The organism is Georgenia satyanarayanai (genome assembly GCF_900116375.1).
GTDB lineage: Bacteria > Actinomycetota > Actinomycetes > Actinomycetales > Actinomycetaceae > Oceanitalea > Oceanitalea nanhaiensis.
This window is the reverse complement of the sequence record NZ_UETB01000003.1, coordinates 56,000-110,879: the sequence shown is the minus strand read 5'-3', so window position 1 is coordinate 110,879 and position 54,880 is coordinate 56,000. Positions and strand designations below refer to the sequence as shown.

Genomic DNA, 54,880 nt, shown 5'->3' with positions numbered 1-54,880 from the left:
AGACGCCGGGTGAGGACGAGACGCCGGGTGAGGACGAGACGCCGGGTGAGGACGAGACGCCGGGTGAGGACGAGACGCCGGGTGAGGACGAGACGCCGGGTGAGGACGAGACCCCGGGCGAGGAGCCGACCACGGAGGAGCCCACCGAGGAGCCCACGACGGAAGAGCCCTCGGAGGAGCCGACCACCGAGGAGCCCACCACCGAGGAGCCGTCGGAGGAGCCCACGACGGAGGAGCCGTCGGAGGAGCCGACCGAGGAGCCGACCACCGAGGAGCCGTCGGAGGAGCCCACCGAGGAGCCGACCACCGAGGAGCCCCGGCCCCGCAACCCCTTCCCGACCCGCGCCTACGGCACCACCGTCGACCCGCTGCCCTTCCTCGCCTCGCTGGGCCTCACCCTGGTCGCCCCGAGCCAGTGCACCGCTCCCTGAGCGGCGGGCGCGCCGGAGGGGCCCACTACCTCGACCGGCCCGGCCCGGCCGCGCTCGCGCACCGCGGGGGAGGGGCGGAGGTCGCCGAGAACTCCCGCGCCGCCCTCGAGCACGCCGAGGCCCTCGGCTACCGGTACGTCGAGACCGACGTCCACCGCACCGCGGACGGGGTCGTCGTCCTCCAGCACGACCCCACCCTCGACCGGACGACCACCGGCCACGGTCCGCTCTCGGCGCTCACCTGGGAGCAGGCCGCTCGCCTGCGCGACCACTCCGGCGGGCGCCTCGTGCGGCTCGACGAGGCCCTGGCGGACTTCCCGCGGCTGCGTCTGAACATCGACCTCAAGGAGGACGGCGTCGTCGGCCCCGCGCTGCGCACGATCGCCGAGGCGGGAGCGGGCGACCGCGTGTGCCTCGCCTCCTTCTCCGACCGCCGCCTGCAGGTCGTGCGCCGGGTCACGCAGGGGCGGGTCGCCACGAGCCTGGGCCGGCAGGAGACCGCCCGGCTCGTCGCCGCCGCGACGCTCGGCGTCCCCGCCCGCGGCGTCCCCACGCCGTCGGGCACGACGACGGACCGCGCCGTGTGCGTCCAGGTGCCCGTGCGCCACCGCGGCATCACCGTCGTCACCCCCGCGTTCGTCGACCGCGCGCACCGGCTGGGCCTGGAGATCCACGTGTGGACGATCGACGACGCCCCCACCATGCACCGGCTCCTCGACCTCGGTGTCGACGGCCTCGTCACCGACCGCCCCACGGTGCTGCGCGCGGTCCTGCGCACCCGCGGGGACTGGGACGACGACGGCCGTCCCACGCAGCCGTCAGACGACGTGTGAACAGCCCCCTGCCAGGGGGTGGGGTGGTGCACAATGTGGCGATGACCCTCCACGAGTCGCACACCGACCCGCGCACGCGGCGCACGCTGGCGCTCCTGGAGCGTGCCATGACCACCCTCCTCGAGGACCAGTCGATCAGCGAGATCAACGTCTCCGAGCTGTGCCGGGTGGCCGGCATCCACCGCACCACCTTCTACAAGCACTTCTCCTCGGTGGCGGAGTTCGCGGCCCACATGTTCTCGGCGCTCATCGACGAGCTCGCCTCGGTCGACGTGGCGAACCTGCCGGACGAGCTCGACCAGGCGACCGAGGCCTACCGCGCCGCGCTGGCGGGGATGCTCGACCACGTCGCCGGGAACCGACCCGCCTACCGCCGTCTCTTCGCCACCGACGGCGACCACCAGTTCCAGCGCATCGTCGCCGACGCGCTGGCCGAGCGCGCCGTCGACGCGCACCGCCGGCTCGCCGAACGCGGGCGCGTCGTCGACATCGACGAGACGACGGCCGCGCAGATGGTCGGCGCGGCCTGTGCCGCGGCGGTGGGGGTGTGGGCGGAGCAGGACACCACCGACTCCGCGACGCGCTCGCGGGAGATCATGTCCGCGCTGCCGCGGTGGTGGCCCGCACCCTGAGCACGCCGCCCGTTCCCGGGCAGCATGAGTGCCCCCGACTGGACTCGAACCAGCGACCTTCTGCTCCGGAGGCAGACGCTCTATCCACTGAGCTACAGGGGCACGACGCCCGGCGATGCTATCAGGGCCGGCGGGCCATCCTCACATCCGCCGGACGTGGCGCCCGCCACGTCCGGCGGTCGTGGAGCGACAGGGGGATCATGAGGTCCTAGGGTGGACGCCGCACTCCCAGGCGTTCCCGCGCCGGACGTGAAGGAGACGACATGAGCCAGCAGCCGCCCACGGGCCCGACGCCCGGACCGCCCGACGACGACGCGCCCCGCACCCCCGACGACGGCGAGAGCTTCGCGCGCTCCCCGTACGACGCGCCGGACGCCCCGCCCGCCGACACGACCGCGGCCTACCCGGCCGCGAGCTACGGTCAGGCGCCCGACCCGGGCCGCACGATCTACTCCGACGCGAGCACCACCGAGCCGGAGCCCGAGACCGAGCCCGAGGGTGGGCGCCCGCGCTGGGTCCTGCCGACCGTCATCGCCGTCGTCGTCCTCCTCGTGGCCGGCGGCATCGCCGCGATCCTGCTCCTCGGCGGTGACGACGAGGACCCGGCACCCACCACGTCGCCCAGCCCGACGGCGGAGGCGACCACCACGCCCGGGGACACCGAGGAGCCGACGGACCCGGCGACCACCGAGGAGCCCACCGAGGAGCCCACCTCCGAGCCGAGCGCGACCACGGAGGAGCCGACCGAGGAGCCCACCTCCGAGCTGCTGGGCGACCTCGACGAGACGGTCTCCGTCGGTGACCTCACCTTCGAGCTGTCCGAGGAGGGCTTCACCCCCGACGACCGCGTCAACGGAGCGGTCGAGGCCTACCGCGGCACCTACGTCAGCGGTGACGAGACCATCGAGATGCGGGCGACGCTGTGGCCCGACAACGAGGCCGCCGACGCCTTCGCCGCGGAGATGGTCGACGCCGTCGACGGTGAGCAGGTCGACACTGGTGACACCTACACCAACGAGACCGGCACCTTCTGGGCCTTCTTCCTCGAGGACGAGCGCGGTCGCTACATCTGGACCACCGACCGCGGCCACGTCCTGCAGATCACCGGCAGCGCCGACTACGTCAGCCAGTTCTACGCGAGCCTCCCGCTGTAGCCCCCACGGACGCCGGAGGCAGGCAGGCGGCCGGGCGCTAGTACCCTGATTCGGTGACTCCGACCGAACTCGCCGCGCTCATCCGCTCCTGCCTCCTCGACGCCGTCGCCGACGGCACCCTGGCCCTGTCCGCCGAGGAGATCGGCGAGGTCAAGGTCGAGCGACCGCGGCAGCGGGAGCACGGGGACTGGGCCACGAACGTCGCGATGCAGCTGGCCAAGAAGGCCGGGACCAACCCGCGCGCCCTCGCCGAGATGCTCGCCGAGCGCCTCGGCGGCGCGGCGGGCGTCGAGTCGGCCTCGGTGGCCGGCCCGGGCTTCCTCAACATCCGGCTCGAGGCCGGTGCCGCGGGCGAGCTCGCCCGGTCGATCCTCGAGGCCGGGGAGGCCTACGGCCGCAACGACGCGCTCGCCGGCCACGCCGTCAACCTCGAGTTCGTCTCGGCCAACCCCACCGGCCCGCTCCACATCGGCCACACCCGCTGGGCGGCGCTCGGTGACGCGCTCGTGCGGCTGCTGCGCGCGTCCGGCGCCGACGTCACGCCCGAGTACTACATCAACGACGCCGGTGCGCAGATGGACAAGTTCGGCGCCTCGGTCCTCGCCCGGGCCGCCGGCACCGAGGTCCCCGAGGGCGGCTACCGGGGGGAGTACGTCACCGAGCTCGCCCAGAAGGTCCTCGCCGAGCGCCCCGACCTCCTCGACCTCGAGGGCGACGAGGCCGTCGCCGCGGCCCGTGAGACCGGCTACCGGCTGCAGCTGGCCGAGATCCAGCAGGTCCTCGCCGAGTTCGAGGTCCACTTCGACGTCTACTTCTCCGAGCGCGAGCTCCACGGCAGCGGCGCGGTCGAGACCGCCGTCGCCCGCCTGCGCGAGCAGGGCCACGTCTTCGACGCCGACGGCGCCGTGTGGCTGCGCACCACCGACTTCGGTGACGACAAGGACCGCGTCCTCATCCGCGCCGACGGCACCCCCACGTACTTCGCCGCGGACGCCGCCTACTACCTGTCGAAGAAGGACCGCGGCTTCCCCGAGAAGATCTACCTCCTCGGCGCCGACCACCACGGCTACGTCAACCGGCTCAAGGCCATCGCCGCGTGCGCGGGGGACGACCCCGAGACGAACATCGAGATCCTCATCGGCCAGCTCGTGTCCGTCGCCGGGGCGCGGCTGAGCAAGCGCGCCGGGAACATCATCGAGCTGAGCGACCTCATCGAGTGGATCGGCACCGACCCGGTGCGCTACACCCTGGCCCGCTTCCCCGCGGACTCCCCGCTCAGCCTCGACGGGGAGAAGCTGCGCGAGAAGAACATGGACAACCCCGTCTACTACGTCCAGTACGCGCACGCCCGCATCCGCAACGTCAGCCGCAACGCCGCCCAGCACGGCGTGCGCCGCGAGGACGCCTTCGACCCCACCCTCATCGGCACCGAGGCGGACAGCGTGCTGCTCGGCCACCTCGCCGGCTTCCCCGAGATGGTGGCCCGCGCCGCCCGGCTGCGCGAGCCGCACCGGGTGGCGCGATACCTCGAGGACCTCGCCTCGGCCTACCACAAGTGGTACGACCAGAGCCGCGTGTCCCCCCGCGGGGAGGACCCGGTCGAGGACGTCCACCGCACCCGGCTGTGGCTCAACGACGCCACCGGCCAGGTCATCGCCAACGGTCTCCACCTCCTCGGCGTCTCCGCCCCGGAGCGGATGTGACCTCGCCGACGGCGGCCCCCGAGCCGTCCGCCGAGGACCCCCGCACCCCGTGGGCGGGCTCGGTCCGCCGCACCGCCGACGGCAGCCTCGAGGTGGGCGGCCTCGACGTGCGGGACATCGCCGCCGAGCACCGCACCCCCGTCTACGTCCTGGACGAGGCGGACCTGCGCGGCCGGGCCCGCGCCTTCGTCACCGCCTTCACCGAGGCCTTCGCGGACCTCGCCGGCGCCGACGTGTACTACGCGAGCAAGGCCTTCGCGTCCGTCGCGGTCGACCGCTGGGTGTCCGAGGAGGGCATGCACGTGGACGTGTCCACGGGCGGTGAGCTCGCCGTGGCCCTGCGTGCCGGGGTCCCGGGGGACACGATCGCGCTGCACGGCAACAACAAGTCCGACGCCGAGCTCGAGCGGGCGCTGCGAGCCGGGGTGGGCCGTATCGTCGTCGACTCCCTCGCGGAGATCGAGCACCTCGCCGACCTCGCCGGGCGTCTCGAGCTGCCCGCGCCCGTCATGGTCCGCGTGACGACCGGCGTCCACGCCGGCGGCCACGACTTCATCGCCACCGCCCACGAGGACCAGAAGTTCGGCCTGTCGCTCACGAGCGGGGCCGCCCGTGCCGCCGTCGACGCCGTCCTCGCCCGTCCCGAGCTCACGCTCCTGGGCCTGCACTCCCACATCGGCTCCCAGATCCTCGACCTGTCCGGCTTCGAGGTCGCAGCCGGCGCGCTCCTGCGCCTGCGCGCCGAGGTGGCCGCCGAGACCGGCACGCTCATGCCCGAGGTCGACCTCGGCGGCGGTTACGGGATCTCCTACACCGGCGCCGACCTCCCGCTCACGCCCGCGCAGATCGCCCCCGCGCTCGCCGGCGTCGTGCGCCGCCTGTCCGCCGAGCTCGGCACGCCGCCGCCGCGGGTGTCGGTGGAGCCGGGGCGCGCCGTCGTCGGGCCGGCCGGGCTGACCCTCTACCGGGTCGGCACGGTCAAGCCGGTGACGACGGAGGAGGGCACCGAGCGCCGGTACGTCTCCGTCGACGGCGGGATGAGCGACAACATCCGTACCGCCCTCTACGACGCCGTCTACACCGCCGCCGTCGCGAGCCGCCGCAGCGAGGCGCCCGCCGTCGTCTCGCGCGTGGTCGGCAAGCACTGCGAGAGCGGGGACGTCGTCGTGCGTGACGTCCTCCTCCCGGGTGACGTCACCGCCGGCGACCTGCTCGCCGTGCCCGCCACCGGTGCCTACGGGCGCTCGATGGCCTCGAACTACAACCTCCTCCCGCGGCCGGGCGTGCTGGCCGTGCGGGACGGGCAGGCGCGCTACGTCGTGCGGCCCGAGACCGAGGAGGACCTCCTCGCCCTCGACCTCGGCTGACCGCGTGCCCCTCGCCCCTCCCTCCCCTTTCTCGCCCTCCCCACACCCCCCCCTCGCCCCCACCCCCACCTCGCCGAGCGCTGAGTTGTTCCGCGGAACAACTCAGCGCTCGGCGAGGGGGGTGATGGGGTGGGGTGGGTGACAGCAGGTGGACGCGTGACGGGCGCCCTCGGCGCCGCCCGTATCCTGGCCGCGCCGGCAGGACGATAGGAGTAGTTGATGAGTGAGCGGGCGCTGCGCGTCGCCGTGCTCGGGTGCGGGACCGTCGGGACCGAGGTGGTACGGCTGCTCACCGAGCAGGCGGGCGACCTCACCGCGCGGACCGGTGCCCGGCTCGAGGTCGTGGGCATCGCGGTGCGGGACACCACCGTGCCCCGGGCCGACGTCGTCGACACCCGGCTGCTCACCACGGACGCCTCCGGCCTCGTCCGCGACGCTGACCTCGTCATCGAGCTCATGGGCGGCATCGAGCCTGCCCGCAGCCTCGTCCTCGAGGCGATCGAGGCCGGCGCCGGCGTCGTCACCGCGAACAAGGCCCTCCTCGCCGCCCACGGCCCCGAGCTCTACGAGGCCGCCGAGGAGCGGGGCGTCGACCTCTACTTCGAGGCCGCCGTCGCCGGCGCCGTCCCCGTCGTGCGCGGGGTGCGGGAGTCCTTCGCGGGGGACCACGTACGGCGCGTCGTCGGCATCGTCAACGGCACGACGAACTTCATCCTCGACGAGATGACCTCCCGCGGTGTCGGCTTCGGCGAGGCGCTCGCCGACGCCCAGGCGCTGGGCTACGCGGAGGCCGACCCCACCGCGGACATCGACGGCCACGACGCCGCCGCGAAGATCGCCATCCTCGCCTCCCTGGCCTTCCACACCCGGGTGAGCATCGACGACGTCCCCGTCGAGGGAATCCGCTACGTCACCGCCGCCGACGTCGAGGCCGCCACCCGCGGCCACCACGTCATCAAGCTGCTCGCCATCGCCGAGCGGCGCACGACCGCGGACGGGGACGGCATCTCCGTGCGGGTCCACCCCGCCCTCCTGCCCCTCGAGCACCCGCTGGCCGCGGTGCACGGCGCCTACAACGCCGTCGTCGTCGACACCGAGGCCGCCGGCCGGCTCATGTTCTACGGCCAGGGCGCCGGCGGGGCGCCGACCGCGTCCGCGGTGCTCGGCGACGTCGTCGCGGCCGGGCGCAACCGTGTCTCCGGCGGGCGTGGCCCGGCCGAGTCCCGCTACGCCGAGCTGCCGCTGCTGGGCGGGGACGAGGTGACGACGCAGTTCCAGCTGCGCCTCGAGGTCGCCGACGTGCCGGGCGTGCTCGCCGAGATCGCCGGCACCTTCGGGGAGAAGGGCCTGTCGATCATGACCGTGACGCAGGAGCAGGTGCACGCCGCCGACGGCGCCGCCGTGCTCGTCGTCGTCACGCACCGGGCCAGCGAGGCTGCGCTGGCAGCGACGGCCGACGCCGTCGCCCGTATTCCGTCGGTCAAGCGCGTGCTGGCCGTGACCAGGGTGGAGGACGTCTGATGGCGCACCAGTGGCAAGGCGTGATCACCGAGTACGCCGACCGGCTGCCGATCGAGCCCGGTGACCCCGTCGTCACCCTCGGCGAGGGCGGGACGCCGCTCGTCGCCGCGCCCGTGCTCAGCGAGCGCGTCGGCGCGCAGGTGCACGTCAAGGTCGAGGGCGCCAACCCCACCGGCTCCTTCAAGGACCGTGGCATGACGATGGCGATGTCGAAGGTCGCGGCGACGGACACCGAGATGGTCGTGTGCGCCTCCACCGGGAACACCTCCGCCTCCGCCGCCGCCTACGCCGTGCGCGCCGGGCTGCGCTGCGCCGTCGTGCTGCCCGCCGGGAAGATTGCCGCCGGCAAGCTCGCCCAGGCGATCGTCCACGGCGCCGAGCTCGTGGCTGTGGACGGCAACTTCGACGACTGCCTCACCATCGTCCGCTCGCTGGCCGAGGACTACCCGGTGGCGCTCGTCAACTCCGTCAACCCCTTCCGCCTGCAGGGCCAGAAGACGGCGGCCTTCGAGGTCGTCGACGCCCTCGGTGACGCGCCGGACATCCACGTCCTGCCGGTCGGCAACGCCGGCAACATCTCCGCCTACTGGATGGGCTACCGCGAGTACGCCACGGACGCCCCCGGCCTGCCGGCCCGGGCGACCCGCACCCCGCAGATGTGGGGCGTGCAGGCCGAGGGCGCCGCACCCTTCGTCAAGGGCGCGCCCGTGGAGCACCCCGAGACCGTCGCGACGGCGATCCGCATCGGCAACCCGGCCTCCTGGACGCTGGCGGAGGCCGCGCGTGACGAGTCCGGCGGCTGGATCGACGCCGTGAGCGACGCCCAGATCCTCGACGCGCAGGCGCTGCTCGCCCGCGAGGTCGGCGTCTTCGTCGAGCCGGCGTCCGCGGCGAGCGTCGCCGGGCTGCTCCAGGCCGCCGAGCGTGGCCTCGTGCCGGCCGGCGCGACGATCGTGTGCACGGTGACCGGCAACGGGCTCAAGGACACCGCCACCGCCCTCGGCAACGCGGACATCGACCCGGAGGTCGTCGCGCCGCAGGCCGCGGCCACGGCGGCGGCCCTCGGGCTCGCGTGACGATGGGCCGGCTCGCGCACGACACGGTGCGGGTGCAGGTCCCCGCCACCAGCGCCAACCTCGGACCCGGCTTCGACGCACTGGGACTGGCGATCGACGTCGTCGACGACATCGCCGTGCGCGCGACGACGGGCCTCACCCAGGTCACCGTCACCGGCAGCGGCGCCGGGTCGCTGCCGGAAGGGGAGAACCACCTCGTCGTCCGTGCCATCCGCGCGGCGCTCGACCACGCCGGTGCCCCGCAGGCCGGGCTCGAGCTGCGCTGCCACAACCGCATCCCGCACGGGCGCGGGCTGGGCTCCTCGGCGGCCGCCGTCGTCGGCGGACTCGTCGCCGCCCGCGGGCTCGTCGCGGACCCCGAGGCGCTCGACGACGACACGATCCTCGCGCTCGCCACCGAGTTCGAGGGCCACCCGGACAACGCGGCCCCCGCGATCCTCGGCGGCGCGACCGTCGCGTGGTCCCAGGACGGGCGCCCGCGCGCCGCCCGGCTGAGGGTGGGGGAGCACGTGCGCCCCACCGTGCTCGTGCCCCCGGGAGAGCTGCTCACCGGAACCGCCCGCTCCGTGCTGCCGCGGCAGGTGCCCCACGAGGACGGTGCCTTCAACGCCGGCCGGGCCGCGCTGCTGGTCCTCGCGCTCGCCGAGCGTCCCGACCTCCTCGTGCCCGCCACCGAGGACCGTCTGCACCAGCGCCAGCGCGCGGTGGTCATGGAGGAGTCGCTGCGCGTCATCGACACGTTGCGCGAGCTCGGGTTGCCCGCCGTCGTCTCCGGGGCGGGGCCGAGCGTCCTCACGCTCACCCGGGCGGAGGACGCCCACGTCGCCGCGTTCACGCGGCACGGCTGGCGGGTCCTCACCCCCGCGGTCACGCGCGGCGCCCGGCTCGTCACCGCCTGACGGCGCCGCGCCGTCCCCTCGGTGCTCCCGCGGGCCGCGGCTGCTACACTTGACGCGCCTCGGCGCCCTCGCGCTGCGACCCCACGCGGGTGTCCAGCCACCGGGCCGCGGCACTCCTCCCCCGATCTTCTGCCGCGGTCTGCGGTCATGGTCGTGCGGAGTCATCACCCCCGGACGTCGTCCGGGCTCGCCCGGCCTCAGGTCATGGGGCCAATTCCGAGGGAAGGAACCTCGTGACAGAACAGCTTGACGCTACCGCGGCCCGCGCCGGCGGTGGCTCGCTGAGCACCATGAAGCTGGCCGAGCTCCAGTCGCTCGCCGCCGGCATGGGGCTCAAGGGCACCACCCGGATGCGCAAGAGCGACCTCGTCGCCGCCATCCGCGACGCCCGCGGGAGCTCGAGCGGCGCCGGCGCCGCCGCGTCCCGCACGGCGCCCGCCGGCTCCGCCAGCGAGGCGCCCGCCGCCTCCGCAGCCTCCTCCGACGCGCCGGCCTCCTCCGACGGGCGGGCCTCCACCAACGGGCGGGCCTCCTCCGACGGGCCGGCCTCCACCGACGCCGCCTCCACCGACGCACCGGCCTCCACCGACGCCGCCCCCAGCGACGGTCCGGCGCCGCGTCGTGGACGCAGCCGCCGCGCCTCCGCCGAGGCCGGCCAGCCGCGTGCAGGCAGCCAGGCGGCCGAGCAGCCCGCCGTGACCGAGGACGGCGGCGAGCGGCAGCGCCCGCCCCGCCGTGAACGTGCCGAGCAGCGGGACCGTGCGGAGCAGCGTGACCGTGGGCAGGGCGAGCAGCGTGAGCGCTCCCAGGCCGAGCGGCGCGAGCGTGCGCAGGCGGAGCAGCAGCCCGAGCAGCCGGCCGCCCGCCAGCAGCGTGAGCCGGTCGACCGGGAGCGTGCCGTCAAGGCCCTCGAGGCGATCGAGCTGCCGGCCCCGCGTGACGAGGCCGAGGACCGCCGCGAGGACGCACGCCGCAGCGAGCAGCGCCGCGCCGAGCCGGAGACCGACCGCACCGGACGCAACCGCCGCCGCAACCGGGACCGCAACCGCAAGCGCCGGCCCGGCGGGGGAGACCTCCCCGGCTTCGACGAGCTCGAGGTCACCGAGGACGACGTCCTGCTCCCCGTCGCGGGCATCCTCGACATCCTCGACAACTACGCCTTCGTCCGCACGAGCGGCTACCTGCCCGGGCCCAACGACGTCTACGTCTCGCTCAACCAGGTGAAGAAGCACGGCCTGCGCAGGGGCGACGCCGTCACCGGCGCCGTGCGCCAGCCGCAGGACGAGCAGCAGCGCCAGAAGTTCAACGCTCTCGTGCGCCTGGACTCCGTCAACGGCACGCCGGCCGACCGTGCACGCCAGCGCCCGGAGTTCTCCAAGCTGACGCCGCTCTACCCCCAGGAGCCGCTGCGCCTGGAGACGGTCTCCTCGGCGATGACGGGGCGGATCGTCGACCTCGTCGCCCCCATCGGCAAGGGCCAGCGCGGCCTCATCGTCGCCCCGCCCAAGGCCGGCAAGACGATCGTCATGCAGCAGATGGCGAACGCGATCACGACGAACAACCCTGAGGTCCACCTCATGGTGGTGCTCGTGGACGAGCGGCCCGAAGAGGTCACCGACATGCAGCGCACGGTCAAGGGTGAGGTCATCGCCTCGACCTTCGACCGGCCGGCCTCGGACCACACGATCGTCGCCGAGCTCGCCATCGAGCGCGCCAAGCGTCTCGTCGAGCTGGGGCAGGACGTCGTCGTGCTCCTCGACTCGATCACCCGCCTGTCGCGTGCCTACAACCTCGCCGCACCCGCCTCGGGCCGGATCCTGTCCGGCGGCGTGGACGCCTCGGCGCTCTACCCGCCCAAGCGCTTCTTCGGCGCGGCCCGCAACATCGAGGACGGCGGCTCGCTCACCATCGTCGCCTCCGCGCTCGTGGAGACCGGCTCGAAGATGGACGAGGTGATCTTCGAGGAGTTCAAGGGCACGGGGAACATGGAGCTGCGGCTGTCGCGTTCCCTCGCCGACAAGAGGATCTTCCCGGCGGTGGACGTCAACGCGTCCGGCACCCGCCGCGAGGAGCTGCTCCTGTCGCCCGAGGAGCTGCGGATCGTGTGGAAGCTGCGGCGCGTCATGAGCGGCCTCGACCAGCAGCAGGCCGTCGAGCTGCTCCTCGGCAAGATGCGCGGGACGAGCTCGAACGCCGAGTTCCTGCTCACCGTGCAGAAGACCACACCCGGGATGGGCAACGACTGATGCCACCGGCCCTCGGGCCGTGGGAAGATATCCGCACGCCGCGGCGTTCTGGCACGATGGAACGTCGACTTCCGGTTCACGGCACGTACCGCGCGGGCCGACCCGGGAGCGAAGCACACCAAGGAGACACACATGAAGCAGGGCATCCACCCCGAGTACGTCACCACCACGGTGACGTGTACCTGTGGGAACACGTTCGAGACCCGCTCCACCGCCACCAGCGGCGAGATCCACGCTGACGTCTGCAGCGCCTGCCACCCGTTCTACACGGGCAAGCAGAAGATCCTCGACACCGGTGGTCGGGTCGCGCGCTTCGAGCAGCGGTACGGCAAGCGCAAGTAGTAGTCGTCCAGCGCCGGTGGGAGCATCCCACCGGCGCTGTCGTCTGCCCACCCCCATGCCAGGAACGTCGCCATCGGTGGGCCCGGAGAGGAGCGAGCGTGAGTGAGGACTTCTCGGCTGTCGAGCCGATGCTGGCCGAGCACGCCGAGATCGAGCAGGCGCTGGCGGACCCGGGCGTCCACGCGGACGCCGGCAAGGCCAAGCGGCTGGGGCGGCGCTACGCCGAGCTGACCCGCGTCGTGTCGGCCTACACCGCCTGGCGCACCGCCACCGACGACGCCGAGGCCGCCGCCGAGCTCGCCGAGGTGGACGAGTCCTTCGCCGCCGAGCTGCCGACGCTGCGCAAGGCCGCCGACGACGCCGCCGAGCACCTGCGCACCGTCCTCGTCCCGCAGGACCCCGACGACGGCCGCGACGTCATCCTCGAGATCAAGGCGGGGGAGGGCGGGGAGGAGTCCGCGCTCTTCGCCGGCGACCTCCTGCGCATGTACCTGCGCTACGCCGAGCGCCGCGGGTGGTCCACCCAGCTCATCAGCGCCACCGAGTCCGACCTCGGCGGCTACAAGGACGTCGCCGTCGCCGTGAAGACGCGCGGCAGCCTCGACGACCCGTCAGACGGGGTGTGGGCCAGCCTCAAGTACGAGGGCGGGGTCCACCGCGTCCAGCGGGTGCCAGTCACCGAGTCGCAGGGCCGCATCCACACCTCCGCGGCCGGCGTGCTCGTGCTGCCGGAGGCGGACGACCCGGGCGAGGTCGAGATCGACCAGAACGACCTGCGCATCGACGTCTACCGCTCCTCCGGCCCCGGTGGCCAGAGCGTCAACACGACCGACTCCGCCGTGCGCATCACCCACGTCCCCACCGGGATCGTCGTGTCGATGCAGAACGAGAAGTCCCAGCTGCAGAACCGCGAGCAGGCGATGCGCGTCCTGCGCGCGCGGCTCCTCGCCGCCCGCCAGCAGGAGGCGGCGGCGGCCGCGTCCGCCACGCGCCGCTCCCAGGTGCGCACGGTGGACCGCTCCGAGCGGATCCGCACGTACAACTACCCCGAGAACCGGATCGCCGACCACCGCACCGGGTTCAAGGCCTACAACCTCGACCACGTCCTGGACGGCGACCTCGCGGCCGTCATCGCCTCCGCCGTCGAGCTGGACGCCGCCGAGCGGCTCGCCGCCGCCGCCCATGCCTGAGGACCCCGCCGACGTCTCGTGGCGGGAGGCCGTCCGGGGCGCCGCAGCGCTGCTCGCGGACGCCGGGGTGCCCTCGCCCGACGTCGACGCGCGGCTCCTGGCCGAGCACGTCCTCGCCGGCCCGCTCGTCACCGCCGAACGGCCGGGCCCTGACCAGCTCACCGACTTCGCCGCCCTCGTCGACCGGCGACGGCGCCGCGAGCCGCTCCAGCACCTCACCGGGGAGATGTTCTTCCGTCACCTGCGCCTCGTGAGCGAGCCGGGTGCCTTCGTCGTGCGTCCCGAGACCGAGATGGTCGCCGAGGAGGCCATCACCGCCGCTCGGCAGCTGCCCGCACCGCGCGTCGTCGACCTGTGCACGGGATCGGGGGCGATCGCGCTCGCCGTCGCCACCGAGGTGCCCACGGCCGCCGTCTGGGCGGTCGAGCTGAGCCCGCAGGCGCTCGCCGTCGCCGCCCGCAACGTCGCCGACCTCGCCCCGCACGTCACCCTCGTCCCCGGCGACGCCGCGACGGCGCTGCCCGAGCTGGACGGCACGGTCGACGTCGTCGTCTCCAACCCGCCGTACGTGCCGCCGGACGCCGTTCCCCACGACCCCGAGGTCCGCGACCACGACCCCGACCTCGCCCTCTACGGCGGCGGGACCGACGGACTCGACGTCCCGCGCGCCGTCCTGCTCACCGCGGCGCGGCTGCTGCGCCCCGGCGGGACCGTGGTGATGGAGCACGCGGAGGTCCAGGCCGCCGCCGCCCGTGCGGCCTGCGTGCAGACCGGCGCGTTCAGCGACGTCCGCACCGTGCGGGACCTCACCGGCCGGGACCGGATGGTCGTCGCCCGGCGCGGGTGACCAGCGCTGCCGCGGCCCACCCGAGCGCCACGCCGACGACGTCCGCCAGGGCGTCCCACGGGTCGCCCGAGCGTCCCGGCAGCAGGACGTGCTGCACCGCCTCGCTCACCACCGCGTGGACGAGCGCGAGCGGCACCACCCACCGCGCCGGCAGCCCCGCCCACAGCGCCGCGGCGACGACGAGCGCGAAGATGCCGACGTGGGCGACCTTGTCCGCCCCCGGGAACAGGTCCGGACCGTCGCCCGGGACCCGCGGGACGTACAGCGCCGCGAAATGGAGGAGGAGCGCGAGGGCGAGGACGGCGCGCCGGAGGTGGGTCATGGCCCGTGAGGATGTCATCCGCCCGCCGGTGCCCGTGGGAGGATCCGGTACGTGAGCGTGTACGACTGCACCCAGCCCGAGAGCCGCGACGAGGGCATCGACGCCGCGGCCACCGCCCTGTCCGCCGGTGGACTCGTGGTTCTGCCGACCGACACCGTGTACGGCATCGGCGCCGCTGCCTTCGACCCCGCCGCCGTCGCTGCCCTCCTCGCCGCCAAGGGTCGCGGGCGCCAGAGCCCGCCGCCCGTCCTCGTCCCCGCCCCGGCCACGGTCGCCGGCCTGGCCACCGACGTGCCCGCCGCCGTCCACACCCTTCTCGAGACCTTCTGGCCGGGCCCGCTCACCGTCATCTGCCGCGCCCAGCCGACCCTCGCGTGGGACCTCGGCGACACCGGCGGGACCGTGGCCCTGCGCATGCCCGACGACGAGGTCGCCCTGGCCTTGCTCACCCGGACCGGCCCGCTGGCCGTCTCCAGCGCCAACCGGCACGGCCGCCCCGCCGCCACCACCGTCCTCGAGGCGGCCACCGCGCTCGGGGACACCGTCGAGGTCTACCTCGACGGCGGACCCTCCCGCGGGGGAGTGGCCTCGACGATCATCGACGCGACCGGCCCCACGCTGCGGGTCGTGCGGGCCGGGGCGCTGAGCCTGGACGAGCTCACCGCCGTCGTCCCCGAGATCACCGACGTCGAGCGGCCCGCCTCCGCCGAGGACGGCGCGAAGGACGGTGCCGTCGGGCCGTGAGGGTCTACCTGCTCGTGATGCTCGTCGCGGCCGTCGTCACCTTCATCGCCACCCCGGTGGCGCTCCGGCTGGCCCGGCTGACGAACGCGCTGACCCCGGTCCGCGCGCGCGACGTGCACACGGTGCCCACCCCCCGGCTGGGCGGGCTGGCGATGCTCGCCGGCTTCGCCGTCGCGCTGCTCCTCGGCTCCCGCGTCCCCTTCCTCGACGGCGTCTTCGAGTCGGGGCAGCCGTGGGCCATCCTCGGTGGCGCGGCGCTCGTGTGCCTGCTCGGCGTTGCCGACGACGTCTGGGACCTGGACTGGATGACGAAGCTCGCGGGGCAGGTCCTCGCCGCCGGCCTCATCGCGTGGCAGGGCGTCCAGCTCATCACCTTCCCGGTCTTCGGGCTCACCATCGGTTCCGCGCGGCTGTCCCTCGTCGCGACCATCCTCGTCGTCGTCGTCGCGATGAACGCCGTGAACTTCGTCGACGGCCTGGACGGTCTGGCCGCCGGGATGATGGCGATCGGGGGACTGGCCTTCTTCGGCTACACCTACCTCCTCACCCGCACCGACTCCCCCGGGGACTACTCCAACCTCGCGACGGTGGTGATCGCCGCCGTCGTCGGCACGTGCCTGGGGTTCCTGCCGCACAACTTCCACCCGGCGCGCATCTTCATGGGCGACTCCGGCTCGATGTTCCTCGGCCTCACCGTCGCGGCCGCGGCGATCACCGTGACCGGCCAGATCGACCCGGCCACCTCCACCGCCGGCCAGGTGCTGCCCGCCTTCGTCCCGATCCTCCTGCCGGTCGCCGTCCTCCTGCTGCCGCTGCTCGACATGACGCTCGCCGTCACGCGGCGGCTACGGGCGGGGGAGTCGCCCTTCAAGGCCGACCGCATGCACCTGCACCACCGCCTGCTCGCGTGGGGGCACAGCCACCGCCGGGCGGTCCTGGTCATGTACCTGTGGACCACCGTCTTCTCGTTCAGCGCCGCCGCGCTCGTCGTCCTCGACGGCCGCACGGTGCTCGTCGGCACCGGCGTCGCCGTGGTCGTCGCCCTGCTCGTCACCGTCGGCAAGCTCCCCGGGCTGCGCCGTTCCCGCCACGCGAAGGAGTCCGCATGACCTCCCCGTCCCCGTCCCCCCTGCGCACGATGTTCCGCACCGTGCTGCGCCAGATGGCCCTGCTCCTGGCGGTGCTCGGAGTCGGCAGCTGCGTCGTCGGCTACCTCGTGGCGGACATGCCGGGCCTGTGGGGCGGGGTGCTCGGCACCGCCATGGTCGCCTTCTTCACGCTGACGACGGCGGTCGTCATGGTCGCGACGGCCGACCGGCCCCTGTACGTGGCCAGCGCGGCCCTCGTGGGGAGCTGGCTCGCGAAGGTCGTCGTCGTCTTCGTCGTCCTCCTCCTCGTGCGGGGGCGCGACTTCTACGACCCGGTGGTCTTCTTCGCCACCCTCGTGCTCGCGATCCTCGGCTCCGTGGCGATCGAGATGTCCGCGGCGCTCAGGGCCCGGGTGCCCAACGTCGACCCCTCGGCCCGTGAGGGCGACGGAGTCTGAGAGGTTGACGCTGTGGCCTTGCTCACGTCGAGGGCCGGCCGAGCGCGGCCGAGCGGCGTAGGAGTACGCTCCGCGCACCCGCCGCCGGCCGGCGCAAACCGTGGCGACGTCGGGGCGGACCGCGCGTGACCTGCACGGTGACCGGGCGCACGGTGCGACGGCACCCGGGCGGCGCCGTCGTCGGCAGCCGGGGACCACGGTCCGCACGCCCGGTCGGCGACCGTGCGCCGTGCTGGGCGGTCCCACGCATACGTTAGGCTTGACCCGATCCTGACAACGCGGTCCTTCACCGCAATCCCGACCGACTCTTGGGGGTCCGCCCTGTCTGCCGCCGCGACTCTCCTCCCCCTGGCCGTGGGCGTCACGAGCGCCGCCGGTGAGGGCGAGGGCTTTCACGCCCCGACGCTGCAGGGCGAGTTCTTCCCCGGCGCGTTCCTCTTCGAGGGCACGCCCTTCGAGTTCAACCGGATCATGCTCGTGCGCGTCGTCGCCACGCTGCTCATCGTCACCGTCTTCTGGCTCGCCGCCCGTCGCGCCCGGCTCGTACCGGGCCGTTTCCAGGGCGCGATCGAGATGGCCCTCGACTTCGTCCGGGTCAACATCGCCGAGGAGGTCCTCGGCAAGGAGAGCGGGAGGCGCGCCACGGCGCTGCTCACCGTGATCTTCTTCGGCGTCTTCGCCATGAACATCACGGGTGTCATCCCGCTGCTCAACATCGCGGGCTCCTCGGTCATCGGCGTGCCCCTCGTCTTCGCGGTCATCGCCTACGTCGGCTTCATCGTCGCCGGCGTGCGGTCCCAGGGGGCGGGCGGCTTCCTCAAGTCCTCGCTCTTCCCGCCCGGGGTGCCGAAGTTCCTCTACGTCATCCTCACGCCGATCGAGTTCCTCTCGACGTTCATCCTGCGGCCGATCACGCTGACGATCCGTCTCCTCGCGAACATGCTCGTCGGCCACCTCCTGCTCGTGCTCTGCTTCGGGGCCACCCACTTCCTGTTCTTCGAGGCCGCCGGCGGCCTGAAGATCCTCGGGTCGGTCACCCTCGCGGCGGGCTTCGCGTTCACGATCTTCGAGATCTTCATCGCGGCGCTCCAGGCCTTCATCTTCACGCTCCTCACCGCTGTGTACATCCAGCTGTCCGAGGAAGCGCACTGACCTGACCGACGACCCGGGCCACGAGGACCGGGTCATCACCCCAACGTGCCGGGCATGGGCCTGGGACAACAACGGAAGGAACACCCCGTGGAAATCACTGGTGACATCGCCACCATCGGTTACGGCCTCGCCACGATCGGCCCCGGTATCGGTCTGGGACTTCTCGTCGCCAAGACCCAGGAGGCCACGGCCCGTCAGCCCGAGGTTGCCGGCCCCCTCCGCGTCAACATGTTCATCGGTGCCGCCCTCGTCGAGGCGCTCGGCCTGATCGGCTTCGCCGCGGGCTTCGTGTTCTGATGCTGTCCACGGCGCTGGTCCGAGCGGCGGAAGAGGGGGGACAGAACCCCCTCATCCCGGCGGACTACGACATCATCTGGTCCGCGCTCTGCATCGCGGTCATCGCCTTCTTCTTCGTCAAGCTCATCCTGCCGGTCTTCACGCGCATCCTCGACGAGCGCACCGAGAAGATCGAGGGTGGCCTCAAGGCCGGCGAGAACGCGCGGGCCGAGGCCGAGGAGCTGCGCTCGGAGATCGAGCGTGAGCTCACCGAGGCGCGGGTCGAGGCGGCCCGGGTCCGTGAGCAGGCGCAGGAGGACGCAAAGGTCATCGCGGCGGACGTCCGGGCCCAGGCCCGCACCGACGCCGAGCGGATCGTCGAGAGCGCCCACCGGCAGATCGAGGCGGAGCGTCAGCAGGCCGCCGCGTCCCTGCGCACCGACATCGGCGCGCTGGCGACCACCCTCGCCGAGCGCATCGTCGGTGAGTCCCTGGCCGACGAGCAGCGTCGTCAGCGTGTCATCGACCGCTTCCTCGACGAGCTCGACGCCCAGACCGAGCTTGTCCCCGGCGGGGAGAAGGTCGGCGGAGCGACGGAGGCGTGATGCGAGCGAGCAGCCAGGCCGCACTGCGTGCGGCGAGCGAGCGGTGGGAGGTCGCCCTCCGCGAGGCGGGCGAGCGCGGGCGTGAGCTCGGCTCCCAGCTCTTCGAGGTGACCGACACGCTGGCGTCCTCCGGGTCGCTGCGGCGGGCGCTGACGGACCCGGCTCGCACCGGTGACGCCAAGGCCCGGCTCGTCGCCTCCCTGTTCGACGGCAAGGTCGCGCCCGAGGTGGTCGACCTGCTCGCCGGCATGTCCCGCTCGCGGTGGTCCGCGGACGAGGACCTCGGCGCGGCCGTCGAGGAGCTCGGCACCGCCTCGGTGCTGGCCTCCGCGCAGTCGCGCGGCGCGCTGCTCGAGGTCGAGGAGGAGCTCTTCCGCACCGAGCGGCTGCTCGCCTCCGACCGGGAGCTGCGGGCGGCTCTCGCCAACCGCGACATCGCTGCCGAGCGACGGGTCGCGCTGATCGACTCCCTCATCGCCGACCGCGCCAGTGCCGAGACCCGCCTCATCGTGCGGCGTCTCGTCACCACCCCGCGCGCCGGCTCGCTCGCCAGCGCGCTGCGGCGCGTGGGTGAGCTCGCCGCCGCCCGGCGCGACCGGGTCGTGGCGAACGTGACGGCGGCCTCGCCGCTCACCCAGGCGCAGGAGGCCCGGCTCGCCGAGATCCTCCAGCGCGCCTACGGCAGCGCCGTCCAGGTCAACGTGGGCATCGACCCGCAGGTCCTGGGCGGGATGCGCATCCAGGTGGGCTCCGAGGTCATCGACGGCACCACGCTCACCCGCCTGCAGGACGCCCGACGCCGCTTTGCCGGCTGACCCACACCCCGCACCACTTGACGAACCGCGACCACAGTCGCCAAGGAGAAGGAACCGCAATGGCCGAGCTGACGATCAAGCCCGAGGAGATCAGGGCGGCGCTGGACAGCTTCGTCGACTCCTACCAGCCGACCGAGGCCGTGGGGGAGGAGGTCGGGCGCGTCACCGTCGCCGGTGACGGCATCGCGCGTGTCGAGGGTCTGCCCGGCACGATGGCGAACGAGCTGCTCCGCTTCGAGGACGGCACCCTGGGCCTCGCCCTCAACCTCGACGTCCGGGAGATCGGCGTCATCGTGCTCGGTGAGTTCACCGGGATCGAGGAGGGCCAGGCCGTGCACCGCACGGGCGAGGTGCTCTCCACCCCCGTGGGTGACAACTTCCTGGGCCGCGTCGTCGACCCGACGGGCAAGCCGATCGACGGGCTCGGCCCGATCGAGGCCGAGGCGATGCGCGCCCTGGAGCTCCAGGCGCCCGGCGTCATGCACCGCAAGAGCGTCCACGAGCCGCTCCAGACCGGCATGAAGGCCATCGACTCGATGATCCCCATCGGTCGCGGCCAGCGTCAGCTCATCATCGGCGACCGTGGCACCGGCAAGACCGCCATCGCCGTGGACACGATCCTCAACCAGAAGGCGAACTGGGACAGCGGCGACCCGGACAAGCAGGTCCGCTGCATCTACGTCGCCATCGGCCAGAAGGGCTCGACCATCGCCTCCGTGCGCGGTCGCCTCGAGGCGGCCGGCGCCCTGGAGTACACGACGATCGTCGCGGCGCCCGCCTCCGACCCGGCCGGCTTCAAGTACATCGCCCCCTACACCGGCTCGGCCATCGGCCAGCACTGGATGTACCAGGGCAAGCACGTCCTCATCGTCTTCGACGACCTGTCCAAGCAGGCCGAGGCCTACCGCGCCGTGTCGCTGCTGCTGCGCCGCCCGCCGGGCCGCGAGGCCTACCCGGGTGACGTCTTCTACCTGCACTCCCGTCTGCTCGAGCGCTGCGCGAAGCTCTCCGACGAGCTGGGCGCGGGCTCGATGACCGGCCTGCCGATCATCGAGACCAAGGCCAACGACGTCTCGGCGTACATCCCGACCAACGTCATCTCGATCACCGACGGCCAGATCTTCCTCCAGTCGGACCTCTTCAACTCCGACCAGCGACCCGCCGTCGACGTCGGCATCTCGGTGTCCCGAGTCGGTGGTGACGCCCAGGTCAAGGCGATGAAGAAGGTCTCCGGCACGCTGAAGATCACCCTCGCGCAGTACCGCTCCATGGCGGCCTTCGCGATGTTCGCCTCGGACCTCGACCCGACCACGCGTCAGCAGCTGACCCGCGGTGAGAAGCTCATGGAGCTGCTCAAGCAGCCCCAGTACTCGCCCTACCCGGTCGAGGACCAGATCGCCTCGATCTGGGCCGGCACCAACGGCTACCTCGACGACGTCGAGACCAGCCAGGTCCGCCGCTTCGAGAAGGAGATGCTCGACCACCTCCGCCGCTCCACCGAGGTCCTCCAGACGCTCGCCACCACCGGCAAGCTCGAGAAGGAGACCGAGGACGCGATGCGCGCCGGCATCGAGGACTTCCGCAAGGGCTTCCTCGCCGGGGACGGCACGCTGTCCTCCGAGCCGGCCGCCCCCGAGGCCGACCCGCTGGTCGAGACCGAGCAGGAGCAGATCGTCGCCGAGAAGCGGGGCTGAGCGTGGGGGCCCAGCAGCGCGTCTACAAGCAGCGGATCCGCTCCACGCAGACGCTGAAGAAGATGTTCCGCGCGATGGAGCTCATCGCCGCCTCGCGGATCGGTCGCGCCCGTGACCAGGCCACCAAGGCCAGCCCGTACGCCGTCGCGCTCACCCGCGCGACGTCGGCGGTCGCGGCGCACGCGCACGTCGGTCACCCGATCCTGCGCGAGCGTCACGACACGAACCGGGTCGCGGTGCTCGTCCTGGCCGCCGACCGCGGCATGGCCGGCTCCTACACCGCCAGCGTCCTGCGCGCCGCCGAGCAGCTCACCGAGCGGCTCACGGCCGAGGGCAAGGAGATCGACCTCTACGTCGTCGGGCGTCGTGGCATCGGCTACTTCACCTTCCGCGGCCAGCGGATCGTCAAGAGCTGGGAGGGGCAGTCGGACAAGCCGGACGCCCAGCTCGCCCGCGAGATCTCCGAGACGCTCCTCGAGGCCTTCCTCGCCCCGGCCGGCGCCGGCGGCGTGAGCGAGCTGCACATCGTGTTCACGAAGTTCGTCTCCATGGTCAGCCAGGAGCCCTTCGTGCGACGGATGCTGCCGCTCGAGGTCGTCGAGGGCGTGGCCGAGGCCGGCGCCAAGCCGCTGCCGCTGTACGAGTTCGAGCCGTCCGCGGACGCCGTCCTCGACCAGCTGCTCCCGCTGTACGTGCGCAGCCGCATCTACAACGCCCTCCTGCAGGCGGCCGCCTCCGAGCTGGCGAGCCGGCAGCGGGCCATGCACACCGCCGTCGAGAACGCCGAGGACCTCATCGCCACGTACACGCGGCTGGCGAACTCGGCACGACAGGCCGAGATCACTCAGGAGCTCACCGAGATCGTCTCGGGAGCCGACGCACTGGCAGCGAGCTGAACGTGCGTACCCAGTCCACTGCCGCCCGCACCGAAGGAAACTGACAATGACTGCCACGACCGAGTCCCGCACCGAGCAGGCCGCGCCCGGCGTCGGCCGGATCGCCCGGGTCACCGGACCGACGATCGACGTCGAGTTCGCCCCCGACGAGATCCCCTCGATCTACAACGCGCTCGTCGCGTCGGTGGACAAGTCCACCATCGGCCAGGGCGAGGGCACGCTGGAGATGACCTTCGAGGTCAACCAGCACCTCGGTGACAACCTCATCCGCGCGGTCGCCCTCAAGCCGACCGACGGCCTGGTCCGCGGCATGGAGGTGCGCGACACCGGCAGCCCGATCACCGTGCCCGTCGGCGACGTCACCAAGGGCCACGTCTTCTCCGTGACGGGCGAGCCGCTCAACCTCAAGGAGGGCGAGACGCTCGAGGTCACCGAGCGCTGGCCCATCCACCGCAAGCCCCCGAGCTTCGACCAGCTCGAGTCGAAGACCACGATGTTCGAGACGGGCATCAAGGTCATCGACCTCCTCACCCCGTACGTGCAGGGCGGGAAGATCGGTCTCTTCGGTGGTGCGGGCGTCGGCAAGACGGTCCTCATCCAGGAGATGATCCAGCGCGTGGCGCAGGACCACGGTGGTGTGTCGGTGTTCGCCGGTGTCGGTGAGCGCACCCGTGAGGGCAACGACCTCATCATGGAGATGGAGGAGGCCGGCGTCTTCGACAAGACCGCCCTGGTCTTCGGCCAGATGGACGAGCCGCCGGGCACGCGTCTGCGCGTGGCCCTCTCCGCGCTGACGATGGCGGAGTACTTCCGCGACGTCCAGCAGCAGGAGGTGCTGCTCTTCATCGACAACATCTTCCGCTTCACGCAGGCCGGTTCCGAGGTCTCCACGCTGCTGGGGCGTATGCCCTCCGCCGTGGGCTACCAGCCGAACCTCGCGGACGAGATGGGCATCCTCCAGGAGCGCATCACCTCCACGCGCGGCCACTCGATCACCTCGCTGCAGGCGATCTACGTCCCCGCCGACGACTACACCGACCCGGCGCCGGCGACGACCTTCGCCCACCTGGACGCCACGACCGAGCTCTCGCGAGACATCGCCTCGCGCGGTCTCTACCCCGCCGTGGACCCGCTCACCTCGACCTCGCGGATCCTCGACCCGCAGTTCGTGGGCCAGCAGCACTACGAGGTCGCCACCCGCGTGAAGTCCATCCTCCAGAAGAACAAGGAGCTGCAGGACATCATCGCGATCCTCGGTGTCGACGAGCTCTCCGAGGAGGACAAGATCACCGTCGCGCGTGCGCGCCGCATCGAGCAGTTCCTCTCGCAGAACACCTACACCGCGGTGAAGTTCACCGGTGTCGAGGGTTCGACCGTGCCGGTCTCCGAGACGGTCGAGGCCTTCCGCCGGATCGCCGACGGTGAGTACGACGAGATCCCTGAGCAGGCGTTCTTCAACATCGGTGGCATCGAGGACCTCGAGCGCAACTGGTCGAAGATCCAGAAGGAGTCCTGATCGGTGGCCCTCACGGTGCAGATCGTGGGTCCTGACCGGACCCTGTGGAGCGGGGACGCGGCCTCGGTCAGCGTCCCCGCCGCGGACGGCGTGCTGGGCATCCTGCCCGGCCGCCAGCCGGTGCTTGCCGTGCTGCGGCCGGGCAAGGTCACCATCAGCCAGTCGGGGGGCGCCTCGGAGTCGGTGGACATCCAGGGTGGGTTCGTGTCGTTCGACGACGACGACGTCATGATCGTCGTCGACGAGCAGGACGAGCGGCGCGCGGACAACGCCGAAGCCGCCGTCGAGCACTAGGAGCGGCCGCTGTGGGCTGGACGTGGCTGCTGTGGCTGCTCGTCCTGCTCGCCGTGCTCGCGCTGCTGGTCGGGCTGTGGATGCTCGTGCGTCTGCGGGCGCTGGGGCGGGTGGTCGGCTCGTTCTCGTGCGCGTGGCGCGCCCCCGAGTCGCAGGACTGGTCGAGCGGCGTGGCCGTGTACGGGGTGGAGCGGATCGACTGGTTCCGGATGCTCTCGCTGCGGCCGGGTCCGGCGGCGCGGTGGCGGCGCAGCGAGCTCGTCATCGAGCCGGGTCGCCGCGTGCTGCCCGGCAGCGCGTGGGGCGCGGTGGAGGTCGAGTGCCGCGTCGGCCGTGACTGCTTCTACCTCGCGCTGGAGGGTGATGCGCTGGCGGGCCTGACGAGCTGGCTCGAGTCCAGCCCGCCCGTCGACCGCGGCGCCGCCTGACCCGCCCCGCCCCCGCCCCCGCCCCCGCCCCGCCCCGCCCCTTCCAGCGCCGACAGCTGACTTGTTACTCGCGACGTCGTCCCGGAGGTAACCGATCGTGCGCACCGTCATCGCCCGCTGCTCGGTGGACTACACCGGGCGCCTCGACGCCCACCTCGCGCTGGCCACCCGCCTCCTCATGGTCAAGGCGGACGGCTCGGTCCTCGTGCACTCCGACGGCGGGTCCTACAAGCCGCTCAACTGGATGAGCCCGCCGTGCCGGCTCGAGGTCGGGCAGCCCGACGCCGACGACGCCGCGGCCGGTGCCCAGGAGGTCTGGACGGTCCAGAACGCGAAGACCGACGACCGGCTCGTGGTCAAGATCCACGAGGTCCTCCACGACGGCACCTACGACCTGGGCGTCGACCCCGGCCTGGTCAAGGACGGCGTCGAGGCCCACCTCCAGCAGCTGCTCGCCGAGCAGATCGATCTGCTCGGCCCCGGTCACCGGCTCGTCCGCCGGGAGTTCCCGACGGCGATCGGTCCGGTCGACATCCTCGCGCGCGACTCGCAGGAGCGGGCGGTGGCGGTCGAGATCAAGCGCCGCGGCGAGATCGACGGCGTCGAGCAGCTGACCCGGTACCTCGAGCTGCTCAACCGCGACCCCCACCTCACGCCCGTCCAGGGCGTCTTCGCGGCTCAGGAGATCAAGCCCCAGGCGCGGGTCCTCGCCGAGGACCGCGGCATCCGGTGCCTCGTCCTCGACTACAACGCCATGCGCGGCCTCGACGACCCCGACACCCGTCTCTTCTGACCCCCTCCCGCCGACAGCGCACTTACCGCCCAGAGCACACTTGCCGCCGAGAGCGCACTTGCCGCCGAGAGCGCACTTGCCGCCGAGAGCGCACTTGCCGCCGATAGCGCAGTTACCGCCGACAGCGCGGCTCTCGTTCGACGCGCGCGCAGCGGCCACGTGAGGTTGCTCCACACGCCACGCTGATGCGGGTGTCTCCACAAGCGTGCACGCGCGGGCGGCCCGGTCAGCGCCAGGGGCGCCACGGTTGTTCATGGCCTCATCAGTCCCTGACGACACGCCCTTCACCTCCCGCACGGCCGCGGCTCTCGGGATTCCCGACAAGGCACTCCGGTCCTTGTGCGAAGCAGGCGAGCTGGTGCGGCCGAGCCGCGGTGTCTACCTGCCAGCGCGACTGGCGGCCGACCCAGCAGCGCGGGCAGCCGCGATCGCGCTCGTCCTGCCAAGAGGTGCCGCGTTGGCCCGTGAGTCGGCGGCGTGGCTCATGGGCATCGACGTCAGACCCCCGAGTCGCTGGGAGGTCGTCCCACTGCTTGAGTGCCTGGTCCCGCTCGGTGCCACCCGTCCACGTCGGCCAGACCTCAACGCCTACGTCAGCGACCTCCCCGAGGACGACGTCGTGGACGTCGGTGGCGTCGCGTGCACGTCAGCGGTCCGCACAGCGCTGGACCTGGCGCGCTACCGCCCCCGCTTCCTCGGCCTGGACGCGGTCGACGCCATGGCGCACGAAGGCCTCGTGACAGTCGCCGGGCTGGAGGAAGCGGCGCGTCCGCTGCGCGGTCACCGGTTCATCCGCAGGGCGCGTGAGGTCATCGACCTGTGTGAACCGCGGACCGAGTCGATGGGGGAGTCCTGGAGCCGCCTCCGTGTCGTCGAGGCAGGCCTGCCGCGGCCGCAGGTCCAGGTCAGCCTCTGCGACGCCGACGGCCGGGAGATCTTCCGCATCGACATGGGGTACCTCAAGGAGCAGGTCGGTATCGAGTACGACGGCGTGGCGCACCACCTCAAGACGGCGGAGCAGCGGGCACGTGACGACGCACGCCGGGCGGAGATCAGGGACCGTTTCGGTTGGCGCGTGGCCGTGACGACCAAGGAGGACGTCTTCGGGCGGCGGCCACTCGTCGAGGGCACGGTGATGGAGATGCTCGGTCTGTCCTTCGAGGTCCGCCGCCGGGTGTGGGCCTGAGCGTCGACGGTAAGTGCGCTGTCGACGGTAAGTGCGCTGTCGGCGGTAGGTGCGCTGTCGGCGGGGTGGGGGGTCCTGGGTCACGGTTGGCATGATGGGGGGATGAGCACCGTCTCCCCGCGTTTGGTCCGCGGACGTGTCGTCACCCCCACCGCCGTCCTCGAGGACGGCGCCGTCGTGTGGGAGGGCGAGCGCCTCACCTGGGTCGGGGACGCCCGCGAGGCGCCCGGCGAGCTGCGCGAGGTGGTCGACGCCGCGACGCCCGTCGCCGGCTACGTCCTGCCCGGCCTCGTCGACCTCCACTGCCACGGCGGTGGCGGCGCGAGCTTCCCGGACGCCGAGGACGTCGAGACCGCACGCGTCGCCGTCGCCGAGCACCTGCGCCACGGCACCACCTCCCTCGTCGCCTCCCTCGTCACGGCGGCCCCGCAGGTCCTGCGCCAGCGCACCGGCGTCCTCGTCGAGCTCGCGGAGGCGGGGGAGATCGCCGGCATCCACTACGAGGGCCCGTTCATCTCCGCCGACCGCTGCGGCGCGCAGAACCCGGCCGCGATCCAGCAGCCCGACCCCGCGCTCACCCGCGAGCTCCTCGAGCTCGGCCGGGGCCACGTCGTGACGATGACCCTCGCCCCCGAGGCCCCGGGCGTCACGGGGGAGGAGGGCGTCACGCGCTCGCTCGCGTCGGGCGGGGCGCTGCCCTCCTTCGGGCACACGGTCGCCACGGCGCCGCAGGCGCGCGCCGCCGTCGTCGAGGCCGGTCGGATGCTCGCCGACGAGCCCGCCGCCCGCTCGGCGCGCCCCACGGTCACGCACCTGTGCAACGGGATGAATCCGATGCACCACCGCGCCCCGGGGCCCATCCCCGAGTTCCTCGCCGCCGCCGCGGACGGTCGTCTCGTCATCGAGCTCATCGCCGACGGCACCCACCTGGACCCGGCGCTCGTGCGCAGCTTCATGGAGATCGCCGGCCGTGAGAACGTCGCGCTCGTCACCGACGCGATGGCCGCTGCCGGCATGCCCGACGGCGACTACCAGCTTGGTTCCCTCGCCGTCACCGTCGCCGACGGCGTGGCGCGGCTGACCGAAGGCGGGTCCATCGCGGGGGGCACCGCGCACCTCATCGACGTCGTCCGCACCTCCGTCGCCGGGGGCGTCGACCTCGTCGACGCCGTGTACGCGGCCGCGACAACGCCCGCCGCCGTCCTCGGGGACGACGGCGTGGGGGTGCTCGAGGCGGGCCGGCGGGCCGACGTCGTCGTGACCGATACGGACCTACGCCCGGTGCGGGTCGTCAAGGGAGGGGTGGAGCTGTGATGTGGGAGGACTTCCGCTGGGGCGTGGCGACCGCCGCCTACCAGGTCGAGGGCGCGGCCCGGGAGGGTGGGCGCGGGCCGTCCATCTGGGACACGTTCTCGCACACGCCCGGCCGCGTGCTCGGTGGTGACACGGGCGACGTCGCGGTCGACCACTACCACCGGTGGCGCGAGGACGTCGCGCTCATGTCGCGGCTGGGGGTGCAGGCCTACCGCCTGTCGATCTCGTGGCCGCGGGTCCAGCCCGGCGGCCGCGGCCCGCTCAACCCCGAGGGTGTCGCCTTCTACCGCGACCTCCTCGACGAGCTGCGCGCCCGGGGCATCGCGCCCGTCGTCACGCTCTACCACTGGGACCTGCCGCAGGAGCTCGAGAACGCCGGGGGCTGGCCCAGCCGCGAGACCGCCCACGCCTTCGCCGAGTACGCCCGCCTCATGGCCCGCGAGCTGGGCGACCGCGTCGCGCTGTGGACCACACTCAACGAGCCGTGGTGCACCGCCTTCCTCGGCTACGCCTCCGGCGTCCACGCGCCGGGCCGCACCGAGCCGGCTGCCGCCCTCGCCGCGGCGCACCACCTCAACCTCGCCCACGGCCTGGCCACACTGGCCATCCGCGAGGAGCTCGGGGAGGACACCCCCGTGTCGATCTCCCTCAACCTCCACGTCACCCACCCCGCCGACCCAGAGTCTGGGCCGGACCTCGAGGCGGTCGCGCAGGTCGACGCGGTCGGCAACCACGTCTTCCTCGGGCCGCTCATGGACGGCAGCTACCCCACGCAGCTGCTGCGCGACACCGCTCACGTCACGGACTGGTCCTTCGTCCGTCCCGGCGACCTCACCGTCACGCGCCAGCGGCTGGACGTCCTGGGCGTCAACTACTACTCCACCCAGCTCGTGCGCCGGCACCACGGCGCGGGCACCGCCCCGCGGGCCGACGGCCACGGCGCGGCGGCCGCCTCGCCGTGGGTGGGGACGGAGGACGCCGTCGAGCTCCTCCCGGTCGACCCGCCGCACACGGCCATGGGCTGGAACATCCGGCCCGAGGCCCTGGAGGAGCTGCTCCTCGCGCTCGACAACGCCTACCCCGACCAGCCGCTCATGGTCACCGAGAACGGTGCGGCCTTCGACGGCGACGTGCCGGTGGACGGCCGCGTCCACGACACCGCCCGCGTCGCCTACCTCCACGACCACGTCGCCGCCGTCCTGCGCGCCAGGGAGGCGGGGGTGGACCTGCGCGGGTACCTCGCGTGGTCCTTCGTCGACAACTTCGAGTGGGCCTACGGGTACAGCAAGCGTTTCGGCATCGTCCACGTCGACCTCGACTCCCAGCGGCGCACGCCCAAGGACTCCGCGCTGTGGTACCGCGAGCTCATCCGCACCGGGCGGCTGCCCGGCGTGGAGGAGGCCGCGGCGCTGCCCCCGCTGGAGGGCTGATGGCCCGCGCGCGACGCGGACGCAAGCGCCCCTACGGGGACGCCCACGTCCCCCTCGACCCGGAGCGTCTCGGCGGCGTCGTCCGCAGCGAGACCGGCCCGGGCGGGGTGACGTACACGGTCCGCACCGTGCGCGGCGGGGAGAAGTCCTACCGCTGCCCGGGCTGCAACCAGCTCATCCCGCCGGGCGTCGCACATGTCGTCGCGTGGCCGACCGAGTCGCTCCTCGGCCCCGGCCTCGAGGACCGCCGCCACTGGCACACCGCCTGCTGGCGCCGCGGCTGAGCGCACGCCACCGGCTCGCGCACCCTGGCTGCCACGGCGGCAGAGGCTGCGCGCGGTCCTCTCGGCTCAGCGCGGCAGGTCCGCGTCCCACAGGGGCTGCGCCACGGCGGGGGAGTGTGGGCGAGGCGGCGGTGCCCCGCGGATCGAGGCCACGGCTCCACCGCCCTTGACCGCCGGGGGCGGCGACGTCGTCCTCACGTCGGCGGGCCGTCCTCCCGGTGGACCGGCGTTCACGTCGGCGTGCTGTGGAGCACCGGGCGGCTCCGCTGCCGAAGTCCCAGGCAGCAGGGGCCCGGGATCCCCTCGGGCGGAGGTGCCGATGTGGCGGCCGTCGCGGTGGTGGAAGTCGACACCGTCGGGGAGCGTCGTGATGACGACGTCATACTCGTGGACGCGGTGGTGGTGGTAGCTGCAGAGCGTGATGCCCTCGGCGAGGCTGGTGCTGCCGCCGCGGGAGAACCAGGTGATGTGGTGGACCTCGGACCAGGACGCGCGACGCCGGCAGCCGGGCCACATGCAGTGGCGGTCGCGGGTGGTGATCGCCCGCCGGAGCTCCTTGCTGTAGGTGCGCTGCGTGCGTCCGACGTCGAGCGGCACCCCGGCGGCGTCCATGACCATGCGGGTCAGCTCGCTGTCGCACATGAGCCGCTCCAGCTCCCCGAGCGGGACGACGGTGCCGTCCTCGAGCTGCCCCGGCGGCACGTCGGGCCATGGCGGACGCGACCCGTCTGGACATGACGCGAAGCGGCGGCGGCGTGCCAGGATGCCCACCCACGTCTCCTCCCGGACGATCACGGCCAGATGGGGGCGCACCTGTGCGCCGCCCAGGTCCGACCCGACCTGCAGGGTGCGGCTCGCCATGGCCGACAGGGCGTCCGCCATCCGTTGCTCGCGGGTGCGGTCGTCGTCGGCCGCCGGCCGCCCGGCGACGGCCTCCAGCGCGATGCGCAGCTCGTCACCGGCCACCGGGTCGAGGAAGAACTCCCCGGCCACCCCGCCGGCGTGACTCCGCAGGGTGAGGGAGCGGCGGCGGCGGACGGCGTCGAACTCGGCCTGCGCGGCGTCGGCGTCCACCCTGGCGGCCCACGCCTTGGCCTCCTTGCCCAGCTCGGGCGCGGTGAGCCCACGGCGGGTGGCACGCTCGAGGAGGGTGTCGAGGCCGCCGTCGGCCAGTGCGCCCTGCACCTCGGGAGAGGACTTCTCGCGGAGGCGGGTGAGCGCCCGAGCGTGCTCCAGGGTCACCTCGCCCCGCTCCACCGCCTCGGCGACCGCGGGCATCGCCTCGAGGCCCTCGGCGAGCCTGAGGTCCCCGACGGCCGCGCCGCGGCCGGCGCCGGTGGAGCGGGAACGGTAGTCGGCGAAGTCCCGGTCCTGCACGGAGCCCCAGCGTCCGTGCTCCCTGTGGGCGAGAAGGACCTGACCGCGGTAGACGGTGAGGTCCCGGATCGCGGCGTCCAGCTCGGCGACGACCGCCTCGCGATCCTCCCCGCTCCACCCGCCTGCGCCGACCCCGGGAGCACCGGCGCGAAGGGCCGACACCGCAGCGCGCACCTCGCGAGCGAGCGGGGCGGGGCCGGTGGGCGACGTCGTCGTCGTGGCCATGACCCTCACCTCCCTTGTCGAACGCGTGTTCCAAGAGTAGGACGAGGCACTGACATCGGGCGTCCGGGAACTCGCACGCGGAGAAGCCCTTCTCCACCTGTTGCCGGAGCGGTAGGGCGCCTATAGTGTCGCGATCTGGCAAGGGTGCCGGACTGAGGGGCGAAGGGACGACGGATGGCACCGCACGACGGCACGAGCACGAGCGGACCCTCCGGTGGCTGAGTCGGTCACGCTGGGTGCGGGTGGGTCGCCGTCCGCTGCCCGCCGGGCGCGCAGGAGCCGGCGCAACGTCCGCTACAACCGCCGTGAGGCCCTCACCGGTCTCCTCTTCATCTCCCCGTGGATCGTCGGCTTCCTCATCTTCACCGCGGGCGCCATGGTGTGGAGCCTGTTCATCGCCTTCAGCGACTACAACCTCGCCACCGGGCAGATGCGGCCCGTGGGCACCCGGAACTTCGAGAACCTCGTCGAGGACCCGCGGGTGGCGACCTCGCTGGCGAACACGCTCTTCTACGCCGTCATGCTCGTCCCGCTCGAGATCGTCTTCGCGCTCACCCTGGCGATGCTGCTGTCGAAGCTGGGTCGGGGCAGCGGCGTCTTCCGCACCATCTACTACCTGCCGAAGATGACGCCGGCCGTCGCCACCGCCGCCGTCTTCTTCCTCCTGCTCAACGGCAACACCGGCGCCATCAACCAGGGGCTGGGCGTCCTCGGCATCGACGGTCCGCAGTGGCTCGTCGACCCCGACTGGGTCAAGCCCTCGATCGTCCTCATGTCGCTGTGGGCGGTGAGCGGCACGATGGTCATCTTCCTCGCGGCGCTCAAGAACGTGCCGCGCGAGCTCTACGAGGTCTCCTCCATCGACGGCGCCGGGCCGGTGCGCCAGTTCCTGTGGATCACCCTGCCGATGATCTCCCCGGCGCTGTTCTTCAACGTCATCGTGCTGAGCATCGCGGCCTTCCAGACCTTCGACCAGGCCTACCTGCTGTTCTGGCGCGACCAGAACAACGCCGCCCCGGAGGCCTCGCTCTTCTACGCCGTCTACCTGTTCCAGCAGGCGTTCCGGCAGTTCAACTTCGGCTTCGCCTCCGCGATGGCGTGGCTGATGTTCGTCATCATCATGGTCGTCACCGTCATCCAGGTGCGCGTGGGCAACCGCCTCGTCTTCTACGAGGGGCAGCGCTGATGTCGGCCCTCAACTCACCCGAGGCGGTCGTCGCCACCGACCGGATCGCCGACGAGGTCAGCGGCACCGAGGGCTACGGCTCCCGACGACGGCGCAAGCCCCCGTTCCGGTTCTCGCCGGGCAAGCTCGTGCTGTGGGTGCTCGTCATCCTCTTCGCCCTCGTCTTCATGTACCCGTTCGCGTGGCTGGTGGCCGCCAGCCTCAAGCCGCGCGGGCAGGTCTTCGACAACAGGCTCGTCCCCGAGACCTTCGTGTGGTCCAACTACGCCGACGTGTGGGAGCAGCTGCCGCTGACGAGCTGGCTGTTCAACAGCCTGGCGATCGCCCTCCTCGCCGCCACCACGGTCGCCGTCTCGAGCACGATGGTCGCCTTCGGCTTCGCACACTTCCGCTTCCCCGGGCGCAACACGCTCTTCGGGCTCGTCCTCGGCACGATGATGCTGCCCGGCGCCGTGACCATGGTGCCGACCTACCTCATCTGGAAGGAGATCGGGCTGCTGGGCACGTGGGCGCCGCTGTGGGCGTTCAACCTCTTCGGCTCGGCGTTCTACATCTTCCTCCAGCGCCAGTTCCTCCTCGGCCTGCCCCGTGAGCTCTTCGAGGCGGCGCGCATGGACGGCGCGAGCTACTGGCGGATCTTCTGGCGGATCGTCATGCCGCTGTCGATCCCCTCGTTCATCATCGTCTTCCTCTTCGAGTTCCAGGCGAGCTGGAACAACCTCCAGGCGGCGCTCATCTACCTCAACGCCGGAGGCGTGGAGGACTTCACCGCGCCGCTCGGCATCGCCTACGCGATGACCCGCTACAGCCCGACGGCGGGCGGCCACGGCGACTACCAGTACGTCATGGTCGCCTCGCTCCTCGTCACCCTGCCGATGCTCGTCCTGTTCGCCTTCGGCCAGCGGTACTTCATCGAGGGCATCGCGACCACCGGGCGCAAGGGGTGAGGCGGTGCCCCGACGGGTCACCGTCCACCCTCCACCGTGAGAAAGGGAACGACATGAACACGCGTCACTCCACACTCGTCGCGACGGGGATGGTCCCGGCCCTCCTGCTCCTCGCGGCCTGCGGCGGCTCCGGCGACGACGGCGGATCGGGCGACGGCGGCTCGGGCGACGGCGAGGCCACCTCCTTCTCCACCGAGGCGACCGGCGCGATCGACGCGTGGGCCTTCGACAACGCCGACGACGTCGGCCAGGCCCGCCTCGACCACGCCGAGCAGGCCCTCACCGACGTCGAGATCCAGCTCGACCCCACGGGCTTCGACGCCCAGAAGTTCACCACCCGCATCGCGAGCGGCGACGTCCCCGACGTCGTCCAGATGGACCGCCGCTACGTCGGCACCTACGCCGCCCAGGGGCTCATCCAGCCGCTCGACCAGTGCTTCGAGGCCCACGAGGTCGTGCCCGACGAGCACTGGTACCCCTTCGTCGTCGACGACGTGCGCTGGCAGGACCAGGTGTGGGCGACGCCGCAGTTCTACCAGCCGCCCGCGGTGCTGCTGAACCGGGACGTGATGAGCGCGGCCGGGGTGGCCGACGAGGACATCGACACCTCGGACCTCGACGTCCTCCTGCCGGCGATCGAGGCGATGTTCACCCAGAGCGGGAGCAACCCCTCCACGCTCGGCTTCGACCCGCAGCCCACCGGCCAGGCCCCGCTGTGGGTGCTCGGCATGGGTGGCACCCTCACCGACGAGGACGGCGCCCCGACCCTCGACGACCCCGCGAACGTCGCGGCGATCGAGCACGTCAAGGCGATCATCGACGCCCAGGGCGGCTACGCGCCGTACAAGAGCTTCGCCGACTCCTTCGACTTCTTCGGCGAGCAGAACCAGTTCGTCGCCGACCAGGTGGGGGCGCAGGTCAACGCGCAGTGGTACCCCAACGTCCTGTCGCCCTACGTCGACGAGGTCGAGCTCGGCGCGGTGCCCTTCCGGGACGCCGACGGTGCGCCCTTCGCAGTCGCGAGCGGCACGGCCTTCGTCGTGCCGGTCGGGGCGGCGAACCCGGACGGCGCCTGCGCGTGGATGGTCGAGGTGACCTCCCTCGATGCGTGGGAGGCGGCCGGCGAGGCCCGCGCGGCGACCATCGCGGCCGAGGGCGGGGTCAACACCGGTCTGTTCACCGGCTCGCCCGAGGCCGACCAGGCGATCCGCGAGGCGCACGTCCAGCCCTCCGGCAACGAGGCGTTCGACCAGGTCATCGAGACCTACTACGAGGTCGTCGAGTACGGGCAGTCCTTCGGTGCCTCACCGGTGGGCCAGGAGATCACCAACGAGCTGACCAACGCGATGACGGCGGCGCTGCTCGAGGACAAGACGCCCGAGGAGGCGTTGGCCGACGCGCAGGCGACCGTCATGCGGGCCTACGAGAACGTCAGCACCGACTGAGACGCCGTCCCGGGCCGCACGTGAGGGCGTGCGGCCCGGGACACCCGCGTGCCATCCTCAGGCCATGAGCACCGCACCCCTTGCCCTGCACCGCCACGGGCCGGCGAGCGGCCTGCCCCTCGTCCTGCTCCACGGCTTCCCGCTGGACTCGCGCATGTGGGACGACGTCGTCGCGCAGCTGCCCGACGTCCCCGTCCTCACCCTCGACGCCCCCGGCTTCGGCGCCTCGCCGGCTCCCGACGACGTCGCCGCCGCCGTGTCCCGCGAGCCCGGACCGTCCCTGGAGACCTACGCGGACGCCGTCGCGGCGAGCCTGCGCGAGCAGGGCGTCGACCGCGCCGTCGTCGCCGGCCTGTCCATGGGCGGGTACGTCGCCCTGGCGCTCGCCGAGCGGCACCGCGGACTGCTCGCCGCCGTCGGGCTCCTCGACACGAGGGCCGACGCCGACAGCGACGACGCGCGCGCGGGCCGGCTGCGCATGGCGGAGGAGGCCGGTCGCACCGGTGCCGACGCCGTGGCCGGGATGGTCGACGTCGTGCTCGGGGAGACGACCCGGGCCGAGCGGCCGGAGGTCGTGGACCGGGTGCGTGAGTGGGCGGCGCAGGGGTCGCCGGCCGGGATCGCGTGGGCGCAGCGGGCGATGGCCGCCCGGCCCGCCCGCGTGGCGGCGCTCGAGGACCTCGAGGTGCCCGGACTCGTCCTCCGCGGCGCGGAGGACCTCACGAGCACGCAGGAGGCGGCCGAGGTGATGGCCCGGGCGCTGGGCGGGGAGGCCGAGCTCGTCGTCGTCCCGCGGGCCGGGCACATGAGCGCAGTCGAGGAGCCGGCCGCCGTGGCGCAGGCGCTGCGGCGGCTGCACGCCTCGGTTGCCTGAGGAGGCCTCAGCCGAGCGTGCGCCAGCCGGGCAGCAGTCGCTCGAGGGCGTCGGGCAGGTCGATCGACTCCCCGTCCCGGCCGCCGGCGCCGAGGACCATCGGGGGCGGGGTGGGGCGCAGGTCGACGCCGCGCAGCCGCTCCCGCAGGCCGAGCGGGGCGGTGAGGACGTAGAAGTCCCCGTCGGTGCTGAGGCCGGCGGAGCGGTCGGTGCGCAGGTACCAGCCGGTGACGGTGCTGCGCGCCACCCCGCGGCCGCCGTAGCCGCGCACCCGCAGCGGCTCGGCCGGGACCCGGTCGCGGGCGACGGCGGCAAAGTCGTGGAGCAGCCGGGCGGCCCTCTCGTGCTCGGCGCGCTGTCGCTGCTCGAGCATGTCGGCGTGGACGGCCGCGGCCTCCCGCCGCTGCTGCGCCCAGTCGTGCTCCTCGCTCACGGTCCCAGCGTAGACCGACGGCGGGCCGCCCCACGGGTCCCGCCGGGCGGCCCGGGGGAGGTCAGTCGTCGTCGCCGCGGGAGTGGCGTCCGCCGGGCGCCGCTGCGGCGCCCTCGTCCTGGGTGCGGCCGTGCGAGCGGCGCAGCGCGCGGCCCCGCTCGACGTCCTCGCGGTGCTGCTCGGCCTTCTTGTCCGAGGCCGTGGTGTCGCGCGCCGGCAGCTGGATCTGCTCCTCGGCCTCGATGCCGGCCTGGAGCTGGCGTCCCCGCTCGAGCTCGGCGTCGAACTCGGCGCCGAAGAGCAGCGCGAGGTTCATGATCCACAGCCACAGGAGGAAGATGATGACGCCGGCCAGCGCCCCGTAGGTCTCGTTGTAGCTGCTGAAGCGCGAGACGTAGAAGCCGAAGCCCACCGTCGCGAGCGCCGCGACGACGATCGCGATGACGGCGCCCATGCTGATCCAGCGGAACTTGGGCTGCTTGATGTTGGGGGCGGCGTAGTAGAGCAGCGCGATGATGACGATGACGATGACGACGAGCACCGGCCACTTCGCGATGTTCCACACGGTCACCGCGGCGGACCCCAGGCCGATCGTGTCCCCGACCGTCTGGGCGACCGGGCCGCTGACGACGAGGATGACGATGGCGGCCGCGACGAGGAGGAGCAGGACGAGGGTGAGCAGGTAGGTCCACGGGCGCAGCTTCCAGATCGGACGGCCCTCGGGGACCTCATAGATCTTGTTCATCGCCTTGGCGAAGCCGGTGACGTAGTTCGACGCGGTCCACAGCGCGGTGAGCAGACCGATGACGAGACCGATCCCGGGCGCCGGCGCACTCGTGAGGCTCTGGAGCACCGGCTCGAGCGTGTCCATCGTGCTCGCCGGCAGGACGTCACCGAGCATGGTCTCGATCTGGCTCGTGCCCTGCTCGTCCTGGCCCACGAGGGAGAGGATCGACACCAGCGCGATGAGCGCCGGGAAGAGCGAGAGCACCGCGTAGTACGTCAGTCCCGCGGCGAGGGTGGTGCAGTCGTCCCGGATGAACTCGCGCACCGTCTTGCGCAGCACGTAGGTCCACGACGGCTTCCTGATGTCGGTGGGGGAGTCCGGCTTGTCGGGGTGCTCGGGGTCGTGGCGCTCGCTCATCGTCACTCCTGTCGTCGCGTAGCAGCCAGCGTGGGCCTGGTGGTGGTGCTCCGCAACCGGGGGCCGGTGGCTTAGCGTGTGCGTCATGGCTGGCCCTCTCCACGTCCGCGCAGCACGCCCCGACGACGCCGTCGCTCTTGCCGAGCTCCACGTCCGCTGCTGGCGGGAGACCTACGCGCAGGGCGTGCCCGAGCCCGTCTACGCCCGCATGGAGGAGGAGGCCCCGGCCCGCTGGGCGCGGCGCCTGGAGGACCCCGACGCCGGCACCACCTGGGTGGGCACCGTGCGGGAGACCGGTGAGCTCGCCGGCTTCTCCCGGGCCGAGGCCACCGGCCCCGGTGAGCTGCGCCCGCTCCTCCTAGCCGGGCTGTACGTGCTCGCCCGCTGGCACGGCCAGGGCCTGGGCGGGGCGCTGCTCGAGCACGCGGTCGGCGACGCCCCGGCCTACCTGTGGGTGGCCGAGGGCAACGAGCGCGCCCAGCGCTTCTACGAGCGGGCCGGCTTCTCCCTCACCGGCGAGCGCCGCGTGGAGGAGCGGTTCGGCGGTATCGCCGACCTCCGCATGGTCCGCTGAGCGCGCCTCAGGACAGGACGGTGACGGCGTAGACGGCGAAGACCGCCAGGTGCGCGGCGCCGTGGGTGGCGGTGACGCGCGGGGCGGCGAAGGTCGTCACCGACAGCAGCAGGCTCACGCCGAGCAGCAGGAGGTTGAGCGGTGACTCGGCGAGCACCACTGCCTGCCCCGTGAGCATGCCAATGACGAGGACGGTGGGGATCGTCAGGCCCAGCGTGGAGACCAGGGCGCCGTGGCAGAGGTTGCTCACCCGCTGGATCTCCCCGGCGAGGGCGGCGCGCACGGCCGTGATCGACTCCGGCAGGAAGACGATCATCGCGATGAGGACCCCGGCCAGGGCGGTGGGCGCGCCGAGCCGGCCGAGACCGTCGTCGAGGAGGGCGGCCATGTCGTGGGAGAGCAGCACGATGGGGAGCACGGTGGTGACGAGGAGCCCGGTGCGCAGGAGCACGTCGGCGCGGTGCTCGGCGAGGACCGCGCGCACGTGCGTCCGTCCGGCCGTCGTCGCGCTCGGCACGCCCCGACGGGAGACCTCCCGGAAGTCCGCCGCCTGGGCGCCGGTCTGCCGGGCGAGGAAGAAGGCGTAGAGCCCCAGCGTGACGAGGACGACCGGCACGGCCTGCGCGGAGGTGTAGGAGCCGTCGGTGCCCAGGGCGGCAGGGACCGCGAGGGCGAGCGCGACGAGGACGACGAGCACCGAGTGGTACTGCGAGGCGCCGGCCGCGTTGGGCGCCAGGCCACCGTGCCTCCTGCCACCGACGAGGAGCGCGAGCCCGACGACGAGGCCCAGGATGATCATCGACACGGCCATGACCGAGTCGCGGGCGATGGTCGTGTGCTCGCCCGGGCCGAGCATGACGGCGGAGATGAGGACGACCTCGATGACGACGATCGAGAGCGTGAGGACGAGGGAGCCGTAGGGGTCCCCGAGCCGTCGCGCGAGGTGCTCGGCCTCGTGGACGACACCGAAGGCGCACACGAGGACGACCCCGACGATGACGACGAGCGCCGCCACCAGCACGGGCCTGGGGACGGGCGCCTCGAGCAGCGGGCCGGACAGCGCGAGGGCGAGGACGGCGCCCCAGCCGAGGAGGAGCCGCGCGGCGGCGGCGGGGGTGAGGATCGAGCGGGCGGTGGACATGGCCGGGTCCCTCGTGACGGGGTCGTCCCCGTGACCGGGCTGGCGAGCGGGTCGTCCCGGCTCGCGGCGGCAGTCGCTCGCGCCGCAGCCCAGGCTAGCGGACCGGCCGCGCCCGGGCCGGGCCGGGCCGGTGACCGGACCCACCACCGAGCCCGGTGGGGTCAGCGGCGCTCGTCCTCGACGGCCGGCATGACGGCGGTCTCCCCGGAGACGGCGTCCATGACCTCGGTCCGCGGCTCGTCGGTCGCGCCCGGGGCAGGCCCGGCGTGGGCAGCGGCCTCGTCCGCGGCGGCGCTGCCGGGGTCGGTCCCGGTGGTCTCCTCGTCGTCGCCGGCGAGCTCGTCGGGCTCGGCCGCCGCGGCGTCCTCGTCCTCGACGACGTCCTGCGGGGTCGTCCCGACGTGGACCTCGCCCTCCGCCGCGGTGACGTCGGTCGCGTCAGGGGCGCCGGCGTCGTCGTGGCCGGCGGCGACGACGTCCGCCTGGGCGGCGGCGAGACCGGCGGCGGCGACGTCCGCCCGGGCCGCGGCGAGGTCCGCGGCGGCGCCGTCACTCGGCTCCTGCGGCTGCGCGGAGGCGGCGGGGGTCCGGGTGGCGAGGACACCGCGCAGCTCGTTGAGGTAGGTCGTGATGTCCTCGCGCTGCCGGGAGAGGTCGGCGATCTCCTCGGCGAGCGTGTCGCGCTCGCGCTGCGCGGCCTCGGCGGCCTCGCGCAGCAGGCGCTCGGACTCGGCGCGCGCCTCGGCGAGCACCTGCTCGGCCTCCTCCCGCGCCTGCTCCACCCGGCGCGCCGCGGCGGCGTCGGCGTCGGCGAGGACGGACTCGGTGCGGCCGAGGGACTCGGCGAGGCGCGCCTCGGCGTCGGCGGCCCGGCGCTCGGTCTCCTCGGCCAGGGCGGTGGTGGCGGCGCGTGCCTCGGCGTGGGCCGCGGCGGCAGCGCGCTCGGTCTCCTCCCGCAGCGTCGCGGCCTCGAGCTCGGCACGGTGGCGCACCTGCTCCGCCTCGGCGCGCGCCTGCTCGAGGGCGTTGTGCGCCTCCTGGTGGAGGACGGTGGCCTCGGACCGGAGGCGGGTGGCCTCCGCCTCCGCGGCGGTCCGCAGCTCGAGGACCTCACGCTCGGCGGTGGCACGGGTGAGCGCGAGCTCGCGGTCGAGGTCCGCGCGGCGGTGCTGCTCCTCGTCGCGGACGGTCTCCTGGACGCGGGCGGCCTCCCGCTCGGCGGAGGAGACGATCTCCTCGGCGGAGCGCTGGGCGACCTCGAGGGCGGAGCCGGCCTGACGCTGCGCGTCCTCGAGCGTCTCCTGGGCCTGGCGGCGGGCGGCGGCCAGCCGCGAGGCGGCCTCGGACTCCGCGCGCTCGGTGAGCTCGGCCGCCCGCTGCTCCGCCGCGGCGACGGCCTCCGCAGCCTGCGCGCGGGCCCGGTCGACCACGCCCGAGGACTGCTCCTCGGCGGAACGGAGCAGCTGCTCGATGCGCGCCCCCAGGCCGGCGTAGGTGGGCTGAGCGCGTTCGCGCAGCTCGCGCTGCGCCTGGGACAGCTCCCCGGACAGCCGCATGGTGCGCTCGTCGAGGGCCGCCACCTGCTGCCGGGCACCGGCGAGCGCGGTCTCCAGGGCGTGCATCCGCTGGTCGACCTGCGCACGGTCGTAGCCGCGCATGACCACGGGGAACACGGGCTGGTCCTCGCTCATCTGTCCTCCTGCTCACGGGGCGGCACGCTCCTGCGGGCCAGGGCCAGCGTAACCGGGGCCCCTGACGGACCACCCGGGCGATACGGAGCCCTCGCGGGATCGTCGCACTTTGGTCACAACCTGATAACGCGGTGGCGCGGCCCGCGGCGTATCCTGGGTCGTCGCACCCGCGCCCACCTGGGAGGAATCCCCACCCCGTGACCCGACGCAGAATGCCCCTGATGCTCGCCCTGGCCGGCGTGCTCGTCATCCTGGCCTCCGTCGTCGCAGCCGTCGTCGTACGCTCCTCCGACACCGCGACGCTCGCGCTCGGTGAGCGTCCTGACGTGCCCGTGGTGGTGACGGGGCCCGGCGTCCTGGACGCCGTCGACCCCGAGGTCACCGTGCGGGCCACCGCCGGCGACGACGAGCAGGTCGTCCTCGCCATCGGGCGCAGCTCGGAGGTCGACGCCTGGCTCGACGGCGCCGACCACATGCGGGTGACGGGCCTGTCCTCGTGGGAGGAGCTCACCACCGAGGTCGTCACCGGCGCTCCGGCGGCGGCACCCACCGACGCCCCGACCGACGGCGCCGAGGAGCCCGCCGAGCAGCCCGCCGGGCTCCCCGACCCGGCCGGCTCGGACCTGTGGGTCGTGGAGACCGTCTCGACGGGCTCCGCCGAGCTCAGCTGGTCCGACAGCCCGGGCCGCTGGAGCCTCGTCGCCGCGACCGACGGCACCGGCCCCGCGCCGCAGATCGAGCTCGAGTGGGGCCGCCAGGTCAGCACCCCCTGGCTCGTCCCGGGGATCGTCGTCGGCGTGCTCGCCCTCGTGGCCGGCGTCACGATGCTCGTGCTCGACGTCCTCGCGCGGCGTGAGGAGCGCCGCCGGGAGGCAGGCCGCACCGAGGGCCCGGCACGCAGCATCACCGACACCGACCCGGGGACCGGTGAGCGCCTCACCCGCCGCCAGATCCGCGAGCTCGAGGCGCTCGACCACTCCGAACGGGCCCGGGCCACCGGTGACGCGCTGCCCCCGCCCGTCCCGTTCGCACCCGGCGACGACGCACACACCGACGACGCGGACGCCGTCGTCACGGACCACGCGGCCACCCGGCCGGAGCCGGCCGTCCACGAGCCGGAGCCGCTCGCGACCGCGGGCCCCGACGACGAGGCGAGGGCCGGCGAGGTCGAACCACTCGAGCCCGCGCTCGAGGAGGTCGAGCCGCAGGAGCAGGAGCCCGAGCCGGCCGAGCTCGCCCCGGAGGAGTCCGCCGGCACCCCGGACGGCTCACCCGAGGCCGACGACGAGGAGGGCTACGAGCCCGCCCCGCCGTCGTGGCGCTCGGTCTGGGGCTTCGGCGGCACCGCCGGCCCCCGCACCCCACCCACCCAGCCCATGGACGACGACGGAGAGGAGCGACGATGACCGGCGCCACCCCCCACCCCCGCCGCAGGGTCACCCGGTTCGCCGCCGGTGCCACCGTCACCGCGCTGCTCCTCGTGGGCTGCTCGGAGGACGTCCCGCAGCCCGCGCCCGAGCCGAGCGCCACGGCCCCGCTGCCCGTGCTCGACGAGGACCGTATCGAGCGGATCCTCGCCGACGTCGAGGAGACCGTCGACGAGGCGGACGCCGCGCTGGACCCCGAGCTCCTCACCGACCGCCTCACCGGCCCCGCCCTGGCGATGCGCCAGGCCGAGTACCGCCTGAGCACCGCCTCGGAGGGGGAGCGCACGCCCACGCCCCTGACGACGGACAGCCAGGTCGAGGTCGTCGCCGCCACCGACGAGTGGCCGCGCTCGCTGTACGTCGTCTCCCACGTGCCCGACGACGCGAACCTGCCGCTCCTGCTCGTCCTCACCCAGGAGGACGCCCGCAGCCAGTACAAGCTGTGGTTCTGGACCACGCTGCTGCCGGGGGCGCAGACCCCGAGCACCGCGCGCCCGGACGCGGGCAGCGCGCAGCTGGCGCCGGACGCCGAGGGCCTGGCCGCCACCCCGCAGCAGACCGTCGCCCGCTACGCCGACCTCCTGGCCGACCCGGACGGAGGGGGCGCCGCGCTCTTCGCCGAGGATCCCTTCCGCACCGGCTACGCCGAGATGATCTCCGCGCTGCGGGCGACCGTCGAGGTGGCCGGTGAGGTGAGCGAGAGCTACGGGGTGCGCGAGGGTTCCGTCTCGGCCATGCAGACCGCCGAGGGCGGCGCGCTCGTCGTCGGCGTCATCGACGGGCGGCTCAACCTGCGCCGCACCGTCGAGGGCTCCACCCTCGAGGCGGGCGGGGACCTCGGTCTCCTCATGGAGCAGGACCCCCGGATCGACGGTGAGGCCCGCGCCCACTACCTCATCCCCGTCGCCTTCTCCGTGCCGCCCGAGGGCAGCGACGAGCAGGTCGCCGTCCTCGGCGCCACGCAGGTGCTCGCGAACGTCGGGGTGAGCGACCGGGCCCCGGAGGATGAGGAAGAGGACGACGGCGAGGGGTAACGTCGTCGTCAGGACCTCACCGCACAGAGCAAGGACACCGATGAGCCAGCCCTCGATCAACCTCCACGGAGCCGTAGACCTCTCAGCCCTGGCCCGCCCGCCCCAGTCGCCGTCGGCACCCGCCGGTGACGCCACCGAGGCGCCGGTCGTCGTCGACGTCACCGAGGCGACCTTCCAGCAGACGGTCGAGCTGTCGATGCGTGTGCCGGTCGTCGTGGAGGTGTCGGCCGCGTACGCGGGCGGCCCGTCCGCGGTGCTCGACAAGGTGGTCACCGACCTCGGGGGGCGCGTCCAGCTCGCCCGGGTCGACGTCGAGACCAGCCCGCAGATCGCCCAGGCCTTCCAGGTGCAGGCGGTGCCGACCGTCGTCGCCATCGTCCGCGGCCAGCCCGTGCCGCTGTACCAGGGGGACTACCCCGAGGAGCAGCTGCGCGCCGTCATCGACGAGCTGCTGCGCGTCGCCGCCCAGGCCGGGGTCACCGGCACGGTGAGCGGCTCGGGTGCCGAGGAGGAGCCCGCCGCGCCGGAGGAGCCGCCGCTGCCCCCGCTGCACGCGGAGGCGCTGGACGCGATCGAGCGCGAGGACTACCCCGCCGCCGCGGACGCCTACCGGCGGGCGCTCAAGGAGAACCCGGCGGACCACGAGGCCAGCGCGGCGCTCGCGCAGGTCGAGCTCATCATCCGCACCGCCAGCTCCGGCGGTCTGCAGGCCATCACCGACGCCGAGGGCGTCGCGCCCACCGACGTCGCCGCGCACCTGGCGGCGGCCGACGCCGAGATCGCGGCCGGCCGGCCGCAGGCGGCCTTCGACCGGCTCATCGCCGTCGTCCGTGCGACGGCGGGGGAGGACCGCGAGGAGGCGCGCAAGCGCATCGTCGAGTACTTCGAGATCGTCGGCAACGCCGACCCCGCCGTCGCCGACGCCCGCCGCAACCTCGCGAGCGCCCTCTACTAGCCCCCGCCCCTTGCCCGCATGTGCGGGAAAGATGCGCTGCCCCGACCGGTCGGGGCAGCGCATCTTCCGCATATGCGGTGAGGGAGAGGGGTGGGGGTCAGGACTCCGGCGTGAGCCAGAGGGCACCGAGCGGCGGGATGCGCAGGCGCGCCGAGGCCGGGCGGCCGTTCCACGGCAGCTCCTCGGCGAGCACGCGGCCGAGGTTGCCCACGCCCGAGCCGCCGTACTCCTCGGCGTCGGTGTTGAGGATCTCGGTCCACGTGCCGGCGTGGGGCAGCCCCACCCGGTAGCCCTCGTGCGGGGCGCCGGCGAAGTTGACGATGCACACGACGTCGCGGCCCTCGCCCGAGGGGTCGGTGCGCAGGAAGCTGATGACGTTGTGGTCGCCGTCGCCCGCCTCGATCCACTGGAAGCCGGCGGGGGAGAAGTCGTCGGCGAACAGCGCCGGGTGGGCGCGGTAGACGTCGTTGAGCCGGCGCACGAGGTCGGCGGTGCCGGCGTGCGGCGGGTGGTCGAGCAGGTGCCAGTCCAGGCCCCGGGACTCCGACCACTCCTCCTCCTGCGCGAACTCGCAGCCCATGAACAGCAGCTGCTTGCCCGGGTGGGACCACTGGTAGGCGAGCAGGGCGCGCACGCCGGCGAGCTGCTGCCAGCGGTCGCCGGGCATCTTGCGCAGGAGCGAGCCCTTGCCGTGGACGACCTCGTCGTGGCTCAACGGCAGGACGAACTGCTCGGAGAAGGCGTAGACGAGGGAGAAGGTGAGCTCCCCGTGGTGGTAGCGCCGGTTGATCGGCTCCTCCGCCAGGTAGCGCAGGGTGTCGTTCATCCAGCCCATGTTCCACTTGAGCCCGTAGCCGAGCCCGCCCTGGTCGGTGGGCGCGCTGACGCCGGGCCACGCGGTGGACTCCTCGGCGATCATGACGATCCCGGGCACGCGGCGGTAGGCGGTGGCGTTGGTCTCCTGGAGGAAGCTGATCGCCTGGAGGTTCTCCCGGCCGCCGTGCTCGTTGGGGCGCCACTGGCCGGGCTCGCGGGAGTAGTCGAGGTAGAGCATCGAGGCGACCGCGTCCACGCGCAGGCCGTCGATGTGGAACTCCTCGAGCCAGTACAGCGCGTTGGCGACGAGGAAGTTGCGCACCTCGCGCCGCCCGAAGTTGAAGACGAGGGTGCCCCAGTCGGGCTGCTCCCCGCGCAGCGGGTCCGGGTCCTCGTACAGCGGTGTCCCGTCGAAGCGGGCCAGCGCCCAGCTGTCTTTGGGGAAGTGTGCCGGGACCCAGTCCATGATGACGCCGATGCCGGCCTGGTGGAACGCGTCGACGAGGTGGCGGAAGTCGTCGGGGCCGCCCATCCGCGCCGTCGGGGCGTAGTAGGAGGTGACCTGGTAGCCCCACGAGCCACCGAAGGGGTGCTCGGCGACCGGCATGAACTCCACGTGGGTGAAGCCGAGCCCGGCCACGTAGTCGACGAGGTCGACGGCGAGGTCCCGGTAGCTCAGGCCCGGGCGCCACGAGGCGAGGTGGACCTCGTACACGCTCATCGGCCCGGAGTGCGGGTCGGTCGCGGCGCGGCGGGCGATCCACTCCTCGTCCTGCCACTCGTAGTGGGACTCGGTGACGACGGAGGCCGTCGCGGGCGGGTGCTCCGCGGCGCGGGCCATGGGGTCGGCCTTCTCGTGCCAGGTGCCGTCGCGGTACTGGATCTCGAACTTGTAGCGGGCACCGGACGCGACGCCGGGAAGGAAGATCTCCCACACGCCGCTGGAGCCGAGGGAGCGCATCGCCGAGAGGCGCCCGTCCCAGCCGTTGAAGTCACCCTTGACGCGTACGGCGCGCGCGTTGGGAGCCCACACCGCGAAGGACGTGCCGGTGACCTCACCGAGCGCGGAGGGGTAGCGGCGCACGTGGGCGCCCAGCACCGTCCACAGCTGCTCGTGGCGGCCCTCGCCGACGAGGTGGAGGTCGAGCTCGCCGAGCGTCGGCAGGAAGCGGTAGGGGTCGTCGGTCTGGTGGGTGTCCGGGCCGTAGGTGACCTCGAGGCGGTAGTCGGGCACCTCGGTGCCCGGGACGGTGGTCACCCACACGCCCTCGGCTTCGTGCTCGAAGGGCTGGCGCCCGTCGGCGGTGACGAGGACGACGGCGTCCGCGAGGGGCCGCAGGGTGCGGATGGTCACGGCGTCCTCGCCGACGTGTGGTCCGAGCACGTCGTGGGGCTGGTGGTGCAGGCCCGCGGCGACGGCGTGGAGCACGCCGTGGTCGACCGGGGCCGGTCCGGGCGCAGGAGGGGCGGGGGCCGGTGCCGGGCTCTCGTCGTTCGTCATGTCGTCCACTCTTCCATCACGTCCGTGCTGTCGCGCGAGAAGGGTCAGGGGGCGGTCACGCCGAGCAGCCGCCGCACCCCGGAGACGGGGATCGACAGCCACTCGGGGCGGTTGCGAACCTCGTAGACCGCCTCGTACAGGGCCTTGTCGAGCTCGAGGGCGGCGAGCAGCTCGGCGTCCTCCCGGGGGTCGCGGCCGGCCTCGCGCGCGTACCCGTCGAGGAAGGCGCCGCGCGCCCGCGCCACCCAGTCGTCGGCCACCTCGGCGCCGTGCTCGCGCAGCGCCGCGCCGGCGGCGTAGTCCAGGGAGCGCAGTATCCCGGCGACGTCCCGCAGCGCGAGGTCGGGGGCGGTGCGCTCACCCAGCGGGCGCAGCGGCTCGCCCTCGAAGTCGAGGAGCAGCCACCCGCGCCCGGGGGCCTCGATGACCTGCCCGAGGTGGAGGTCGCCGTGGATGCGCTGCAGACCCGGCCAGGTCGTGTTCTCGGTGCGGGCGTAGACGGCGGCGATCGTCTCGCGGTGCTCCTCGAGCCCAGGGACCTCGAGCAGCGCGGCAGTGGCGCGGTGGCGCCAGGTGGCGCGCAGCTGCGAGCGCACCGGCGCGGTGGCCTCGTGGGTGGGGAAGGCGGCCGCGAGGTCGCGGTGGACGGAGGCGACGGCGGACCCCAGGTGGGTGGCCCGCTCGGTGAGGTCGGCGCCGTCGGCGGCGGCCCGGACGGCCACCCGCCACGCGTCCTCGACCCCGGGGAGGAACTCCTGGGCGAAGGCGAGGTGGCCGTGGCGGCGCTGGTCCCCCGCCCCGGGCCACTCCCCGTAGAGGTCGCCGAGGGGCGCGGGCACGCGCGTGCTGCCGGCCGCGGCGAGGGCCTCCTGGACGACGACGTCGGGGTTGCGGCCGTCGGCCAGCACCCGGAAGACTTTGCAGATGACCGGCGGCCCGTCCTCGCCCTCGAAGATGATCGAGGTGTTGGACTGCTCCCCGCGCAGCACCCGCACCTGCTCGCCGGCGGTGTGCGCGGTCATCGCGCCGTCGCCGCCCGCCCGGTGGCCGGCGGCGCGCCCGTACTGGGCGCCGCCGTCGGACTCGACCGTCTCCCCGCCGAGGATCGTCGACAGGAGGAGCCGGGCGTAGACCGGGTCGTGGCACCCGTCGTAGATCCACCGCGGGCCGAGCTCGGAGTGCTCGGCCTGCGCGACGAGCGCGTGGGCGAGCTCGGGCTCCGGCGCACCGCGGTAGGTGAGCGGGATCTGGTAGACGACGGGGGCGGGGCCGCCGTCGTCCTGGACGAGCCAGGTCTCCACGCCCACCTCGCCCTCGGGGTCCTGGTAGCGCAGGCCGCCGACGCGCTGCAGCTGCGGCGTGCGCCCCTTGGCGGTGTACCAACGCTGCCGGGCGACCCACTCGGGCAGGAAGTCGGCGAACGACGGCGTGAGGGTCGGCATCAGGGCTCCCGGTGGTCCGCGGGCGGCAGGGGCTCGAGCGGGGTGGCGGCCGAGGGGGCGCTCGCCGGTGGCTGGGCCGCGGGGGCGGCCGGCGCGGCGGGCTCCAGCTGCAGCCAGAAGAAGTCGCGCGAGCCGAGGGTGAGGGTCACCTGGCCGCCCGCGTCGACGTCCGGGAAGACCGCCCCGCCGAAGAGGTCGGTGAGCTGCCGACCGGCGAACCGCGGGGCCTGGATATGGGCGGCGCGCGGGGTGTTGGCGAGGTTCATCACGCAGAGGATCGCCTCGTCGTCGTTCTCCCGCACGAAGGCGAGGACGGCGTCACTGTCCACCTCGAGGAACTCGAAGCCGCCGGTCCCGAAGACCGGGTGGGCGCGGCGCACCTCGAGGATGCCGCGCACCCAGTGGAGCAGCGAGGTGGGTGTCGCGTACTGCGCCTCGACGTTGACCGCCTGGTAGTGGTTGACCAGGGACTGCACGAGGGGCAGGTAGAGCTTGCCCGGGTCGGCGGTGGAGAAACCGGCGTTGCGGTCGGGGGACCACTGCATGGGCGTGCGCACGGCGTCCCGGTCGGGCAGCCAGATGTTGTCCCCCATGCCGATCTCGTCGCCGTAGTAGAGGTACGGGCTGCCGGGCAGGGACAGGAGCAACGCGTGCGCGAGCTCGATCTCCGCGCGGGAGTTGCCCAGGAGCGGGGACAGCCGCCGCCGGATCCCGACGTTCGCGCGCATGCGCGGGTCCTCGGCGTACCAGCCGTACATGGCGGCACGTTCCTCGGTGGAGACCATCTCGAGGGTGAGCTCGTCGTGGTTGCGCAGGAAGGTCGCCCACTGGGCGCCCCGCGGGATCGCCGGGGTGTCGGCGAGGATGTCGCGGATCGCGTGCGCCCGCTGCTCGCGGAGCGCGTAGAAGAGGCGCGGCATGACCGGGAAGTGGAAGCACATGTGGCACTCGGGGTCGGACTCGGTGCCGTAGTACTCGACGACGTCCTCGGGCCACTGGTTCGCCTCGGCGAGGATGAGCGTGCCGGGGAACTCCCGGTCGACCATCGCGCGCAGGTCCCGGATGAACTCGTGGGTGCGCGGGAGGTTCTCGCAGTTGGTCCCCTCCTCCTCGAAGAGGTAGGGCACGGCGTCCAGCCGAAAGCCGTCCACCCCCATCCGGCACCAGAACCGGACGACGTCGTGCATCGCCTCGATGACCTTGGGGTTCTCGAAGTTGAGGTCGGGCTGGTGGGAGAAGAAGCGGTGCCAGTAGTACTGGCGGCGCACCGGGTCGAAGGACCAGTTCGAGGTCTCGGTGTCGACGAAGATGATGCGGGCGTCGCCGTACTTGGTGTTGTCGTCGCTCCACACGTAGAAGTCGCCGTAGGGCCCGTCGGGCATCGCCCGGGAGGCCTGGAACCACGGGTGCTGGTCGCTCGTGTGGTTCATGACGAGGTCGATGATGATCCGCAGCCCCCGGGAGTGGGCCTCCTCGAGGAGCTCCTGGAAGTCCTCGACGGTGCCGTACTCCGCCGCCACCGCGGTGTAGTCGGCGACGTCGTACCCGCCGTCGCGCAGGGGCGAGGGGTAGAAGGGCGGGATCCACAGGCAGTCGACCCCCAGCCACTGGAGGTAGTCGAGGCGGTCGATGAGCCCGCGCAGGTCGCCGGTGCCCGAGCCGTCGGAGTCGCCGAAGGCGCGCAGCAGCACCTCGTAGAACACGGCGGTGCGGTACCACTCGGGGTCGGGCGTGAGACCGGGGCGCTCGCCGTGGCCGAGCCGGGGGATGGGGTCGGTGCGGGCGGTCAGGGCCCGCACGGGGTTGTTGGGGCTCACAGCGGCCTCACCGACAGGACGTGCGCGCAGCGCTGGTGCGGATCGAGCCGGACGTAGGGCTGCCGGCCCCAGAAGTAGGTCTCGCCGGACAGCTCGTCGGTCGCGGCCAGGAGCGGGGTGCCCGGGTCCGCGCCCGGGGCCGGTTCGGGCAGGCCGAGCGCGGAGACGTCGAGGTCGATGGTGCCCTCCCGGGTGGTGAACGGGTCGAGGGTGAGGACGACGACGACGGTGTCGGCCTGGCCCGTCGGTGACAGGTGGGCGGGCACGTGCCGCGAGAAGCACACGGTCGCGTCGTCCGTCGTCGGGTGGACGGTCAGCCCGCGCAGCCGCTGCAGCGCCGGGTGGGCGCGGCGGGCGCGGTTGAGCTCGGTGAGGAGCCGGGAGATCCCGATGTGCTCGGCCCGTGACCAGTCGCGGGCCTTGAGCTCGTACTTCTCGTTGTCGATCTGCTCCTCGGCGCCGGGCCGGGCGACGTTCTCGACGAGCTCGTAGCCGGAGTAGATGCCCCACGTGGGCGAGCCGGTCGCGGCGAGCACCGCGCGGATCGCGAAGGCCGCCGCCCCGCCCGTCTGCATGTACGGGGTGAGGATGTCGTGCGTCGTCGGCCAGAAGCTCGGACGCAGGACGTGGGACGTCTCGCCGGTGAGCTCCTCGAGGTACTCGGTGACCTCCTCCTTCGTCGTGCGCCACGTGAAGTACGTGTAGGACTGGTGGAAGCCGACGGCCGCGAGGGTGCGCATCATCGCCGGGCGGGTGAAGGCCTCGGAGAGGAAGACGACGCCCGGGTGGGACTCGCGCACGTCGGTGAGGATGCGCTGCCAGAAGTCCAGCGGCTTGGTGTGCGGGTTGTCGACGCGGAAGGCGGTGACGCCGTGGTCGATCCACACCTGGAGCATGTCGCGGACCGCGTGGTAGATGCCCTCGGGGTCGTTGTCGAAGTTGAGCGGGTAGATGTCCTGGTACTTCTTGGGCGGGTTCTCGGCGTAGGCGATGGTGCCGTCGGCCCGGCGGGTGAACCACTCGGGGTGCTCGGTCACCCACGGGTGGTCGGGGGAGGCCTGCAGGGCGATGTCCAGGGCCACCTCCATGCCGAGCTCGCGGGCGCGGGCGACGAAGGCGTCGAAGTCGTCGAAGGTCCCGAGCTCGGGGTGGATGGCGTCGTGCCCGCCGTCGGGGGAGCCGATGCCGTAGGGCGAGCCCGGGTCGCCCGGCTGGGCGGTGAGGGTGTTGTTGCGGCCCTTGCGGTTCGTCGTGCCGATCGGGTGGACCGGGGTGAGGTAGACGACGTCGAAGCCCATGTCCGCGATCGCGGGCAGGCGCTCGGCGGCGGTGCGCAGGGTCCCCGAGACCCAGCCGCCCTTCTCGGGGTCGAAGTGCGCCCCCTCGGAGCGCGGGAAGAACTCGTACCAGGAGCCGACGAGCGCGAGGGAGCGGTCGACCCGCAGCGGGTAGGCGGCGCTGGGGGTGACGTGCTCACGCACCGGGTGGGCGGCGAGGACGTCGCGGACCTCCTGGGCGGTGCCGGCGGCGAGCCGGGCCCCCGACGGGCGCTCGGCGTCACGCAGCGCGCTGACCGCGTCGGTGAGGACGGTGCGCGCCTCCGCGGGCAGCTCGGGCCGGGCGGCGGCGGCCTCGAGGAGCAGCGCGCCCTCGGTGAGCATGAGCTCGACGTCGACGCCGGCGTTCACCTTGAGCGGTGCGTCGTGCAGCCACGTGCCGTAGGGGTCGGACCAGCCCTCGACCCGGAAGGTCCAGTCGCCCACGCGGTCGGGCACGAGCCAGGCCTCCATGTGGTCCAGGCCGGGATCGACCGGGTCCATCGTCACGCGGCTGTGCTCGACGCCGTCGGGGCCGGTGAGGACGGCGGTGGCGGCGACGGCGTCGTGGCCCTCGCGGAAGACCGTGGCCTGGACGCGCACCGCCTCCCCGGTGACCGCCTTGGCGGGCCAGCGCCCGCCCTCGACGACGGGGGAGAGCTCGATGACCGGGATCCGGCCGATCGGGGTGGCCGAGGCGGGGCGCGGCACGGCGGGCGTGGGCGGCGAGGCGGGCGTGGCTGCTCGCGCGGGGGGCTGGGAGATGCGCTGTGCGGGACTCACGGTCACGAACCTATCGACGTGGCGCGCTGCGGTCGACCGCTGGGCTCCCGGGCTGCGGAGCGCACCGCCGTGGGCCAGACTGGCCCGTTGGGCCTCACCCGCCGCTCGATGAAAACGGGCCGTAAGCCGCTGAAAATGTTGCGAGGTCCCCGTTACACTCGACCGGGTGAGAGCCATCCGTCGATTTACCGTCCGCACGGTCCTGCCCGAGCCCCTCGCTCCGCTGGACACCCTCGCCCAGAACCTGCGGTTCTCGTGGCACGAGCCCACCCGAGCCCTGTTCGAGTCGCTCGACCCGGAACGCTGGCAGGCCCTCCACGGCGACCCCATCGAGCTGCTGGGGGAGCTGGGCAAGGCGCGCCTGGAGGAGCTGGCGCGCGACGAGGCGCTCGTCGCCCGCGTCCACGAGCTGGACGCCGACCTGCGCGAGTACCTCGAGCAGCCCCGCTGGTACCAGGAGTCCTTCCACGCCGAGGACAAGCCCGAGGCGATCGCCTACTTCTCCGCCGAGTTCGGCATCACCGCGGTGCTGCCCCAGTACTCCGGCGGCCTCGGCATCCTCGCCGGTGACCACCTCAAGTCCGCCTCGGACCTCGGGGTGCCGATCATCGGCGTCGGCCTCCTCTACGGTGCCGGGTACTTCAAGCAGTCCCTCACCCGCGAGGGCTGGCAGCACGAGACCTACCCGCTGCTCGACCCGGACAACCTTCCCCTCACCCTGCTGCGCGAGGCGGACGGCACGCCCGCGCGCGTGAGCCTGCCGCTGCCGGGCGGCCACCAGCTGCACGCGCAGGTGTGGCGCGCCGACGTCGGCCGCGTCCCGCTGCTCCTCCTGGACTCCAACATCACCGACAACGACGAGGCCAGCCGCAAGGTGACCGACCGCCTCTACGGCGGCTCGCCCGACCACCGGCTCAAGCAGGAGCTCCTCCTCGGCATGGGCGGGGTCAAGGCGCTGCGCCTGCACGCCCGCCTCACCGGCGGCCCGGCGCCGCAGGTGTACCACGCCAACGAGGGCCACGCCGGCTTCCTCGCCATCGAGCGCATCCGTGAGCTCGTCGAGGCCGAGGGCCTGAGCTTCGAGGCGGCCCTCGAGGCCGTGCGCGGCGGCACCGTCTTCACCACCCACACCCCCGTGCCCGCCGGCATCGACCGCTTCTCCCGCGAGCTCGTCCGGGAGCACTTCAGCGGCTCGGCCGAGCTGCCCGGCGTCCCCGTCGAGAAGGTGCTCGCCCTCGGTACCGAGGACTTCGAGGGCGGTGACCGCTCGGTCTACAACATGGCCGTCATGGGGCTGCGCACCGCGCGCCTGGCCAACGGCGTGGCCCAGCTCCACGGCAAGGTCTCCCGCGGCATGTTCCACCAGCTGTGGCCCGGCTTCGACGTCACCGAGGTGCCCATCACCTCGGTGACCAACGGCGTGCACGGCCCCACGTGGACCGACCCGGCCTTCGTGCAGATGGCCGAGTCCTACCTGAGCCCCGAGCAGGTCGCCAGCGGCGACGGCTGGCTGCTGCCGGCCGACCAGGGCGGCGTCCCCGACGACGAGCTGTGGGCGATGCGCCGCACGCTGCGCTCCGCGCTGGTGAGGTCCGCCCGCCGCCGGGTGCGCAAGTCCTGGCTGGACCGCGGTGCCTCGCCCGCCGAGCTCGGCTGGGTCGAGGACGTCCTGGACCCCGACGTCCTCACCATCGGCTTCGCCCGGCGCGTGCCCACCTACAAGCGCCTCACGCTCATGCTCTCGGACCCCGAGCGCCTGCGGAAGCTCCTCACCGACCCCGAGCGCCCGATCCAGATCGTCGTCGCCGGCAAGTCCCACCCCGCCGACGAGCAGGGCATCGGCCTCATCCAGAAGCTCGTGAGCTTCGCCGACGAGGCGGGCGTGCGTGAACGGATCGTCTTCCTGCCGAACTACGACATCGAGATGGCCCAGACCCTCATGCCGGGCTGCGACGTGTGGCTCAACAACCCGCTGCGCCCGCTCGAGGCGTCCGGGACCTCGGGCATGAAGTGCGCGCTCAACGGCGCCCTCAACCTCTCGATCCTCGACGGCTGGTGGGACGAGTGGTACGACGGCCAGAACGGCTGGGCCATCCCCACCGCCGACGGCGTCGAGGACCCCCAGCGCCGCGACGCGCTCGAGGCCGCCGCACTGTACGAGCTCCTCGAGGACACGGTCGTGCCGCGCTTCTACGACCGTGAGAACGGCGTGCCGCAGCACTGGCTCGAGATGGTCCGCCACACCCTGGCGACCCTCGGCCCCAAGGTCCAGGCCACCCGCATGGTCCGGGAGTACGTCGAGCGGCTGTACACGCCGGTCGCCGGCTCCTACCGGATGCTCAACGGCGCCGGCTTCGCCGAGGCGACGGCGCTCGCGGACTGGAAGGGCCGCGTGCGCGAGGCCTGGCACACCGTGCGCGTGGACCACGTCGAGTCCACGGGCGTGGCGGACGCCGTCAAGGTCGGCGACGTCGTCGGCGTCAGCGCGTACGTGACGCTGGGCGCGCTGGCCCCGCAGGACGTCGAGGTCCAGCTCGTCACGGGCCGGGTGGGCGAGGACGACGTGCTCGTCGACGTCACCACCCGCCCGCTCGAGCTGACCGAGACCTACGAGGGCGGCCGCTACGGCTACCACGGCGAGGTCGAGCTCGAGTTCTCCGGCTCCTTCGGCTACTCGGTGCGCATCGTGCCCACGCACGAGCACGTCGCCGGCACCGCCGAGCTCGCCCTGGTGGCCGCCGCCCAGGCCTAGCCCGGCAGCAGTCCGTGCGCCCCGGCCCCGTGCGGGCCGGGGCGCACGTCGTCTCAGGGCGTGGCGGTGCGCAGCTCCCGGTCACCGAGCGGGGCGGTGAGGACGACCTCCTCCTCGGCGATGACCCCGACCGCCTGGCAGTCCTGGCCGACCAGCGGGCGGCGCTCGGTGACGGACGCGGCGACGACGACGGTCTCCTCCGTCTCGTGCGCCTCGACGCCGTCGGCGCGCTGGCACCCGCCGTAGGAGTAGCGCACGGTGACCCGCCGGCCGTCCTCCGAGACGGCCACCACCTCGCTGTCCACGACGGTGGTGCGCTCGAAGCCGACGAAGACCGCCCAGAGCCCGACGGCCACGCCCACGAGGGTGAGCGCGGCGACAAGGGTCAGGCTGCTCGCCCGCACCCGGTCGCGTGCCTCACCCGTGAGCCGCTCCACGGCCCCATTGTGGCTCAGCGGCGGCTG

The 54,880-nt window shown here is 73.2% G+C and carries 51 protein-coding genes, 1 tRNA gene and 1 pseudogene (1 of these 53 only partly in view); 40 read left to right on the top strand and 13 right to left on the bottom strand.

The features are described 5' to 3' along the window. The 3 genes from DSZ44_RS18525 to DSZ44_RS06340 all read left to right on the top strand — a co-directional run. Positions 1–431 (top strand): hypothetical protein (locus DSZ44_RS18525; RefSeq protein ID WP_220035108.1); only part of this gene is annotated, 431 nt, incomplete at its 5' end. Beyond that, the gene (locus DSZ44_RS06345; RefSeq protein ID WP_258369267.1) at positions 416–1,264 is read left to right on the top strand and encodes a glycerophosphodiester phosphodiesterase family protein; all 849 of its coding nucleotides are present in this window, start codon (positions 416–418) and stop codon (positions 1,262–1,264) included. The genes DSZ44_RS18525 and DSZ44_RS06345, both read left to right, overlap by 16 nt. A 41-nt stretch (positions 1,265–1,305) precedes the next feature. Then, the gene (locus tag DSZ44_RS06340) at positions 1,306–1,896 is read left to right on the top strand and encodes a TetR/AcrR family transcriptional regulator (protein WP_110851772.1); all 591 of its coding nucleotides are present in this window, start codon (positions 1,306–1,308) and stop codon (positions 1,894–1,896) included. Positions 1,897–1,925: 29 nt separating this feature from the next. Here the strand turns inward: DSZ44_RS06340 and DSZ44_RS06335 are convergent. Continuing rightward, positions 1,926–1,998, bottom strand: a tRNA-Arg gene (locus DSZ44_RS06335). A 161-nt stretch (positions 1,999–2,159) separates the two neighbouring features. On the opposite strand from DSZ44_RS06335, the gene DSZ44_RS06330 reads away from it, so the two are divergent. From DSZ44_RS06330 to prmC, 10 genes are all read left to right on the top strand, one after another. Next, positions 2,160–3,050: a hypothetical protein gene (locus DSZ44_RS06330; protein WP_110851771.1), complete on the top strand. Its 891-nt coding sequence runs from the start codon at positions 2,160–2,162 to the stop codon at positions 3,048–3,050. Positions 3,051–3,103: 53 nt separating this feature from the next. Next, on the top strand, positions 3,104–4,753 hold the full coding sequence (gene argS, locus DSZ44_RS06325; protein WP_110851770.1) for an arginine--tRNA ligase: 1,650 nt from the start codon (positions 3,104–3,106) through the stop codon (positions 4,751–4,753). Then, on the top strand, positions 4,750–6,120 hold the full coding sequence (gene lysA / locus DSZ44_RS06320) for a diaminopimelate decarboxylase (RefSeq protein ID WP_110851769.1): 1,371 nt from the start codon (positions 4,750–4,752) through the stop codon (positions 6,118–6,120). Before argS ends, lysA begins: the two co-directional genes overlap by 4 nt. Positions 6,121–6,339: 219 nt before the next feature. Then, entirely contained in the window at positions 6,340–7,641 is a 1,302-nt protein-coding gene (locus DSZ44_RS06315) for a homoserine dehydrogenase (RefSeq protein WP_110851768.1), read from the top strand. After that, positions 7,641–8,717, top strand: a complete 1,077-nt coding sequence (thrC, locus tag DSZ44_RS06310) for a threonine synthase (RefSeq protein ID WP_110851767.1) — start codon at positions 7,641–7,643, stop codon at positions 8,715–8,717. The genes DSZ44_RS06315 and thrC overlap by 1 nt, the downstream gene beginning before the upstream one ends. A gap of 2 nt (positions 8,718–8,719) precedes the next feature. After that, complete coding sequence (thrB, locus tag DSZ44_RS06305; protein ID WP_110851766.1) at positions 8,720–9,616, top strand: homoserine kinase; 897 nt, start codon at positions 8,720–8,722, stop codon at positions 9,614–9,616. A 290-nt stretch (positions 9,617–9,906) separates the two neighbouring features. Then, the gene (rho, locus tag DSZ44_RS06300; RefSeq protein ID WP_220035123.1) at positions 9,907–11,862 is read left to right on the top strand and encodes a transcription termination factor Rho; all 1,956 of its coding nucleotides are present in this window, start codon (positions 9,907–9,909) and stop codon (positions 11,860–11,862) included. A 132-nt stretch (positions 11,863–11,994) separates the two neighbouring features. Continuing rightward, entirely contained in the window at positions 11,995–12,204 is a 210-nt protein-coding gene (rpmE, locus tag DSZ44_RS06295) for a 50S ribosomal protein L31 (RefSeq protein ID WP_110851764.1), read from the top strand. A gap of 128 nt (positions 12,205–12,332) precedes the next feature. Further along, positions 12,333–13,394, top strand: a complete 1,062-nt coding sequence (gene prfA / locus DSZ44_RS06290) for a peptide chain release factor 1 (RefSeq protein ID WP_373681240.1) — start codon at positions 12,333–12,335, stop codon at positions 13,392–13,394. After that, entirely contained in the window at positions 13,387–14,241 is an 855-nt protein-coding gene (gene prmC, locus DSZ44_RS06285; protein WP_110851762.1) for a peptide chain release factor N(5)-glutamine methyltransferase, read from the top strand. Before prfA ends, prmC begins: the two co-directional genes overlap by 8 nt. Here prmC and DSZ44_RS06280 read toward each other — a convergent pair. Then, positions 14,201–14,563 carry a VanZ family protein gene (locus DSZ44_RS06280; protein ID WP_110851761.1) on the bottom strand — a complete coding sequence of 121 codons (363 nt, stop codon included), beginning with the start codon at positions 14,561–14,563 and terminating at the stop codon, positions 14,201–14,203. The two genes, prmC and DSZ44_RS06280, sit on opposite strands and share 41 nt — an antisense overlap. A 51-nt stretch (positions 14,564–14,614) precedes the next feature. Here DSZ44_RS06280 and DSZ44_RS06275 point away from each other — a divergent pair, with 51 nt between their 5' ends. From DSZ44_RS06275 to DSZ44_RS06195, 18 genes and pseudogenes are all read left to right on the top strand, one after another. Further along, positions 14,615–15,307: an L-threonylcarbamoyladenylate synthase gene (locus DSZ44_RS06275; RefSeq protein ID WP_110851760.1), complete on the top strand. Its 693-nt coding sequence runs from the start codon at positions 14,615–14,617 to the stop codon at positions 15,305–15,307. Next, a complete protein-coding gene (locus DSZ44_RS06270; protein ID WP_110851759.1) occupies positions 15,304–16,416 on the top strand; it encodes an MraY family glycosyltransferase in 1,113 nt (370 codons plus the stop codon). The genes DSZ44_RS06275 and DSZ44_RS06270 overlap by 4 nt, the downstream gene beginning before the upstream one ends. Further along, entirely contained in the window at positions 16,413–16,853 is a 441-nt protein-coding gene (locus tag DSZ44_RS06265; RefSeq protein WP_110851758.1) for a Cg1360 family ATP-synthase-associated protein, read from the top strand. The genes DSZ44_RS06270 and DSZ44_RS06265 overlap by 4 nt, the downstream gene beginning before the upstream one ends. Before the next feature lie 348 nt (positions 16,854–17,201). Next, the gene (gene atpB, locus DSZ44_RS06260) at positions 17,202–18,005 is read left to right on the top strand and encodes a F0F1 ATP synthase subunit A (protein WP_373681239.1); all 804 of its coding nucleotides are present in this window, start codon (positions 17,202–17,204) and stop codon (positions 18,003–18,005) included. Between the two features lie 93 nt (positions 18,006–18,098). Further along, positions 18,099–18,302 (top strand): ATP synthase F0 subunit C, encoded by a 204-nt coding sequence (gene atpE / locus DSZ44_RS06255; RefSeq protein WP_110851925.1) that lies wholly within the window; start codon positions 18,099–18,101, stop codon positions 18,300–18,302. Then, positions 18,302–18,886, top strand: a complete 585-nt coding sequence (locus DSZ44_RS06250; RefSeq protein WP_110851757.1) for a F0F1 ATP synthase subunit B — start codon at positions 18,302–18,304, stop codon at positions 18,884–18,886. Before atpE ends, DSZ44_RS06250 begins: the two co-directional genes overlap by 1 nt. Beyond that, a complete protein-coding gene (locus DSZ44_RS06245) occupies positions 18,886–19,701 on the top strand; it encodes a F0F1 ATP synthase subunit delta (RefSeq protein ID WP_110851756.1) in 816 nt (271 codons plus the stop codon). Before DSZ44_RS06250 ends, DSZ44_RS06245 begins: the two co-directional genes overlap by 1 nt. Before the next feature lie 59 nt (positions 19,702–19,760). Next, on the top strand, positions 19,761–21,395 hold the full coding sequence (gene atpA / locus DSZ44_RS06240) for a F0F1 ATP synthase subunit alpha (RefSeq protein ID WP_110851755.1): 1,635 nt from the start codon (positions 19,761–19,763) through the stop codon (positions 21,393–21,395). A gap of 2 nt (positions 21,396–21,397) precedes the next feature. Next, positions 21,398–22,291 carry a F0F1 ATP synthase subunit gamma gene (locus tag DSZ44_RS06235; protein ID WP_110851754.1) on the top strand — a complete coding sequence of 298 codons (894 nt, stop codon included), beginning with the start codon at positions 21,398–21,400 and terminating at the stop codon, positions 22,289–22,291. Positions 22,292–22,337: 46 nt separating this feature from the next. After that, entirely contained in the window at positions 22,338–23,807 is a 1,470-nt protein-coding gene (gene atpD / locus DSZ44_RS06230; RefSeq protein WP_110851753.1) for a F0F1 ATP synthase subunit beta, read from the top strand. 3 nt (positions 23,808–23,810) lie between these two features. Next, a complete protein-coding gene (locus DSZ44_RS06225) occupies positions 23,811–24,101 on the top strand; it encodes a F0F1 ATP synthase subunit epsilon (protein WP_110851752.1) in 291 nt (96 codons plus the stop codon). An 11-nt stretch (positions 24,102–24,112) separates the two neighbouring features. Further along, positions 24,113–24,529 (top strand): DUF2550 domain-containing protein, encoded by a 417-nt coding sequence (locus tag DSZ44_RS06220; RefSeq protein WP_110851751.1) that lies wholly within the window; start codon positions 24,113–24,115, stop codon positions 24,527–24,529. Positions 24,530–24,626: 97 nt separating this feature from the next. Then, entirely contained in the window at positions 24,627–25,322 is a 696-nt protein-coding gene (gene nucS, locus DSZ44_RS06215; RefSeq protein WP_110851750.1) for an endonuclease NucS, read from the top strand. Between the two features lie 253 nt (positions 25,323–25,575). Beyond that, positions 25,576–25,698: pseudogene (locus DSZ44_RS19005) on the top strand (type IV toxin-antitoxin system AbiEi family antitoxin domain-containing protein); the annotation flags it as partial. A gap of 81 nt (positions 25,699–25,779) precedes the next feature. Then, positions 25,780–26,508: a type IV toxin-antitoxin system AbiEi family antitoxin gene (locus tag DSZ44_RS06210; RefSeq protein ID WP_258369265.1), complete on the top strand. Its 729-nt coding sequence runs from the start codon at positions 25,780–25,782 to the stop codon at positions 26,506–26,508. A 102-nt stretch (positions 26,509–26,610) separates the two neighbouring features. Next, positions 26,611–27,822 (top strand): N-acetylglucosamine-6-phosphate deacetylase, encoded by a 1,212-nt coding sequence (locus DSZ44_RS06205; protein ID WP_110851748.1) that lies wholly within the window; start codon positions 26,611–26,613, stop codon positions 27,820–27,822. Next, a complete protein-coding gene (locus tag DSZ44_RS06200) occupies positions 27,822–29,252 on the top strand; it encodes a GH1 family beta-glucosidase (RefSeq protein ID WP_110851747.1) in 1,431 nt (476 codons plus the stop codon). The genes DSZ44_RS06205 and DSZ44_RS06200 overlap by 1 nt, the downstream gene beginning before the upstream one ends. After that, positions 29,252–29,536: an Rv1322 family protein gene (locus tag DSZ44_RS06195; RefSeq protein ID WP_110851746.1), complete on the top strand. Its 285-nt coding sequence runs from the start codon at positions 29,252–29,254 to the stop codon at positions 29,534–29,536. The genes DSZ44_RS06200 and DSZ44_RS06195 overlap by 1 nt, the downstream gene beginning before the upstream one ends. A gap of 66 nt (positions 29,537–29,602) precedes the next feature. On the opposite strand, the gene DSZ44_RS06190 is transcribed toward DSZ44_RS06195, so the two are convergent. Continuing rightward, a complete protein-coding gene (locus DSZ44_RS06190) occupies positions 29,603–31,138 on the bottom strand; it encodes an HNH endonuclease signature motif containing protein (RefSeq protein WP_110851745.1) in 1,536 nt (511 codons plus the stop codon). Positions 31,139–31,352: 214 nt separating this feature from the next. Between DSZ44_RS06190 and DSZ44_RS06185 the strand changes: the two genes are divergently transcribed. The 4 genes from DSZ44_RS06185 (at position 31,353) to DSZ44_RS06170 (ending at position 35,590) form a co-directional block, all read left to right on the top strand. Continuing rightward, positions 31,353–32,324, top strand: a complete 972-nt coding sequence (locus DSZ44_RS06185) for a carbohydrate ABC transporter permease (protein ID WP_373681234.1) — start codon at positions 31,353–31,355, stop codon at positions 32,322–32,324. Next, on the top strand, positions 32,324–33,271 hold the full coding sequence (locus tag DSZ44_RS06180) for a carbohydrate ABC transporter permease (RefSeq protein WP_110851744.1): 948 nt from the start codon (positions 32,324–32,326) through the stop codon (positions 33,269–33,271). The genes DSZ44_RS06185 and DSZ44_RS06180 overlap by 1 nt, the downstream gene beginning before the upstream one ends. 53 nt (positions 33,272–33,324) lie before the next feature. Continuing rightward, a complete protein-coding gene (locus DSZ44_RS06175) occupies positions 33,325–34,716 on the top strand; it encodes an extracellular solute-binding protein (RefSeq protein ID WP_110851743.1) in 1,392 nt (463 codons plus the stop codon). A 64-nt stretch (positions 34,717–34,780) separates the two neighbouring features. Continuing rightward, the gene (locus DSZ44_RS06170; RefSeq protein WP_110851742.1) at positions 34,781–35,590 is read left to right on the top strand and encodes an alpha/beta fold hydrolase; all 810 of its coding nucleotides are present in this window, start codon (positions 34,781–34,783) and stop codon (positions 35,588–35,590) included. 7 nt (positions 35,591–35,597) lie between these two features. On the opposite strand, the gene DSZ44_RS06165 is transcribed toward DSZ44_RS06170, so the two are convergent. Next, positions 35,598–36,023 (bottom strand): hypothetical protein, encoded by a 426-nt coding sequence (locus DSZ44_RS06165; protein ID WP_110851741.1) that lies wholly within the window; start codon positions 36,021–36,023, stop codon positions 35,598–35,600. 61 nt (positions 36,024–36,084) lie between these two features. Continuing rightward, the gene (locus DSZ44_RS06160) at positions 36,085–37,167 is read right to left on the bottom strand and encodes a YihY/virulence factor BrkB family protein (RefSeq protein ID WP_110851740.1); all 1,083 of its coding nucleotides are present in this window, start codon (positions 37,165–37,167) and stop codon (positions 36,085–36,087) included. Positions 37,168–37,252: 85 nt separating this feature from the next. Here DSZ44_RS06160 and DSZ44_RS06155 point away from each other — a divergent pair, with 85 nt between their 5' ends. Then, a complete protein-coding gene (locus DSZ44_RS06155) occupies positions 37,253–37,741 on the top strand; it encodes a GNAT family N-acetyltransferase (protein ID WP_110851739.1) in 489 nt (162 codons plus the stop codon). Positions 37,742–37,748: 7 nt separating this feature from the next. Here DSZ44_RS06155 and DSZ44_RS06150 read toward each other — a convergent pair whose 3' ends face one another. Beyond that, positions 37,749–38,882, bottom strand: a complete 1,134-nt coding sequence (locus tag DSZ44_RS06150) for a calcium:cation antiporter (protein ID WP_110851738.1) — start codon at positions 38,880–38,882, stop codon at positions 37,749–37,751. 161 nt (positions 38,883–39,043) lie between these two features. Next, a complete protein-coding gene (locus tag DSZ44_RS18955) occupies positions 39,044–40,573 on the bottom strand; it encodes a coiled-coil domain-containing protein (RefSeq protein WP_112133034.1) in 1,530 nt (509 codons plus the stop codon). A gap of 197 nt (positions 40,574–40,770) precedes the next feature. Between DSZ44_RS18955 and DSZ44_RS06140 the strand changes: the two genes are divergently transcribed. From DSZ44_RS06140 to DSZ44_RS06130, 3 genes are read left to right on the top strand one after another with little or no spacing between them, the layout of a single operon-like run. After that, positions 40,771–41,979 carry a hypothetical protein gene (locus tag DSZ44_RS06140; protein WP_181424550.1) on the top strand — a complete coding sequence of 403 codons (1,209 nt, stop codon included), beginning with the start codon at positions 40,771–40,773 and terminating at the stop codon, positions 41,977–41,979. Continuing rightward, positions 41,976–43,034, top strand: a complete 1,059-nt coding sequence (locus DSZ44_RS06135) for a DUF8094 domain-containing protein (RefSeq protein WP_110851736.1) — start codon at positions 41,976–41,978, stop codon at positions 43,032–43,034. The genes DSZ44_RS06140 and DSZ44_RS06135 overlap by 4 nt, the downstream gene beginning before the upstream one ends. A gap of 40 nt (positions 43,035–43,074) precedes the next feature. Beyond that, complete coding sequence (locus tag DSZ44_RS06130; protein ID WP_110851735.1) at positions 43,075–43,989, top strand: tetratricopeptide repeat protein; 915 nt, start codon at positions 43,075–43,077, stop codon at positions 43,987–43,989. 97 nt (positions 43,990–44,086) lie between these two features. On the opposite strand, the gene glgB is transcribed toward DSZ44_RS06130, so the two are convergent. Genes glgB through DSZ44_RS06110 form a run of 4 tightly spaced genes read right to left on the bottom strand, consistent with a single transcriptional unit; the run spans position 44,087 to position 51,664 of the window. Then, positions 44,087–46,306, bottom strand: coding sequence for a 1,4-alpha-glucan branching protein GlgB (gene glgB / locus DSZ44_RS06125; protein WP_110851923.1), 2,220 nt, complete (start codon positions 46,304–46,306; stop codon positions 44,087–44,089). A gap of 44 nt (positions 46,307–46,350) precedes the next feature. Continuing rightward, the gene (locus DSZ44_RS06120) at positions 46,351–47,748 is read right to left on the bottom strand and encodes a maltokinase N-terminal cap-like domain-containing protein (protein ID WP_110851734.1); all 1,398 of its coding nucleotides are present in this window, start codon (positions 47,746–47,748) and stop codon (positions 46,351–46,353) included. Next, on the bottom strand, positions 47,748–49,547 hold the full coding sequence (gene treS, locus DSZ44_RS06115; protein ID WP_110851921.1) for a maltose alpha-D-glucosyltransferase: 1,800 nt from the start codon (positions 49,545–49,547) through the stop codon (positions 47,748–47,750). Before treS ends, DSZ44_RS06120 begins: the two co-directional genes overlap by 1 nt. 14 nt (positions 49,548–49,561) lie before the next feature. Then, complete coding sequence (locus tag DSZ44_RS06110; RefSeq protein WP_373681233.1) at positions 49,562–51,664, bottom strand: alpha-1,4-glucan--maltose-1-phosphate maltosyltransferase; 2,103 nt, start codon at positions 51,662–51,664, stop codon at positions 49,562–49,564. A 166-nt stretch (positions 51,665–51,830) separates the two neighbouring features. Between DSZ44_RS06110 and glgP the strand changes: the two genes are divergently transcribed. Continuing rightward, positions 51,831–54,416 carry an alpha-glucan family phosphorylase gene (gene glgP / locus DSZ44_RS06105; protein WP_110851733.1) on the top strand — a complete coding sequence of 862 codons (2,586 nt, stop codon included), beginning with the start codon at positions 51,831–51,833 and terminating at the stop codon, positions 54,414–54,416. 53 nt (positions 54,417–54,469) lie between these two features. On the opposite strand, the gene DSZ44_RS06100 is transcribed toward glgP, so the two are convergent. Further along, positions 54,470–54,853, bottom strand: coding sequence for a hypothetical protein (locus DSZ44_RS06100; RefSeq protein ID WP_110851732.1), 384 nt, complete (start codon positions 54,851–54,853; stop codon positions 54,470–54,472). Positions 54,854–54,867: 14 nt separating this feature from the next. Continuing rightward, positions 54,868–54,880 carry the final stretch of a glycogen debranching protein GlgX gene (gene glgX / locus DSZ44_RS06095; protein WP_110851920.1) on the bottom strand. It continues 2,279 nt past the right edge of the window, so only the last 13 of its 2,292 coding nucleotides appear in the window; its start codon lies off the right edge, out of view; the stop codon is at positions 54,868–54,870.

Bases quoted from the DNA above. Each gene is read 5' to 3' on its own strand.
- DSZ44_RS06340 (WP_110851772.1), top strand. From the start codon at position 1,306: ATGACCCTCCACGAGTCGCACACCGACCCGCGCACGCGGCGCACGCTG.
- DSZ44_RS06330 (WP_110851771.1), top strand. From the start codon at position 2,160: ATGAGCCAGCAGCCGCCCACGGGCCCGACGCCCGGACCGCCCGACGAC.
- DSZ44_RS06315 (WP_110851768.1), top strand. From the start codon at position 6,340: ATGAGTGAGCGGGCGCTGCGCGTCGCCGTGCTCGGGTGCGGGACCGTC.
- thrC (WP_110851767.1), top strand. From the start codon at position 7,641: ATGGCGCACCAGTGGCAAGGCGTGATCACCGAGTACGCCGACCGGCTG.
- thrB (WP_110851766.1), top strand. From the start codon at position 8,720: ATGGGCCGGCTCGCGCACGACACGGTGCGGGTGCAGGTCCCCGCCACC.
- rho (WP_220035123.1), top strand. From the start codon at position 9,907: ATGAAGCTGGCCGAGCTCCAGTCGCTCGCCGCCGGCATGGGGCTCAAG.
- rpmE (WP_110851764.1), top strand. From the start codon at position 11,995: ATGAAGCAGGGCATCCACCCCGAGTACGTCACCACCACGGTGACGTGT.
- prfA (WP_373681240.1), top strand. From the start codon at position 12,333: ATGCTGGCCGAGCACGCCGAGATCGAGCAGGCGCTGGCGGACCCGGGC.
- prmC (WP_110851762.1), top strand. From the start codon at position 13,387: ATGCCTGAGGACCCCGCCGACGTCTCGTGGCGGGAGGCCGTCCGGGGC.
- DSZ44_RS06280 (WP_110851761.1), bottom strand. From the start codon at position 14,563: ATGACCCACCTCCGGCGCGCCGTCCTCGCCCTCGCGCTCCTCCTCCAT.
- DSZ44_RS06265 (WP_110851758.1), top strand. From the start codon at position 16,413: ATGACCTCCCCGTCCCCGTCCCCCCTGCGCACGATGTTCCGCACCGTG.
- DSZ44_RS06250 (WP_110851757.1), top strand. From the start codon at position 18,302: ATGCTGTCCACGGCGCTGGTCCGAGCGGCGGAAGAGGGGGGACAGAAC.
- DSZ44_RS06245 (WP_110851756.1), top strand. From the start codon at position 18,886: ATGCGAGCGAGCAGCCAGGCCGCACTGCGTGCGGCGAGCGAGCGGTGG.
- atpA (WP_110851755.1), top strand. From the start codon at position 19,761: ATGGCCGAGCTGACGATCAAGCCCGAGGAGATCAGGGCGGCGCTGGAC.
- atpD (WP_110851753.1), top strand. From the start codon at position 22,338: ATGACTGCCACGACCGAGTCCCGCACCGAGCAGGCCGCGCCCGGCGTC.
- DSZ44_RS06205 (WP_110851748.1), top strand. From the start codon at position 26,611: ATGAGCACCGTCTCCCCGCGTTTGGTCCGCGGACGTGTCGTCACCCCC.
- DSZ44_RS06200 (WP_110851747.1), top strand. From the start codon at position 27,822: ATGTGGGAGGACTTCCGCTGGGGCGTGGCGACCGCCGCCTACCAGGTC.
- DSZ44_RS06195 (WP_110851746.1), top strand. From the start codon at position 29,252: ATGGCCCGCGCGCGACGCGGACGCAAGCGCCCCTACGGGGACGCCCAC.
- DSZ44_RS06190 (WP_110851745.1), bottom strand. From the start codon at position 31,138: ATGGCCACGACGACGACGTCGCCCACCGGCCCCGCCCCGCTCGCTCGC.
- DSZ44_RS06180 (WP_110851744.1), top strand. From the start codon at position 32,324: ATGTCGGCCCTCAACTCACCCGAGGCGGTCGTCGCCACCGACCGGATC.
- DSZ44_RS06175 (WP_110851743.1), top strand. From the start codon at position 33,325: ATGAACACGCGTCACTCCACACTCGTCGCGACGGGGATGGTCCCGGCC.
- DSZ44_RS06170 (WP_110851742.1), top strand. From the start codon at position 34,781: ATGAGCACCGCACCCCTTGCCCTGCACCGCCACGGGCCGGCGAGCGGC.
- DSZ44_RS06160 (WP_110851740.1), bottom strand. From the start codon at position 37,167: ATGAGCGAGCGCCACGACCCCGAGCACCCCGACAAGCCGGACTCCCCC.
- DSZ44_RS06155 (WP_110851739.1), top strand. From the start codon at position 37,253: ATGGCTGGCCCTCTCCACGTCCGCGCAGCACGCCCCGACGACGCCGTC.
- DSZ44_RS06150 (WP_110851738.1), bottom strand. From the start codon at position 38,882: ATGTCCACCGCCCGCTCGATCCTCACCCCCGCCGCCGCCGCGCGGCTC.
- DSZ44_RS18955 (WP_112133034.1), bottom strand. From the start codon at position 40,573: ATGAGCGAGGACCAGCCCGTGTTCCCCGTGGTCATGCGCGGCTACGAC.
- DSZ44_RS06135 (WP_110851736.1), top strand. From the start codon at position 41,976: ATGACCGGCGCCACCCCCCACCCCCGCCGCAGGGTCACCCGGTTCGCC.
- DSZ44_RS06130 (WP_110851735.1), top strand. From the start codon at position 43,075: ATGAGCCAGCCCTCGATCAACCTCCACGGAGCCGTAGACCTCTCAGCC.
- glgB (WP_110851923.1), bottom strand. From the start codon at position 46,306: ATGACGAACGACGAGAGCCCGGCACCGGCCCCCGCCCCTCCTGCGCCC.
- DSZ44_RS06120 (WP_110851734.1), bottom strand. From the start codon at position 47,748: ATGCCGACCCTCACGCCGTCGTTCGCCGACTTCCTGCCCGAGTGGGTC.